The 41,027-nt window shown below is 39.6% G+C and carries 40 protein-coding genes; 13 read left to right on the forward strand and 27 right to left on the reverse strand.

The features are described from left to right. Positions 1–110 precede the first annotated feature (110 nt). From IAE19_RS15545 to IAE19_RS15570, 6 genes are all read right to left on the reverse strand, one after another. Positions 111–1,022 carry a hypothetical protein gene (locus tag IAE19_RS15545; protein ID WP_200461823.1) on the reverse strand — a complete coding sequence of 304 codons (912 nt, stop codon included), beginning with the start codon at positions 1,020–1,022 and terminating at the stop codon, positions 111–113. Positions 1,023–1,063: 41 nt separating this feature from the next. Then, positions 1,064–2,209: a toxic anion resistance protein gene (locus tag IAE19_RS15550; RefSeq protein ID WP_200461824.1), complete on the reverse strand. Its 1,146-nt coding sequence runs from the start codon at positions 2,207–2,209 to the stop codon at positions 1,064–1,066. After that, positions 2,209–3,000, reverse strand: coding sequence for a tellurium resistance protein (locus tag IAE19_RS15555; RefSeq protein WP_200461825.1), 792 nt, complete (start codon positions 2,998–3,000; stop codon positions 2,209–2,211). The genes IAE19_RS15550 and IAE19_RS15555 overlap by 1 nt, the downstream gene beginning before the upstream one ends. Positions 3,001–3,135: 135 nt before the next feature. Then, positions 3,136–3,540 carry a nucleoside diphosphate kinase regulator gene (gene rnk, locus IAE19_RS15560; RefSeq protein ID WP_200461826.1) on the reverse strand — a complete coding sequence of 135 codons (405 nt, stop codon included), beginning with the start codon at positions 3,538–3,540 and terminating at the stop codon, positions 3,136–3,138. Positions 3,541–3,683: 143 nt separating this feature from the next. Then, complete coding sequence (gene glyA, locus IAE19_RS15565; RefSeq protein ID WP_200461827.1) at positions 3,684–4,937, reverse strand: serine hydroxymethyltransferase; 1,254 nt, start codon at positions 4,935–4,937, stop codon at positions 3,684–3,686. A 154-nt stretch (positions 4,938–5,091) separates the two neighbouring features. Next, positions 5,092–6,327 carry an alpha/beta hydrolase gene (locus IAE19_RS15570; protein ID WP_200461828.1) on the reverse strand — a complete coding sequence of 412 codons (1,236 nt, stop codon included), beginning with the start codon at positions 6,325–6,327 and terminating at the stop codon, positions 5,092–5,094. Between the two features lie 201 nt (positions 6,328–6,528). Between IAE19_RS15570 and IAE19_RS15575 the strand changes: the two genes are divergently transcribed. Together IAE19_RS15575 and IAE19_RS15580 are read left to right on the forward strand one after the other, a co-directional pair. Next, positions 6,529–7,218 (forward strand): putative quorum-sensing-regulated virulence factor, encoded by a 690-nt coding sequence (locus IAE19_RS15575; RefSeq protein WP_200461829.1) that lies wholly within the window; start codon positions 6,529–6,531, stop codon positions 7,216–7,218. An 89-nt stretch (positions 7,219–7,307) separates the two neighbouring features. Continuing rightward, positions 7,308–7,931, forward strand: a complete 624-nt coding sequence (locus IAE19_RS15580) for a hypothetical protein (protein ID WP_200461830.1) — start codon at positions 7,308–7,310, stop codon at positions 7,929–7,931. A 380-nt stretch (positions 7,932–8,311) separates the two neighbouring features. Here IAE19_RS15580 and IAE19_RS15585 read toward each other — a convergent pair whose 3' ends face one another. The 3 genes from IAE19_RS15585 to IAE19_RS15595 all read right to left on the reverse strand — a co-directional run bounded on the left by IAE19_RS15585 (position 8,312) and on the right by IAE19_RS15595 (position 11,161). Further along, on the reverse strand, positions 8,312–9,652 hold the full coding sequence (locus IAE19_RS15585; RefSeq protein ID WP_200461831.1) for an alpha/beta hydrolase family protein: 1,341 nt from the start codon (positions 9,650–9,652) through the stop codon (positions 8,312–8,314). A gap of 120 nt (positions 9,653–9,772) precedes the next feature. Further along, positions 9,773–10,654 (reverse strand): 4-hydroxybenzoate octaprenyltransferase, encoded by an 882-nt coding sequence (gene ubiA / locus IAE19_RS15590; RefSeq protein ID WP_200461832.1) that lies wholly within the window; start codon positions 10,652–10,654, stop codon positions 9,773–9,775. A gap of 3 nt (positions 10,655–10,657) precedes the next feature. Next, positions 10,658–11,161, reverse strand: coding sequence for a chorismate--pyruvate lyase family protein (locus tag IAE19_RS15595; RefSeq protein WP_200461833.1), 504 nt, complete (start codon positions 11,159–11,161; stop codon positions 10,658–10,660). Positions 11,162–11,330: 169 nt separating this feature from the next. Here IAE19_RS15595 and IAE19_RS15600 point away from each other — a divergent pair, with 169 nt between their 5' ends. After that, complete coding sequence (locus IAE19_RS15600) at positions 11,331–11,546, forward strand: hypothetical protein (protein ID WP_120369561.1); 216 nt, start codon at positions 11,331–11,333, stop codon at positions 11,544–11,546. Positions 11,547–11,612: 66 nt separating this feature from the next. On the opposite strand, the gene IAE19_RS15605 is transcribed toward IAE19_RS15600, so the two are convergent. The 11 genes from IAE19_RS15605 to IAE19_RS15655 all read right to left on the reverse strand — a co-directional run bounded on the left by IAE19_RS15605 (position 11,613) and on the right by IAE19_RS15655 (position 20,972). Beyond that, on the reverse strand, positions 11,613–12,275 hold the full coding sequence (locus IAE19_RS15605; protein ID WP_200461834.1) for a tRNA-(ms[2]io[6]A)-hydroxylase: 663 nt from the start codon (positions 12,273–12,275) through the stop codon (positions 11,613–11,615). A 10-nt stretch (positions 12,276–12,285) separates the two neighbouring features. After that, positions 12,286–13,011 carry a pyridoxine 5'-phosphate synthase gene (gene pdxJ, locus IAE19_RS15610; RefSeq protein WP_200461835.1) on the reverse strand — a complete coding sequence of 242 codons (726 nt, stop codon included), beginning with the start codon at positions 13,009–13,011 and terminating at the stop codon, positions 12,286–12,288. Positions 13,012–13,034: 23 nt separating this feature from the next. Then, a complete protein-coding gene (gene recO / locus IAE19_RS15615) occupies positions 13,035–13,745 on the reverse strand; it encodes a DNA repair protein RecO (RefSeq protein ID WP_200461836.1) in 711 nt (236 codons plus the stop codon). 8 nt (positions 13,746–13,753) lie between these two features. Next, on the reverse strand, positions 13,754–13,951 hold the full coding sequence (locus tag IAE19_RS15620; protein WP_200461837.1) for an NF038104 family lipoprotein: 198 nt from the start codon (positions 13,949–13,951) through the stop codon (positions 13,754–13,756). A 25-nt stretch (positions 13,952–13,976) separates the two neighbouring features. Then, positions 13,977–15,005 (reverse strand): GTPase Era, encoded by a 1,029-nt coding sequence (gene era, locus IAE19_RS15625; protein WP_200461860.1) that lies wholly within the window; start codon positions 15,003–15,005, stop codon positions 13,977–13,979. Between the two features lie 11 nt (positions 15,006–15,016). Beyond that, positions 15,017–15,709, reverse strand: coding sequence for a ribonuclease III (gene rnc, locus IAE19_RS15630; RefSeq protein ID WP_200461838.1), 693 nt, complete (start codon positions 15,707–15,709; stop codon positions 15,017–15,019). Next, positions 15,681–16,055 (reverse strand): DUF4845 domain-containing protein, encoded by a 375-nt coding sequence (locus IAE19_RS15635; RefSeq protein ID WP_200461839.1) that lies wholly within the window; start codon positions 16,053–16,055, stop codon positions 15,681–15,683. Before IAE19_RS15635 ends, rnc begins: the two co-directional genes overlap by 29 nt. Before the next feature lie 23 nt (positions 16,056–16,078). Further along, the gene (gene lepB, locus IAE19_RS15640) at positions 16,079–16,906 is read right to left on the reverse strand and encodes a signal peptidase I (RefSeq protein ID WP_200461840.1); all 828 of its coding nucleotides are present in this window, start codon (positions 16,904–16,906) and stop codon (positions 16,079–16,081) included. 63 nt (positions 16,907–16,969) lie between these two features. Further along, on the reverse strand, positions 16,970–18,787 hold the full coding sequence (gene lepA, locus IAE19_RS15645; RefSeq protein WP_200461841.1) for a translation elongation factor 4: 1,818 nt from the start codon (positions 18,785–18,787) through the stop codon (positions 16,970–16,972). 225 nt (positions 18,788–19,012) lie between these two features. After that, on the reverse strand, positions 19,013–19,462 hold the full coding sequence (locus tag IAE19_RS15650) for an acyl-CoA thioesterase (RefSeq protein WP_200461842.1): 450 nt from the start codon (positions 19,460–19,462) through the stop codon (positions 19,013–19,015). Positions 19,463–19,589: 127 nt separating this feature from the next. Next, complete coding sequence (locus IAE19_RS15655; RefSeq protein ID WP_200461843.1) at positions 19,590–20,972, reverse strand: Do family serine endopeptidase; 1,383 nt, start codon at positions 20,970–20,972, stop codon at positions 19,590–19,592. A 257-nt stretch (positions 20,973–21,229) separates the two neighbouring features. Here IAE19_RS15655 and nadB point away from each other — a divergent pair, with 257 nt between their 5' ends. After that, positions 21,230–22,870: an L-aspartate oxidase gene (nadB, locus tag IAE19_RS15660; protein WP_200461844.1), complete on the forward strand. Its 1,641-nt coding sequence runs from the start codon at positions 21,230–21,232 to the stop codon at positions 22,868–22,870. Positions 22,871–22,938: 68 nt separating this feature from the next. Here nadB and tmk read toward each other — a convergent pair whose 3' ends face one another. Genes tmk through pabC form a run of 3 tightly spaced genes read right to left on the reverse strand, consistent with a single transcriptional unit; the run spans position 22,939 to position 25,432 of the window. Next, positions 22,939–23,538 carry a dTMP kinase gene (gene tmk / locus IAE19_RS15665; protein ID WP_200461845.1) on the reverse strand — a complete coding sequence of 200 codons (600 nt, stop codon included), beginning with the start codon at positions 23,536–23,538 and terminating at the stop codon, positions 22,939–22,941. A 9-nt stretch (positions 23,539–23,547) separates the two neighbouring features. Further along, positions 23,548–24,618, reverse strand: coding sequence for an endolytic transglycosylase MltG (mltG, locus tag IAE19_RS15670; RefSeq protein ID WP_200461846.1), 1,071 nt, complete (start codon positions 24,616–24,618; stop codon positions 23,548–23,550). Position 24,619: 1 nt separating this feature from the next. Continuing rightward, on the reverse strand, positions 24,620–25,432 hold the full coding sequence (gene pabC / locus IAE19_RS15675; protein ID WP_200461847.1) for an aminodeoxychorismate lyase: 813 nt from the start codon (positions 25,430–25,432) through the stop codon (positions 24,620–24,622). A 163-nt stretch (positions 25,433–25,595) separates the two neighbouring features. On the opposite strand from pabC, the gene IAE19_RS15680 reads away from it, so the two are divergent. From IAE19_RS15680 to IAE19_RS15705, 6 genes are read left to right on the forward strand one after another with little or no spacing between them, the layout of a single operon-like run. Beyond that, entirely contained in the window at positions 25,596–26,597 is a 1,002-nt protein-coding gene (locus IAE19_RS15680) for a sulfate ABC transporter substrate-binding protein (RefSeq protein WP_200461848.1), read from the forward strand. Positions 26,598–26,621: 24 nt separating this feature from the next. Further along, positions 26,622–27,227 (forward strand): RBBP9/YdeN family alpha/beta hydrolase, encoded by a 606-nt coding sequence (locus tag IAE19_RS15685; RefSeq protein WP_200461849.1) that lies wholly within the window; start codon positions 26,622–26,624, stop codon positions 27,225–27,227. A gap of 59 nt (positions 27,228–27,286) precedes the next feature. Then, positions 27,287–28,120 carry a sulfate ABC transporter permease subunit CysT gene (gene cysT / locus IAE19_RS15690; RefSeq protein ID WP_200461850.1) on the forward strand — a complete coding sequence of 278 codons (834 nt, stop codon included), beginning with the start codon at positions 27,287–27,289 and terminating at the stop codon, positions 28,118–28,120. Then, positions 28,117–29,007, forward strand: a complete 891-nt coding sequence (gene cysW, locus IAE19_RS15695; protein WP_200461851.1) for a sulfate ABC transporter permease subunit CysW — start codon at positions 28,117–28,119, stop codon at positions 29,005–29,007. The genes cysT and cysW overlap by 4 nt, the downstream gene beginning before the upstream one ends. 10 nt (positions 29,008–29,017) lie before the next feature. Beyond that, positions 29,018–30,079 (forward strand): sulfate/molybdate ABC transporter ATP-binding protein, encoded by a 1,062-nt coding sequence (locus IAE19_RS15700; RefSeq protein WP_200461852.1) that lies wholly within the window; start codon positions 29,018–29,020, stop codon positions 30,077–30,079. A 47-nt stretch (positions 30,080–30,126) separates the two neighbouring features. Continuing rightward, positions 30,127–31,050 carry a CysB family HTH-type transcriptional regulator gene (locus IAE19_RS15705; RefSeq protein WP_200461853.1) on the forward strand — a complete coding sequence of 308 codons (924 nt, stop codon included), beginning with the start codon at positions 30,127–30,129 and terminating at the stop codon, positions 31,048–31,050. A gap of 95 nt (positions 31,051–31,145) precedes the next feature. Here the strand turns inward: IAE19_RS15705 and rpmE are convergent, their stop codons facing one another. The 3 genes from rpmE to IAE19_RS15720 all read right to left on the reverse strand — a co-directional run bounded on the left by rpmE (position 31,146) and on the right by IAE19_RS15720 (position 35,026). Further along, a complete protein-coding gene (gene rpmE / locus IAE19_RS15710; protein ID WP_004989885.1) occupies positions 31,146–31,370 on the reverse strand; it encodes a 50S ribosomal protein L31 in 225 nt (74 codons plus the stop codon). A gap of 230 nt (positions 31,371–31,600) precedes the next feature. Continuing rightward, positions 31,601–32,599, reverse strand: a complete 999-nt coding sequence (locus tag IAE19_RS15715; protein ID WP_200461854.1) for a bile acid:sodium symporter family protein — start codon at positions 32,597–32,599, stop codon at positions 31,601–31,603. A gap of 255 nt (positions 32,600–32,854) precedes the next feature. Then, entirely contained in the window at positions 32,855–35,026 is a 2,172-nt protein-coding gene (locus tag IAE19_RS15720; RefSeq protein ID WP_200461855.1) for an AmpG family muropeptide MFS transporter, read from the reverse strand. Positions 35,027–35,231: 205 nt separating this feature from the next. Between IAE19_RS15720 and IAE19_RS15725 the strand changes: the two genes are divergently transcribed. Further along, entirely contained in the window at positions 35,232–37,829 is a 2,598-nt protein-coding gene (locus IAE19_RS15725; protein WP_227612300.1) for an ATP-binding protein, read from the forward strand. 53 nt (positions 37,830–37,882) lie between these two features. On the opposite strand, the gene IAE19_RS15730 is transcribed toward IAE19_RS15725, so the two are convergent. Further along, positions 37,883–39,067 (reverse strand): trypsin-like peptidase domain-containing protein, encoded by a 1,185-nt coding sequence (locus tag IAE19_RS15730; protein WP_200461857.1) that lies wholly within the window; start codon positions 39,065–39,067, stop codon positions 37,883–37,885. A gap of 173 nt (positions 39,068–39,240) precedes the next feature. Between IAE19_RS15730 and IAE19_RS15735 the strand changes: the two genes are divergently transcribed. Together IAE19_RS15735 and IAE19_RS15740 are read left to right on the forward strand one after the other, a co-directional pair. Then, positions 39,241–39,999, forward strand: coding sequence for a Nif3-like dinuclear metal center hexameric protein (locus tag IAE19_RS15735; RefSeq protein ID WP_200461858.1), 759 nt, complete (start codon positions 39,241–39,243; stop codon positions 39,997–39,999). A gap of 146 nt (positions 40,000–40,145) precedes the next feature. Next, positions 40,146–40,772, forward strand: a complete 627-nt coding sequence (locus tag IAE19_RS15740; protein ID WP_200461859.1) for a superoxide dismutase — start codon at positions 40,146–40,148, stop codon at positions 40,770–40,772. Positions 40,773–41,027: the final 255 nt, after the last annotated feature.

Raw genomic sequence — 41,027 nt, forward strand, 5'->3', positions numbered from 1 at the left:
TCTCCAGAGGAGTAAATTCTTAACTTAATGAGGATGATACGGTAAAAGGTTACATAGAGGAAACAGTATGTTTTTATTAGTTCGATCGGTTTTACCGAACAAACCTATATTTAATCTTTTTGTTCAATTCTAGAGGCCCGATTTTTAAGATTCATAGCCAAAACATAAGTTATTATCGCGAGTAAAGCAGCCACTAGACTCAATCCCCAACATAATAACTGAACTATTTCAGAAAGTTGCTGAGCTTGATTCGCTTGTTTTTGAACACTTTGTGCTATTGGTGTTACAGCTTTTCCATAGATTTGCTGTTGCATTATCCAAAGCTGTTCTGGTTTAAAACCATATTCCATAAAATGAGGGTCTACTCGTTCCGAGCGAATCAAATTGGAGATATAAGGCAATGCTGCGTCTTTATCTACAGGTCGATGCAATAATGCAGTCTGTGCCAGAAGATAATCTTTTACTGGATTGGGCGCATCCGAATCTTTCAAATCATCGGCAATTTGGCTTTGTTGAATAGTCTTATCATAAGCAACCAAATCTTCGTAAGCCTTACTTTCATCGCTCTTGGCATCGTACTGCAAATAGGTTAAACCTGACCAAATCAGAATAAAGCCGATTAACCAAGCAACAAAACGCAAAATGAGTGAACGGAAGCGAACCTGAAAAAATTTAAATTTTTTTAAAATTCGAACAAAAATAAAAGCAGCAAAGAATGCCACAAAAAGCTTTAAAATCAGCCAGCCAAACCATGACAAGAGACTAGTAAAATAGTCAGGTTGCTGATGAATCAACAGTTCATTGCCTATTGCAACAGGAATATGTAATTGTTCAATTTGTTGACTGAGATCAAAAAAACTATAAACCAGCGTTTGCTGAGTAAATGACGCAGCTAAAGCAATCATAAAAATCACAGTTGCTGTCAGACTCAACAAGATTACCCGATGTTGGCGCGTCTTTAACTGGCTTAATCGGGAATCTATCGATTGAACATTCGCTGGATAATTTTCAACGGGTGACAATCTACTCTCCTCAGGCTTTGAATAGGTTAGCCTTCATGCTCTTACTTATTTGAAGAAGTATCATGACTCGACTCAATCACGAGCTGATTCAGATTTTCCTGAAGTAAACGTAATCTTGTTGCAGCCTCATCACGTTTTTGCATGCCTTCTTTTTGAATCTGAATAACATCATTCACTGTCTTAATGAGGGTATTTTGTACATGTTCAAGTGTTTCGATATCTATTACAGAGCGTTGATTGGCTTTCGCTGTATCAACCGAATTTTGATGCAACAAATCCGCATTACGACGTAGCAGATCATTAGTTGCATCATCTATACTCTTAGCCAATTGCACGCTGTTTTTTTGTTCCTGTAAGGAAATTGCCAAACTAATTTGGTTTTTCCATGCCGGTAAAGTAATATTTTTGATCGCATAAAATTTATCCACTAACATTAAATTATTGGACTGAATAATACGAATCATAGGTAAAGTTTGCATGGCTGATTGCTGAAGAACTTGCAAATCACTCACTCGTTTTTCCAGATTATTGGCCAGATGATTTAAATCATAAATTTGCTGTGTGCTTTGTTGATCTTGCTCTTTTTGACTCAGCTGTGAAATTTGTTGCTGAATTTCCTGCTGCTTGATCTTACCAGCAGCAACATGAATCCCCAGTTGTTTGTATTCATCTTGCACGGCATCAAACATATGATCCAACGTATTAACACGAGTTTTTAAACCTGTCTGAGAGCGTTCAATCTCTTTGACCAAAACATCGATTTGTTCTTTTGTGGTATTAAAATGTTGGTCAAAGTTCTGTTTCGCTCCTTTAATTTTATTGAACAATCCCCCTAAAATTGGAATTGATGATCCTTTAGACTTGTTTAAAATACTGGATGTATTTAGCTGCTGTGCAACTTGAACTACTTCATTTAATTTTTGGCCAGTCGTATCAAGATCTTTATTTTGAACCAGATTGAGTAACTCATCGGTATAGCTTGAAGTTTTGGTGGCAATGTCCTTACCATACTCTGAGACACTGCTAGGTGTCATGTCGGCTAGTGCCTGATGTGCATCCAGCACTTGAGCAAAATCCTCTGATTTCAGCCCTAATTCTTTTAAATTCAGACGCTCAAACTCGTATTTCTGCAATTCTGTTGATTGCTCGACTAATCCATTTTTATTGTCAGATTCAAGTTTTGACATCATTCCACCCTATTTTTCTCTAATGATTTTTTTAAAGTATTCATCAATTTTTCACGGCTAAGATCCAGTTTCTGCAGTTCAGTAACCGAATGCGTTTGCATGCTTTGCTTTAGATGATATTGCCATGCTGGAATTAACACTTGTTGCGCCTCTTTAAACCGATCAAGTAACGTAAAAGAAAGTTGTTGAGCCAACTGCATCTGTGTAATTGCAATATCATTACTCGCTTGTAAAGTTTGTAACGTGTTTATTTTTTTAGATAATCTTTCCGCAAAATTATCCAGTGGGTGTTGTTGTTTGATAAAGGCAGGATATTCGATTAAGAATTCTTGTGCCGCCACAATGTATTTTGCCATTTGTTCACGGAGACCCAATACCTGTTGGACACGCGCCTGTGACTTTTGAATCTCAACCTGTAAACGCTGGCTCAAAAAGCTAGCCTCATTAATTAAACGTTCCAGTTCATTTAAATAATGAAGCTGCCCATGATCATATTCAATATCAATGCCTAACCATTTTTGCAGCCCATTAAACTTACGTTTTTTTAGCACCTTATTTGATTGTGCCAACTTCTCAATTAATTGAGAAATGATCTGACTCAGTTGGTGATTCAGTTTAGGATCAACGCCATTTAACAAAACAGATTGAGACTGAATAAGTTGATCCGCATAATGATTGAGCTGATACTGATCTTCCAGTATAGGCACTAGATCATTACGTTTAATTGCCAATAGTGCTTTTGGATCAATCTCAATCTGATCCAGCGGAATCAATGAATTAAACTGAGTCATAATCAACCAATAGTTTTTCTCAACTCATCATATGCACAAATTACTTGGGTGCAAAGTCTATTTTTATATCAACATGATGATTTTATGTTAAATCTTAATGTTCTAATCAGCTCAAATCACTTGAAAAATACTAAATTACAGATATTTTCCTTCACGTTCAGGCTGATAAATGACTTTTTCAATTTTAATCTTCATTAATTGGCCATCAGGCTGCGGCCATTCAATCGTTTGCCCTTCCGTAAGCCCTAAGATCGCAGCCCCTATAGGAGCCAAGATATTGACCTGACTCTTATCGCCTGTAAAATCATGCGGATAAACCAGCGTAACTTCAACTGACTGAGTAGATGGCGCAATGGTAATACTCACTCTTGAGTTCATACTCACCACATTGGCTGGGACTTGATCAGGATCGACCACGTCTGCCCGCGCTAGTTCATTTTCTAAATGTTGCATCGTTGCGGTTTCAGTATTTTGATGTTCAAGCATCGTTTCCAGACGGTGTAGGTCCTGAGACGAAATAATAATATTGGGCTGTTTCATTTATAAATTCCTTAAATTTATAGATTTTCCAAAATAAATCACGTAAATATAATCTTATCGTTATATCAGAATTTAGTTCTGATTTTTAAATATTCACGTATAAAAAAAGCTCCCTTGAGGGAGCTTCTTCTCAAGTAAATAACTTAGTTAGCATATACAGGGAATTTTGCACAGACTGCTTCAACTTTGGCTTTCACATCAGCGATTACGTTTTCATCACCTTTGCTATCCAATACATCAGCAATCCAGCCAGCCAAATCACGTACTTCAGCTTCACCAAAACCGCGAGTTGTTACTGCTGGTGTACCAATACGAATACCAGAAGTCACAAATGGAGAACGTGGATCGTTTGGAACCGCATTTTTATTTACAGTGATATTAGCATTACCTAACCATGCATCAGCATCTTTACCCGTAATGTCTTGTTTAATTAAAGACAATAAGAATAAATGATTATCTGTACCACCAGAAACGATATCGTAACCGCGGCCACTCAATACTTCTGCCATCGCTTGGGCATTTTTGACCACTTGTTGCTGGTAAGTTTTGTACTCAGGCGCCATCGCTTCTTTAAAACATACTGCTTTGGCCGCAATTGCATGAACTAGTGGGCCACCCTGATTGCCAGGGAATACAGCAGATTGAAGTTTTTTCTCGATTTCTTCATTTGCCTTAGCAAGAATCAAACCAGAACGTGGGCCACGAAGTGTTTTATGAGTAGTGGTGGTAGTAACATCAGCAATTTGAACTGGGCTTGGGTATACACCCGCAGCAACCAAACCAGCTACATGAGCCATATCAACAAACAAATAAGCACCGACTTTATCTGCAATATCACGGAAACGTTGCCAATCAACAACACGACTGTAGGCAGAAAAACCAGCCACGATCATACGTGGTTTATGTTCTAAAGCTAAACGCTCAACTTCTTCATAATCAATTTCGCCAGTTTCTGGGTTTAAACCGTATTGAATGGCATTGTAGGTTTTACCAGAGAAGTTCACTTTAGCACCATGTGTCAAGTGACCACCATGTGCAAGACTCATCCCTAATACGGTATCGCCAGCATTTAATAAAGCTAAATATACCGCTGAGTTTGCTTGTGAACCGGCATGGGGTTGAACATTAGCATAATCAGCACCAAAAAGTTCTTTAGCACGGTCAATCGCCAATTGTTCAATCACATCTACATATTCGCAACCGCCATAATAGCGTTTGCCTGGATAACCTTCTGCATATTTATTAGTCAGTTTTGATCCTTGCGCTTCCATCACCGCAGGAGAGCAATAGTTTTCAGATGCAATTAGCTCAATATGTGCTTCTTGGCGCGCATCTTCAGCGTCAATTGCTTTGGCTAATTCTGGATCAAATTCAGAAAGAGAAATGTTGGCAAACATTAGCGAGGGTCCTATGAATTAGGGCTTTTAAGCCGTGCTAAGATTGGGCGCTATTGTAGCATGAACTTTAAGATTAAGCAGAATGAACTTTACTCAGTTTTAAATAAAAATGGCTCATGTTAGTTATATGAGCCACGCATCATAAAAATAATGATTATTTGGACAGCATCGTCCCCACGTCTTGCACAATATTACCAATATTTAATGTATAAGCAGTACCATGATCCCATTTCACTGTACTACTGTCATCTGTATTGTATTGAATAACCGTTCCTTTTTCTTGGGCGGAACCAACCAATGTGTTAGTGGCTATTCGTGGTACAGTGGTGTCATAGCTTCCCTGATAAATCGTCACCGGCGTCGTTACTTTCACAGTTAAAGGCTGACCATCCTTACTAGTAAAATTTTTCACAGTGGGAATATTAAGGAAATTATCCTGAGTACGCCCATAACCATTTAAGCTTCCAGTTGATTGAGCATATAAGGTCATATTAAGTCCAAATGCATTAGCAATATCGCCTGAACATTCAGTCTCTGCATATTTTTCAGCAATCTGCGCTGTCGGGTCTTTAAACACCTGAGTATATTTAAAATCTGGATTTGGGTTGCGCAATCCTGCGGTAATTAATGCAGTAAAGGTATCGAGACTTGCATATACAGGAATCTGTGTAGTCGCAGGTTGATTTGCTACTGAGGCTTCACCTAAAGTTAAAATTAGATCAAGGTTAGATGCAGGCGCTACAGCAACGGTCCCCTTATAATCCAGTTTGGCACGGGATGCATATTGGGCAGCGCCTAATGCCGCTTGCCCCCCTTGTGAATGTCCTACGGTGACCCATTTATTATTTACTTTACTACCCAAATAATTGCGTGCAGCAACAACCGCATCAGTGATTGAAAAAGCTTCACTTTTTACATTTAAAAATGGATGCAATTCCTGCCCGCTAGGTTCTCCCAAACCTTCATAATCAGGGGCTACTACCACATAACCTTTCGCCAATAACTGGGCAATCATACCTTTAATATCAGTATCCATTGCGGTTCGACTGGGTGCGCATTTATCAGCAACGCCTGTTGTGCCATGAGCCCAAGCAACAATAGGCCAGCCGCCGACTGGTGGAGCTCCTTTAGGTGTGAAAATTAATGCTGTTGCTTGAACTTCGCTATTATTAATGCCCAACATTTTATAAGTCATGACCAGACTTTCACCTGCAATTGCACTCATGTCGGTTATGCTATAACTATCCGTACGAACAACTGGGTTTTGAATATTATTTTCTGGAATATCTGAGGGAGGATTAAAAACATCATCCCAGTCATTATCATCATTACAGGCTGATAAAAATATACTTAAACTAAGAGTACAGACTGTGAGCAACGTCTTTTTCATTTTTCTTATCCTTTTGAAGGTATTCAACATTCTTGTTGTTTTGCATGGCAATGCAATTTATAAATTATGCCCTTTTTAACAATAGAAACAAGACAGTTATACAAAGTGAAACATAACATTCATGAATACAATTGAATCTTTTCACAATTTATCAGGAATGCTACATTTAACTTTTGATGTAGTACCGAGATTATTCATTTAATGACTGCAATTATTCTGGACACCGAAACCCATACTCTCAATGGTTTACCTATCGAAATTGCTTATGCACCTATAGACGTTCATGCGGGTAAATTAAGTCTGGATAAAACTCAGCTATTTGACCAACTCTATCAGGTCAATCAGCCGATTTCCTATGCAGCAATGGCTGTACACCATATTCTTGAGTCCGATCTTGTCGATCAACCTTTATATACCTCTTTTGTCTTACCTGCTGATACCACTTATATTATTGGACATAATGTCGATTATGATATGAATGCGATTGCCCGATGTGGTGTAGAAACACAAGATATTAAGGCAATTTGTACCTTAGCTCTTGCACGAAAAGTTTGGCCACAAGCAGATGCGCATAATATCTCTGCTTTAATTTATCTCATCTCGCGAGGTAGTGACAAAGCGAGGGAACTACTTAAAGGCGCGCATCGTGCTGATGCAGACATTATTTTAACTGCCAATATCCTGATGCATATTGTTCATCATCTTAATATTAATGATATTGAAGAGCTTTATCAGGCTTCGGAACAGGCACGTATTCCCACTAAAATTAACTTTGGTAAACACAAGGGCACCTTGATTTCCGATTTACCCCATGATTATATAAATTGGCTATTGCGTCAGGAAGAACTTGACCCCTACCTCAAAAAAGCGTTAGAGAAGACCGCAATCTAAAACTAATTTTTTGATTTATAAGTTATTTCATATTAATGTAATTTTCTCGTTTTATGGTATTCCCAATTTATAAAATGGATAAATTGGGGATGTCTCATTATTATAAAACTGCGCAAGGACATACGGCTCTCGAAAACCGTCAGTTAAACCTAAATGTCAGACAGCGCCGATTACTCCTTTTAATTGGTACTGAGGATTTTAATAAGTTAAGTGATCAATTCAGAGAAAAAATAGCATCGCCTGAATTATTATATCAACTTGAAGAGATGGGACTGATTCAGTTCGATACACAGGCAACATCTTTATCATCGCTAACGACCGAGTTCAATGATGAATCGTCAGAGAGGTCTGATGCCATACAATCTGATGTAACTCCTGATGAAACATCCTTAATGGCTCAAATTAATTCAAGCCAAGAATACCCAATCAATATTGATACTATCCAAAACGTGCAACCACAACTAGAACCTTTATCCGTTATGGCATTTGATGAAGTAAAAACATTAATGGCAGAAACATTATCTAGTTATTGTGGACTATTGGCACGACAACTTTTAGAACAAATTAAGAGTGCCTCGAATATTAAACAACTTAAAATCTGTCAAATGCAATGGATCACTCATTTACAGGAAACTCGTATTCCACCACAACAGCTTAATCAGCAATTACAACAGGTGAATTTTGCCTTACAACATCTTCAACTCAACCCATAAAACCAATTAATTCATCGGTTAAATCGAAAAATAAAAAAATATACCGATCTTTTAAAACTCTGCCTGTTATATGCGGGATGACTGTATCGTTCAACATTTTGCGGTAATTACGACTAAAGACTTAACTCTTTTTCTCTAATCCAAAGTATTATAGATACATATAGTAAATATGATATATTTCTCTACGTTATATCAGTTTAGCCCTTTAGCTCACTTCGGTGGGCTTTTTTTATGCGATTTTAAAAGATTTAAACAAAAATTTGATGTTCATTTAGTCTCTTTAACAAGTTTAAGCTTATAAAATAAAAGAGTAACTGTGTTTCACAGCTACTCTTCTTGTAATCAAGCTTGCATATAAAATTTCTTAATATCAGCCTATTTTATAACCCCACCCCTGTACAATGAGGACTCATACTTGCATCAATAGCCGCCGTATCAAGTGTTATGCCTGTTTTTGCGGGCATTTTAGCCTGAATAAAATTGTAGACTTGTAGATTACGACAGACAATCGCCTGAGTATGCGTTGCATTCAGAACAGGATCAAGTACAACATCGGGTGAACCCAACGTGTCTTTCAAATTGGAAACCAATGCCTGCGTTACAGGATATGGAACGTTAGTATCTGCTGTACCTTGAACGATGTAAACGGGTTTATCTATACGTTTAGTGCCAGGTTGATTCGCCGTCAAAAAGGTTTGAACCGTTTGATTGGTTTTAAAATTATTGGTATCCAGACCAGGATAATCCATGACTTTTTTGTCAGGATTATCCGTCATGAATTTAATAATATCGGTTTTAAACTTTTCAATCAGACTTAAACTTGCAACATCGTTATCTAAGCAAAGTCCATTTTCGCCCGTCGTTCCCTCGGCAAACTCAGCCAAAGGTTTTGCTCTTTCCTGAAAAATATCTCGATAATTAAATTGTGTGTCGTATGCTTTGATACCAACGCCTGTAAGCGCAGCATAGGCAAGCAAAGTCGCATAAGAATCGACCGACACACGATTGGCTAACGGGACATTGGCAGTTATTTCTTTCTTCTCTATATCAGCCAATGCCGCCGGCGCTACCTCTAAAATGATTTTACCCAAACTCGATGCTGGCGCTCCTGCAACCGCACCTAAATATGATGCATCGTTATTTGCATATTCAGCAGTACCTAAGGAAGCTTGCCCTCCTTGCGACTGACCGACAGACATCCATGTTCCATTGAGCTGACTACCATAATGATCCTTGGCTGCCTTAACTGCTGCAATTGCAGATTTAGCCTCACTTCCTAAATTAAGATACGGATGAATTCCTGGTGTTCCTAACCCTTCATAATCAGGTGCAATAACGACATAACCTGCTGCTAAAAGAGTGTCTGCCAAAATTTTAAATCGTGGATTGATGGTAGTATTGCTCGGTGCACAGCTATCACCCACTCCAACCGTGCCATGTTCCCAAACGACAACGCGATAACCATCAGCAGGCTGAGTAATTTTTGGAAACATCACCATTGCCGTCGCCTTGGCAGTTTTGCCCAGAACATTGACCATGTTATACGTCATTACTTTAACAGATGCAGCGCCTGTAACCTGATCCTTGTTATAAGTCGTCTCTGAAATATAGGTTTGTTCTGGATTGACTCCAATATAGTCATCATTACTATCATTACACGCACTTAAGAATAATGTCGTAGCTGAAAATGCCAATGCTAAGGCAATTTTTGACCGTTTCATAAAATATCCTTTTTATGTTTTTTAAGTTTTAGTTTGCATACTCTGCTATGCAAGATTATTTATGCACAAAAAAAGTGCTCTGCATAGAACACTTTTTAACTGGATGGTCAAAATTATATTTTAAAATAGATAAGCCAGAAAAATACCCAAAAATAGAATCACGCCTACCCAACGATTATGCCGAAATGCCCAGAAGCATAACTGAGGATCACGAGTTTTGGTTTTTGACCATTGATAAATATAATCAGCAGCAACCAATAATAAAGCGACCAGCCCCCATGGATACAAAATATCGGCAAGGTATAAAGATGTACCAATTAACACAAGACTTAAAAACTGTAGGAGCGAAATGATTTCAATATCATATTTACCAAAAAGAATCGCAGTGGATTTCACACCAATTTTTAAATCATATTCACGATCTGTAATCGCATATTGTGTATCAAAGGCAACTGTCCAACATAAATTTCCAAAATAAAGTAACCAACATGTCCAATCTAGTGGCTTACCCAATGCCGTAAATGACATCGGAATCCCCCATGAAAATGCCATACCCAATACCACTTGGGGTAAGTGGGTGTAACGTTTCATAAAGGGATAAACAAACGCTAAGCCTAGAGCACCAAAAGCACAATAAAAAGTTGCAATTGGCAAAAAAAACAGCATACACGCACTGGCTGCGACCAAAATTAAAAACACGGCTATCGCTTCTTTGGGCCGAATAATACCTGTAGCCAGTGGTCTGGTTTTAGTTCGCTCAACATGACCATCTACTTCGCGATCAGCAAAATCATTAATAGCACAGCCTGCTGCGCGCATAAAAATCGTACCAAACACAAACGCGAAGAGAATATGTAATGGAGGAATCCCTTCAGCCGCAATCCATAATGCCCACATGGTTGGCCAGAAAACCAGCTCAGTCCCAATTGGTTTATCAAAACGACATAAATAATAATAGGCTTCTAAACGTTGTCGCCAAGTGATGGATTGCACTGCTGCCATGGCTTACCCCTGCTCAATTTGCTTCTGGATAAAGTTTTCAAATGTTGTGAGAAATGTTTCTTGGACAATAAATTTACAACCATGCCACACATAACAACTTTGTCGAGTCCAACCATCCTCCAGATAAATTACTCGACGTTCACAGGCTGGGTTTGTGCGCTGAAATAAAAATTTGCCAATGGGTTTTGTACCAATATGCTGAAAGATTCTGGCTTTTTTTTGTAGGCTTAAAATCGGAAATATACTTTTTGCTTTAACCCAAGGCTGGGTCTCGCAGCCATACAGTAAACTTTCACGCACCCATGCTGTATGCGCATGCGGCATTTTCATCCATTTACTATCAATAAAACTGAGACGCTGAAAATGTTCTTTAGTCGGTTCAACTTGAAATTGACCCGAAGCTAAATCTGTCAATTGTTGAGTTAGCGAGCCTGATGCATACAACCATTTCTTTAATTCAGGAGTTAAAATTTTTTCCTGCTTAAGTCTGGATTGTAGGGTTTGCATAACACACTCACTTTGATCAGAACGCATAGTTTAACCGAATTTTTGTCTCGATAATGCGGCGATTTTCAGCAACATTCTTTTATTCATAAATTTGTAATAAATTTCACCATTTGAGAAAAAATTAATATATTATATAGGGCATTTATCGCAGGCATAGTTTAAGACCATTATGATGAATGACAAATTCAGATTTATTTTGCTTTATGGTGGAATATTCTGGGGCTGTGGTTTTACTATTTTAATGTTGCTTTATCGCTATTTCTTTTTGAATCAACCAAGCCTACCCATTACTGCTTTTGGTGTTTATTTTAGTATTTGCTTTATCGCAGGACTAGTATGGGGAAGTTTAGTACATCATGATATTCAAAAGAAAATAGTCAGCTAATTACTGTTCAAAAAAGTGTAAAAGCCAGTTTTTAAACTGGCTTTTGTGTGGTTGGATTATGAAAAATCAGACAGATGCAGCTAGTTTAGCGGGCACACCACTATGAAAACGAAATACATCATCCGTTGACAAAATTAAGTTTTTTTCAACGTCCCGAATATGTGCAATTCGCTGCTGAATATCTTCTTCTGGATGTTTCATCTTAGCCGTAGTTGCAACTTCCATTGCCAAAGCCAGATAGTCTTCAAAATGGCGGGACTCTGATTTCAGCAAATAACGATAGTAACTCCCAAGTTCATCATCCACTAAAGGTGCCAATGCATAAAAACGCTCGCAGGAACGAGCTTCTACAAATGCCCCGACAATCATGACATCAATCAATGCTTCAGGTTCATACGTTCGGATCTCTTTACGTAAGCCACCTGCGTAACGTCCTGCACTAACTGCTTTCCATTCCTGTCCACGTTTTTTCATAAACTCAAGCACTTGCTCGTAATGCAGCATTTCCTCACGAACTAATTGCGCTAGTTTCACCTGCAAATCAGTAAAAAAACTGTAACGGAACATCAGGTTCATGGCCGTTCCTGCTGCTTTTTTTTCACAATTTGCATGGTCTTGCATCAACAAATCAAGATGATTTATGGCTTCATCTAACCACGCTTGAGGAGTTCTACAACCTAAAAATACAATGACAGGCTGCATTAATTCATCATAGTTGGGATTTGACATTTATAAACTCTTATCTTGCTGCCTGAATCGCGGTTTTCATTTGTTGTACAGCTTGAGCTAAACCAACAAAGATACTCTCTGCAATTATCGAATGACCAATATTCAGTTCATGAATTTGAGGAATTGCAGCAATTGGGGCAACATTGTCCAGATTAAGGCCATGTCCTGCATTAACAATTAAGCCTTTGCTGGCCGCATATTCTGCACCCTGAATAATGCGCTCAAGTTCAGCACGTTGTGCTTGCTCATTTTCTGCATCGGCATAAGCCCCCGTATGCAGCTCAATCGTGGGTGCACCACAAGCAATAGCAGCATCAATTTGCGCCAAATCTGCATCAATAAATAAAGATACTTCACAACCAATTTCAGCGAGAGCCTGAGTAGCCGCTTTAATCTTCTCTAGTTGACCAACCACATCAAGACCACCTTCAGTTGTCACTTCCTGACGGCGCTCAGGCACAAAGCAAACATGTTGTGGTTTAATCTCTTTGGCAAATTGAACCATTTCCTCAGTTACAGCCATTTCCAAATTCATATGAGTGTTTAACAAGGGTCGCATACGGCGCACATCATCATCTTGTATATGCCGACGATCTTCGCGCAAATGCAAGGTAATACCCTCTGCACCTGCCTGTTCACAGACCAACGCCGCCTGAACTGGATCTGGATAAGTTGTACCTCGCGCCTGTCTCAATGTCGCAACGTGATCAATATTCACACCAAGCAAAGCAGCCATAGATAAATCCTGAGAGCAAAAAATTAAGAATGTGATTGTGTACTTTGTATCCAGAGTTGACGACTTTTTAGAGGCCGATCACCCAACAAAGATGTAATCATTTGACGGTATAGTTTACCTAATAATTGCAATTGTTCAGCAGAAAATTCTTCGCCCTCTACATAATTATGCATGCAACAAATTAGCTCACCCATTAGCGTGGCAGAACTACGACTCGCAACAGGCAAAAAACCTTCTGTTGTCTGAAATTGATAAGACATTAATGTACTAATAGGTTGCTGGTTACAATCCACATGAAAATCGACCGCATAGCCCAATTCTTGCAATAAAGCATGTTCAAACTGACGTAGAATTTGTCTTAAAAATAAAGCAGGCTGTGGATGTGAAGACAAAAGCTGCAACTGTGCCAATGTTTTCTGATATTGACTAAACGTTTGTGGCATCGCTTCTTCTAATGGGCATAAACGTAACAGGATTTCATTTAAGTAAAATCCTGCAAAAAAAGCGTCACCATGAAAAAAAACTGGATGATTTAAAATCTCAAGCTTAGTGAAATTTTTCAAATCACCTTTGCCTGTCGCTTGTAAAGTAATAGGTTGATATTGAGGGGGAGGTGTTTGCCTGAGAATCCCGTCCATACGACCATATTCTTCAGTAAACAGATGCACGATGTGGCTTTTTTCCCGATATTTTCGATGATGAACCAAATAGCCATGAATCACTTCATTACGCATAGACGAAGTTAATCATCCTTTTTTTGTTGGTCTTTATCATCATCACCATCTGGAATAACTGCCTCTACTACAGCAGCCGTACCTTTCACTACAGCTTTGGTGGTTCCATAAGCGACCTTTACGGGGACAGTCACAATTTTGGTGATACATCCCTGTAGCATTAACACACAGGCTAAAACACCAACACATCGCATTATGACTGTCATTACTTATTCTCTATCCACGTATATTTTAAATATCACTGTAACCTAGACTCTTGAGCGCACGTTCGTCATCAGACCAGCCGCCTTTGACTTTCACCCAAAGTGTCAGCATGATTTTCTGCTCAAACATTTTTTCCATATCAGTGCGTGCTTCCATGCCAATACGCTTGAGTTTTGCACCTTTTTCACCAATTACAATGGCTTTCTGTCCAGCACGTTCCACGAAAATGGTTGCATCAATGTAGGTACAGGCGGGTTTTAAACGGCCTGTCTTTTCATTAATGGTTTCTTCTTCCGTTTTAAACGACTCAATTTGTACTGTTAAATCATAAGGCAATTCTTCACCAAGCTGACGCATGATTTTTTCACGAATAATTTCACTTGCCAAAAAACGCTCAGAACGATCTGTAATTTGATCTAGCGAATAAAGTGGTGGCTGAAAAGGCAAATATTTCTCAATGGTGTCACGTAAGTGATCCAGATTCGCACCACGTAATGCAGATACAGGCACAATTTCAGCAAAATTCATCAATTTTGCACGCTCACGAATAAGCGGTAAAGCTTCATTCTTATTTTCAAACGTATCTAACTTATTAATGACAAGAATGACTGGCATTTCTGCATTTTTAAGCTTTTCCAAAACCAACTCATCATTTTGAGTCCATTTTTGTGCATCTACAACGAATAAAACCAAATTGACATCACGCAATGCCGAATGCGCTGCACGGTTCATCATTTTATTGATGGCGCGGACTTCTTTTTTATGCATTCCTGGAGTATCAACAAATACCGCCTGAGACTTTTCACGTGAATCGATTCCAACAATCTTATGACGTGTAGTTTGTGGTTTACGTGAAGTAATCGATAACTTTTGACCCAATAAATGGTTCATCAATGTGGATTTACCTACATTCGGTCGTCCAACAATCGCAACAAAGCCACTTCTAAAGTCAGCAGGAATGGTGACACCTTTGTCACTAAAGAATTGGTCAATCAGTTCATTGGCCTGACTTTCAGGATTTTCATTTGAATCTGGATTGACTTGATCAGAATGCATGGACATGCAGGCTATTGCTCCAATAACTTTAATATTTCTGCCGCCGCCGCCTGTTCAGCAAAACGTCGGCTTGAACCCTCACCTACAATATTAGGTAGCCCAGCTACCGAACATTGGACTTTAAAGTGCTGATGAGGGGCATCACCCTGAATATCTACAACCTCGTAAACAGGGAGAGGTTTTTTACGTGCTTGTAGATACTCTTGTAAACGCGATTTAGGATCTTTAAGCTGATCACTTGGCTCAATATGATCCAGATAAGGCGTATACCATTTTAAAACAATACTTTTCAGTAACTCTAAATCACCGCTATCCACATAGATTGCGCCAATGATGGCTTCGACTGTATCTGCTAATATCGATTCACGATGATGACCACCCGATTTTAATTCACCTGTGCTTAATATTAAACACCGGCTAAGTTTCAAATCGTTTGCAATCTTGCCTAAAGCTTCCTGACGTACTAGTGTAGCACGCATACGGGTAAGCCGACCCTCATTTTCATGCGGATAGGTCTGATATAAATAATTGGCAACAATCATGCCAAGTAATGAATCACCTAAAAACTCAAGGCGCTCATAATTGTATTTGTGACTGACAGATCGGTGTGTTAAAGCAAGCTGAAGTAACTCAGCTTGCTGAAACTGATAACCAATCCTGCTCGGTAATCGAGGATCACTTAGCTTGGACTGACCTTTGATCAAAATTTTTCTCGAATGTTAGAACTAAATCAATATTCAATAAGAACGGTTTTCTTATTTCGTATTTCTTACTGACGTTTAGACCATCTTGAGTTGATACTTTAGCAATATCTTTGAAATGTAAATCTCGGATATTGTTCATTTCCAGACGCTGATTCATCTGAGTATCAAACTTAGTAGGTGTAATATCGGAAGGGCTACTTTTCACCAGCTCTTCAATCTGATTATTAATCACCCGGTCATCCCAATACGCTGGCCAGATTGCAACGGCAGCCTTGACTGCCATCGCAAATAAAATTACCCCAAATAAAATAGCTAAATACGAAGCGCCTTGCTGAGACTTACGCATTTGTAATATTCCTAATCGTGTTTTTAGTCAATTTTGCCATTACGACTGAACGACGGAATTTTAAAGCCCGGCTCTTTATGCATCCAGATATAAAAAGCACGACCTGTTAAATTTTCCTCAGGAACAAATCCCCAGAAACGGCTATCTGCACTTTGGTCACGGTTATCGCCCATCGCAAAATAATGCCCTTTCGGAACAGTCACTTCCCAATATAAACCATCTTGATTCGAATATTTACCATTTTCTATATAATTGATAAATGGCGCCTGACGAGCGATATTTACGCCTTCAAGCTCACGCATGGTAAAAGTATGATCACCTAAGGTTTCTTTATGATAAATCGACGTTGGCGTATCTAAAATATCTTTTTCACGATGAAACTCAGTAGCAACTTTAGGGACTTTCTGACCATTAATTGATAATTGTCCATGATCATAAACAATATGATCGCCCGGCAAACCTACCACACGTTTAATATAGCTAATGCTAGGTTGCGGTGGATAACGAAAAACGATCACATCACCGCGCTCAGGTTCACCAACATTAATAATTTTCTTATTAATGATAGGTAAACGCACACCATAGTCAAACTTATTGACTAAGATAAAATCACCTGTTTCTAGCGTTGGAACCATCGAATCCGAAGGAATATTAAACGGCTCATACAGAAAAGACCGTAAAATTAATACAACAGCCAAAACAGGCCAAAAATCATATGCCCATGTAATCAGGAAATTTTCGTTCTCACGACCTTTGGTTGCACGTTGTTTGAATACCAATTTATCGAGTAACCATACGATAAAAAACAACAGCGTAACTGGAACGAGAATCAAATTAAAATCAAAATCCACAAAACCTCACTCGCAGCAACGCTGCTCGTTTTTCGACTGGGTAAAGCAATGCCTTCCCGCGCCTTATCTATCGACTTTTAATACAGCTAAAAACGCTTCTTGTGGGATTTCTACACTACCCACCTGTTTCATGCGTTTCTTACCTTCTTTTTGTTTCGCAAGTAATTTCTTCTTACGTGATACGTCACCACCATAACATTTTGCCAATACGTTTTTACGCATGGCTTTTACGGTAGAACGGGCAATAACCTGCGCACCAATCGCCGCCTGAATCGCAACATCAAACATTTGACGTGGAATCAAGTCTTTCATCTTTTCAACTAATGCGATACCACGATGACGAGCATCTTGACGGTGACAGATCATGGCCAAGGCATCCACCTTTTCACCATTAATTAATACATCAACCTTAACCAGAGATGAACTCTCAAAACGAACAAAGTTATAATCTAGCGAAGCGAAACCACGTGAACATGATTTCAACTTATCAAAGAAATCCATAACAACTTCGGCCATTGGAATTTCAAAAGTTAAGGAAACCTGATTTCCTAGAAACTTCATGTCTTTTTGGACGCCACGACGCTCGATACATAAAGTCATGACGTTACCTAAATATTCCTGCGGAACCAGAATATGACATTCGGCAATCGGTTCACGGAGGTCTTCGACCAAACTTCCATCTGGCATTTTTGAAGGACTATCGATATAGATCGTATCGCCTTTTTTGGTAAGGGCTTCATACACTACGGTTGGTGCAGAACTAATCAGGTCCAGATCATACTCACGTTCTAAACGTTCTTGTACAATCTCCATATGTAGCATACCCAAAAAGCCACAACGGAAACCAAAGCCTAATGCATCGGAGCTCTCAGGTTCAAAGAACAACGCTGAGTCATTGATCTGTAATTTTTGTAAAGCTTCTCGGAACGGTTCAAAGTCACTGGCATCAATCGGGAATAAACCTGCATACACCTGCGGTTTAACTTTTTTGAAACCCGGTAAAGTTTTAACTTCAGGCGTTGAAGACAACGTAATTGTATCGCCTACAGGAGCCCCAAAAATATCTTTAATTCCTGCAATTACGAAACCTACCTCACCCGCTTCAAGGATATCGGTCTCGGTGTGTTTAGGATTAAATACCCCGACAGATGTTACAGGATGAATCTGGCCTGTAGATTTAACTAGCATCTTGTCGCCTTTACGGATACGACCCTGCTTGATCCGTACCAAAGACACCACACCTAAATAGTTATCAAACCACGAGTCGATAATTAAAGCCTGTAACGGTGCTTCACGATCACCTTCTGGAGGCGGGATCACATCGACTAAACGCTCGAGGACACCTTCAACTCCTAAACCTGTTTTTGCAGAACAAGTTGGTGCATCTGTGGCTTCAATCCCGATGATTTCTTCAATTTCATGAATAACCCGCTCAGGTTCTGCCTGCGGTAAATCAATTTTATTGAGAATGGGTAAAACTTCCAGACCTTGTTCAATCGCGGTATAACAATTGGCAACGGATTGCGCTTCTACGCCCTGCGCTGCATCTACCACTAGCAATGCACCCTCACAAGCAGCAAGCGAGCGAGAGACTTCATAGGAAAAGTCTACGTGTCCTGGGGTATCAATAAAGTTAAGCTGATATTCTTGACCATTCGGATGCGTGTAATAAAGCGTTACGGATGCAGCTTTAATGGTAATCCCGCGTTCGCGTTCAAGCTCCATTGAGTCCAAAACCTGAGCTTGCATTTCACGGTCTTGTAAACCACCACACATCTGAATAAAACGGTCAGCCAAAGTTGACTTACCATGGTCAATGTGAGCAATGATCGAGAAGTTACGAATATTTTTGATATCAACGGATTTTTTAGCCGACGCCATAGATTACTCTGAAAAAAAATACACCTTTAAATGCAATACTTCACACAGTATGCAAGATGTAAAAGGACTGTCCTAAATTGCTGCACAGTATAAGCAACCGCTGATTAAAAATATAGTGCGATCATTCTGCTTTTAAAACTATTCATTGAATTGCAACAAAATACAGCTCCAATTAATTTTAATTCCTAAAAAGAAGTCAATGTATGCTCAAGTTACAACAAACGTTCAACCGTAACTCATGGTAAAATCTATCGGATTAATATCTTTGGCTAAAGGCTGGTAAGTCTGTGTAAAGGTAGGTGACATACGTTTTGGTCGACCCGTACTGATCTCAACACACGCCCATTTGGTTTTTGCCACAAACAAAACAGTTTGATCCTTAGGCCGATAAAATACATATTGACGTGACAAATAGATGCTATCAATCGCATCTAGCCATGTACGAAGTATAATTTCTTCACCTGCAAAAGCTGCTTTTCGATATTGTACCTGATGCTCGACTGCGACCATAGCATGATTCATTTCCAGATATTCTTTCAGGCCCAACCCCAAAGCCTCGACATGTGCCGTGGCTACATCCTGCATCCATTGCACATACATCACATTATTCACATGCCCCAATTGATCGATGTGTTCAGGCTGTACCACTAGTTTTAAATCAAAAATCGCACTCATTCTTTATTGGTTCCAATTTCCATCCTCATACAGAGGCTACTCTTCACATTTATACTGTATCTTACTAGAAATATCCCATAAAAAAGCCACTTCGTTTAAAGTGGCTTATTCAACATTAAAGCTAGGATTATTTGATTCGTAAGCCCAGCATAGCACGCTGTCCCTGACGAATAATTGACACTCGCGCTACCGTATTCTTTGGTAAAGCGGCTACGGTCTTAGCAAAATCATTGGCATTTAGAATTGCAGTGTTATTAATCTGAGTAATAACGTCACCAGAAATAATGTTTGATTGTGCAGCCAATCCTCCACGTGTGACATCCTGAACCAGAATGCCCCCGCGTACATCTAAACGTGATTGTTCCGCTGGTGTCAGGTTACGAATCGACATACCTAACACAGGACCATTTTGTTGTGCGGCTCGTTCAGAAGTAGCTGGCGTGTCATCTGGAGCAGTAGTTAAAGTCGCAGAAATACTACGAGGTGTACCGTCACGCAATATTTCTAACTGAATCGTTTGTTTTGGCATTGTCCGATTCAGATAGTTTAAAAGATCAGAGGTTCTTGAAATTGGAGAACCATTATATTTCATAATGATATCACCCGCTTTTAAACCTGCTTTAGCCGCGGGTGAATCTGGCGCAACCTGATTGATCAATGAACCTTCTGGACGCGGTAAGTTATAGGCATCGGCTAGGTTACGGTCAATATCCTGTAACATGACCCCTAGATAAGAACGCGTAACTTTTCCAGTGGTTTTAAGCTGTTGAACTACATCCATTGCCACATCGATTGGAATAGAAAATGACAAGCCCATATACCCGCCAGTACCACTAAAGATACGTGAATTAACCCCCACGACCTCGCCACGCTGATTAAATAAAGGCCCACCGGAGTTGCCAGGATTAAGCGCTACATCGGTTTGAATAAATGGAACAGAGGTTTCACCTTGCATATTTCGTGATTTTGCGCTCACGATCCCAGCAGATGCCGAATAATCAAAGCCAAATGGTGAGCCGATTGCAAGCACAGGTTCACCTACTTTAAGCTGATCGACATTGCCTATTTTTAAAGCGGGATAACTTGTACCATCAACTTTGAGTAATGCCACATCGGTACGTTCATCACTACCAATAACTTTTGCATCAATTTCACGGCGATCCTGCAATGTAATAGTAATGCGTGATGCATCTTCAACTACATGGTGGTTCGTGAGTAAATAACCATCATTACTAATGAAAAAAGCACTGCCGTATCCGACTTTTTCCTGAGGAACCTGTTGTTGTGGAATGACGACCTGATTACCAAAAAAACGTTTTAAAATCTCTGGGACTTGTTGTTGTAACAACTCTTCCTGAGTCATTTTTTTTACAACATTGACACTGACCACAGCTGGGCTGACTTGTTCGACCAAACTGGAAAAATCAACAGGCGTTGCAGCATCCGCTTGTACAGCTGCCATAGTAAACACCATGGCATACATTCCATTTTGTAAATAGCGACTATTCATGTAGCACAAACTCACACACTAGTTTTAGGTTAGACCCAATTGTTTTAACACAACTTTTTCTCCATTTCCGTAATAATATGTTTATTATTCCAAGAATAAAAAATTGTGATTATTGCATTAAATTTTCCATATTAGGATCATTTAGACGTTCTAAAATTTGAAAGTTTATTGAAATTTCGATTTAGATTTAAGCATATCGAGTCTTGCCTTTTCTTAAAAAAAAGCGTGTTATTAGCAAACTTTTTGTAAATTAGCTGATGGACATGCCTGATTTAGACACAACTCATCATTTTGATGTGATTATTGTGGGCAGTGGCGGCGCTGGTTTAAGCCTTGCTTTGTCATTACCAAGTCATTACAACGTTGCGGTTTTAGCAAAATCTTCCCTGACAGAAGCCAGTACTTTTTATGCTCAGGGCGGTGTTGCCGCGGTTCTGGATGAAACAGATTCCATTCAACAGCATATTGATGACACGATGATTGCAGGAGCGCATTTATGTGAATTAGATGCGGTTAAACAAACAGTGGAAGGTGGTCGTCCATCGGTTGATTTTCTCCTCAATCATGGAGTTCAGTTTACTTTAGATGAAGAAGATCAACTTCATTTAACCCGTGAAGGGGGGCATTCACAGCGTCGTATTATTCATGCTGCAGATGCAACAGGTAAAGCGATTTCCACGACATTAGTGCAACGTGCCCGCGAACAAAAAAATCTGACTATATTTGAAAATTACGTCGCGATTGATGTTATTACACTGCATAAATTAGGTCATACGGACCAGAGTAATCGTGCAGTTGGCCTTTATGTACTGGATGAAAAAACTGAAAAAGTCCATACATTTCTAGCCCCCTTTACGGCCCTTGCCTGCGGTGGCGCAATGAAAGCCTATCTGTATACCTCAAATCCTGATATTGCGACTGGTGATGGCATTGCCATGGCTTATCGCGCAGGTTGTCGTGTGGCAAATATGGAATTTAATCAGTTCCATCCGACCTGCTTGTATCATCCACAGGCACGTTCATTTTTGATCACCGAAGCTATGCGTGGTGAAGGCGCCTATTTGCGTTTACCTGATGGTGAACGTTTTATGTTGCGATTCGATGAACGCGCTGAATTAGCACCCCGAGATATCGTCGCACGTGCGATTGACTATGAAATCAAGCGCTTGGGAATCCGTCATGTCTGGCTGGATATTACTCATAAACCCGCTGATTTTATTCAGGAACATTTTCCAACCCTTTATACGCGTTTACTTGAGTTGGGTATTGATATTACCAAAGATATGATTCCTGTCGTTCCTGCCGCGCATTATACTTGTGGCGGTGTGGTTGTGGATGAACACAGCCAAACGGATCTTGAGGGCCTATATGCAATTGGGGAAACATCTTATACGGGTTTACATGGCGCTAACCGTATGGCCAGTAACTCACTATTGGAATGTTTTGTTTACGGAATGAGCGCCGCACAGGATATCCAGCACAAATTTAATCATGGTTTTACATTACCTGATGTACCCAATTGGGATGAATCTCAGGTCACTGATGCTGATGAAGATGTGGTTATCCTACAAAACTGGGATGAATTACGTTCGACCATGTGGAATTATGTCGGCATTGTACGCACCACCAAACGGCTAGAACGTGCTTTACATCGCATCGAAATGTTAAAACGAGAAATTACTGAATATTATCAGGACTATCGTGTCAGTAAAAATCTGATTGAACTGCGAAATCTGGTACTGGTTTCAGAAATGATTGTACGGTGTGCAATGCAACGCAAAGAATCTCGTGGCTTACATTACACACTGGATTATCCAGAGCTGGGAAATGAGCTACGAAAAACTGTACTGACGCCTCCTACTTTTGAAGTAGAACAACCGTTAGTAAATATAATTTAAGTCTAAAATTCTAAAAAGCCAATGCGCGAAAAAATGAATTATTTCGCGCATTTTTATATTTAAATACTCTATTTTAGATGGTTTAATGCATCCTCAAATACCTTTTCAGGGGTTTGCATCGCATCCAAACGCTTTACTCTTTCTGGGTAGAGTTGATGTAACTCGTGATAACCTTGACGTACTCGCTCAAAAAAATCGACTTTTTCCTGCTCAAAACGATCCAAAGCTCCACGTTCGCGGGCGCGCGACATGCCTAGCTCAATCGGTGCATCCAACCAGAATGTAATATCTGGCATTCGGGATACAAATGTTTGATTCAAAATATTGAGCTTTTCCTTGCTTAAACCTCGTCCAGCACATTGATAGGCATAGCTAGCATCGGTGAAACGATCGCTCAATACTGTTTTCCCTGCATTGAGAGCGGGAACGACAACCTGTTCTAAATGTTGTGCTCGTGCTGCATAAATCAATAAGAGCTCTGTATCATGCGCCATTTTTTCTTCATGATTGACTGCTAGCAATAGATCGCGAACTCTTTCAGCAAGTGGTGTGCCACCTGGTTCACGGGTCAATACAATCTGTTCTCCCTGCCGTTCAAAATACTCATAAATCTTGCGAATGAGCGTAGTTTTTCCTACACCTTCCGTGCCTTCAAAGCTAATGAACATTTTAACTCCCTAGTTTTTTGACCTTAACACGGATAAATAATCCTGAACTGCCTGATTATGCGCTTGCAGGGTTGCACTAAACTTGTGTCCACCATTGCCTGTAGCAACAAAATAAATAGTGTCAGATTGATCGGGATGCATAGCGGCTTCAATCGCTTTTTTCCCTGGCATGGCAATGGGTGTAGGTGGCAAGCCCGACATGGTATAGGTATTATAAGGCGTCGGTGTACGCAAATCCTGCCGACTAATTTTACCTTGGTAATTGTCACCCATTCCATAAATAACAGTTGGGTCAGTTTGTAAACGCATTCCTAATTTTAAACGGCGTACAAATACCCCTGAAACTTGTTCAAGCTCACGATCCAAACTGGTTTCTTTTTCGATAATAGATGCCATGATCAAAGCTTCATATTTATTTTTATAAGGTAAATCTGCTGCTCGATTTTGCCATGCGGTATCCAATGCTTTCATCTGATGTTGATACAGATCCGACAGGATTTTTTTATCAGTTTCACCTTTAGAAAAGAAATATGTGTTTGGTGCAAACAAACCTTCAGGATGTGAATACGGCAACCCCAGTTCTTTTGCTATTTGCTCTTGCGGTAAATTAACCACGGATTTAGTCACATACGGATCTTTTTTCAAATTGGCAATCAATTGCTTGAAGGTCGTTCCTTCAATCACTTGAACCCGAATCATTTGTGCATTTTCCGCATTAGACAACATACCCAATACCTGTCGAATGCTCATTCCCTGAGGAACTTCATATACCCCTGCTTTCATCGTGTCATGAATAAAAAATTTCTGATAAATTTTTAGAATTAACGGTATAGAAACCTGATTATCTCTCGCCAAACGCTCAATAAAATGAGAATACGTGTCTCCACTGGCAACCACCAATAATTCTTTTTTGCCTTTTACAGGATAGTCTTTAAAGAGATTGGTCCAAACGAGACTCACAACCCCAATACCTAAAATGCAAAGTGCCATGAGCCATTTTCTGTTTTTTTTAAAAAAGCCTATTTTGTTTGGAGGCTTTTTTTTATTTTTTGCTTTAGGCTTATTTGAAGGTTTTGACATATCAGTGAATCTGGTTCAGTTGAAGTGTATGAAAAAGATCTACACATATTTGAGAATCTAAAGGTTTTCCATCAAGATGGCTCACAGCTTTCATTGGATGCAGCGCATTACAAAAAAATAATGCCTGAATATTTTCCAGCTCATTCATATCGATAAAACCATGTGCGACAGGCACACCCATTTTTTCCATTCGAGATAAAATTTCGGCCCGCATCACGCCGTGCACGCCATTATAACGAAGTTCGGGCGTAATCCATGTATCTTTTAAATAAATAAAGCAATTACTGCTAATACCTTCAACAATCAACCCCTGTACATCCGTTACAAGTGCTTCAGGCCATTGTCGTTGATCAGCCTCCTGTTTTAGTAAAACCTGCTCTAGCCGATTTAAAGTTTTTAGTCCCACTAAATGCGGCATCGTCATTCCTAACACCTGATTTAATACACCCGTCTGTATAAATTGAGGATGGCATTCAGCAAGTTCTTGTGGATAAAACCAAACATAAATATCCGCATTTTGCGTGGGCAAACTATAACCACGCTGGCCGACACCCCGACTAATAACAATCTTAAGAGTACCAGTTAAAATATCGTTCAGGCATTGTAATTGCACAAGAGTTTTTTCAATCAACGACAAATCTGTCTTGAGAAACAAATAATCACAACTATTTTTTAAACGTAACATATGACGTGCTTTTAATTCAAAATGCCCCCGATAAATACGGGCTGTCGTAAAGCAGCCATCTCCATAATGAAATGCACGATCTTGTAAATCTAATGACTCGACTTGTTCTGCATTTTTAAAACACCACATCGCTAAACATCCCGTTGATTTTCCAGCTTAGTTTAAAAACACATAAGCTTTTTTTATTTCTTTTTTATTCATATAAAATTCATTTTTTATTATTTTTTATGAATAAAGACTCGCAGTATGCTGCATCCATGTTCTCAACATTTATTTGAATCAGGGGAAAAACATGCGTTTGGCACAATTAAAGGTAGGGGTTTTGGCTGCGTTGATTTCAGTTTCATCATTTGCAGCAACAGATTTTTTAAACGTTTCATATGATCCAACACGTGAACTCTATGAAAACTTTAACAAAGAGTTTGGCGCGTATTGGAAACAGCGTACCGGTCAGGATGTAAATTTCAAACAATCTCATGGTGGCTCAGGAAAACAAGCCCGTGCGGTAATCGATGGTTTACAAGCTGATGTAGTGACTTTGGCTTTGGCAGCAGATATCGATGAAATTGCTGAAAAAGCAAAACTCTTACCTGTTGACTGGCAAAAGAAATTTCCGCAAAACTCTACCCCTTATACATCCACTATCGTTTTCCTTGTTCGTAAGGGCAATCCAAAAGGTATTAAAGATTGGGCTGATATTGTAAAACCAGGTGTAGAAATTATCACACCAAATCCAAAAACATCGGGCGGTGCACGCTGGAACTATTTAGCAGCATGGGCATGGGCGAAACATCAATATGGTTCTGACGCTAAAGCACGGGAATTCGTTCGCCAGATTTATAAACAAACCAAAGTTCTTGATTCAGGTGCACGTGGTGCGACCACAACTTTTGCTGAACGTGGCATTGGGGATGTATTACTGGCTTGGGAAAACGAGGCCTATTTAGCACAGCGCGAACAACCGGGCAAGTTTGAAATCATTACTCCGTCTCTTTCAATTTTGGCAGAACCACCCGTTGCAATTGTTGAAAAGAATGTAAAAAAAGATGGCAATGAAAATCTAGCCAAAGCTTATCTTAACTTCCTTTACTCGCCAAAAGGACAGGATATTGCAGCGAAAAACTTTTATCGTCCACGTAATGCAGACATTTTAAAACGTTATAGCAGCACATTTAAACCACTTAAATTGGTCACGATTGATAAAGAATTTGGTGGCTGGACCAAAGTACAAAAGCAGCACTTTGACAATGGCGGCATTTTTGATCAAATCGTAAAAGAAAACAACGTGAAATAATCAGCGTTTATCGGGAGCAGCGTCATGGTACATACAGTTATCGTTCCGGGTGTTGGTGGTAGTGAATATCAACACTGGCAATCATGGTTACAACGTGAACTGATCAGCTGCTCTCGTGTGCAACAAAAAGACTGGAACCATCCTGTATTAAATGAATGGGTAGAACAATTTCAGCAAACATTGAGCTCAATTGATCAGCCGATTCAAGTTGTTGCACATAGCTTTGGTTGTTTGACCAGTGTGGCTGCGCTGGCGAAATATCCGAATTTAAGACAAAAAGTCAAACATCTGACATTGGTTGCGCCTGCAAATCCTGCACGCTTTGGTGAAGCTGGCTTTGCCCGAAATAGTCTCCATGATTATGCAGATTACTTTCATCAGTTACGTATTGATGTGCCGACTCAACTCATTATTAGTGAAAATGATCCATGGTTACATTTTGATGATGCCATGCGTCTCGCTCAAGCATGGCAGATTAAACCTGTCAATCTTGGGCAAGTTGGTCATATCAATGTGGCATCAGGTTTTGGACCTTTTCCAGAAATTTTTGATTATATTCTTGAGGAAAAACAGCCTCATAGAATAGTGCCTTACTCTGATCAACATTCAATGATCAAATACGCAATTTAACTTTTTATCACTTTTTCGATTTGCCTGCTACTTGGCAGGCGTACTCTTTAGGAGTTCTCATGTCGCAGCGATCCCGAGTGCTGCCAGGATTTGGTCTTTCACTAGGGTTTACCCTAGCGTATTTATCACTCATAGTACTTATTCCACTGTCTGCCGTTTTTATTAAATCGTTTGGTGTCGGTTGGGATGGTTTATGGGAAATATTGAGTTCAGAACGAATCCTCAAGTCATTGCAGCTTAGTTTTGGTACTGCCCTTATTGCAGCTTTAGTCAATGTAGTTTTTGGTTCTCTACTGGCATGGTGTCTGGTGCGTTATACCTTTCCTGGGAAGCGCCTGATTGACGCATTAGTTGATTTACCATTTGCACTGCCTACTGCCGTTGCTGGTATTGCCCTAACCTCTTTATATGCACCTACTGGCTGGATTGGTCAATATCTGACACCGCTTGGTATTCAAGTAGCTTATACACCAATCGGGATTACCATTGCCTTGATTTTTATTGGCATTCCATTCGTAGTGCGAACAGTTCAGCCGGTACTTTCTGATATCGAGACAGAACTCGAAGAAGCAGCTTCTGCATTAGGCGCAAATCGCTGGCAAATTGTCAGTAGAATTATCTTCCCGATCTTGCTCCCGGCATTGCTTACTGGTTTTGCCTTAGCCTTTGCTCGAGGTGTAGGTGAATATGGCTCTGTTATTTTCATTGCAGGTAATCAGCCCTTTAAAACTGAAATTGCACCTTTAATGATTATTTCTCGCTTGGAAGAATATGATTACCCTGCAGCAACGACGATTGCGGTTGTGATGCTGGTCATTTCTTTTGTGATTTTACTTCTCATTAATCTAATTCAGGCGTGGGCAAGTCGTCGTACAGGGAGAACTGTGAAATGAGTTTAGTCACCAGTAGCAATGCTCTTGCTGAAAAATTACAATCACGTGATTCAACCCGTGAACCCACTTGGGTACGTTATACCCTATTGACTGTGGCTTTAATCTTTTTCTTAAGCTGCCTCATTTTGCCTTTGGTTTTGGTGTTTGTAGAAGCTTTTCGTCAAGGCGTCGATGTTTATGTGAATGCCTTGATTAACCCAGATACACTGTCTGCGGTAAAACTTACGTTACTCACTGCTGCGATTGCCGTTCCCCTGAATGTGGTGTTTGGTGTTGCTGCGGCTTGGGCAGTGGCAAAATTTCAGTTTCGTGGCAAATCTATTTTAACCACACTGATCGATTTACCATTTTCAGTTTCCCCGGTAATTGCAGGTTTGATGCTGGTTCTTATATTCGGTATGCAGGGTTGGTTCGGCCCGTGGCTGATGGATCATGATATTAAAATTTTGTATGCCGTACCTGCAATTGTAATTGCCACCGTATTTATTACTGTACCTTTTGTGGCACGTGAATTGATTCCTTTAATGGAAGCACAAGGCACTGAAGAAGAAGAAGCTGCAATTGTACTAGGAGCCTCAGGTTGGCAAACTTTCTGGAAAGTCACTTTACCCAACATTAAATGGGGGCTGCTGTATGGTGTGATTCTGTGTAATGCACGTGCAATGGGTGAGTTTGGTGCGGTTTCAGTTGTTTCAGGACACATCCGCGGTGAAACCAATACCTTACCTTTACATGTTGAGATTCTCTACAACGAATATACCTATAGTGCAGCTTTTGCCGTGGCATCTTTACTGGCCTTTCTGGCAATTATTACCCTGATTTTAAAAACATGGGTAGAAATTCGTCAGGAAAAACAGAACAACCGAAATGATTCAGCAGCTTCTTGAGGAATGATCAATGAGTATTCAAGTTAAAAATATTGAAAAACACTTTGGTGCATTCCACGCACTAAAAGATATTTCTCTGGATTTTCCAGAAGGACAGCTGGTGGCATTACTTGGCCCATCGGGTTGTGGCAAAACTACCCTGCTGCGTATTATTGCGGGATTGGAATCGGCCGACTCAGGTCAGGTTTTACTTGAAGGTAATGACGCAACTAATGTGCATGTACGTGAACGTCAAGTGGGTTTTGTATTCCAGCATTATGCTTTATTTCGCCACATGACCGTATTTGACAATATTGCTTTCGGTTTACGTGTTCGCCCTCGTAATACCCGGCCTAATGAAGCTGAAATCAAAAAACGAGTAACCCGATTGCTTGATCTGGTTCAGCTTGGTTTTCTTGCAGATCGTTACCCAGCTCAATTGTCAGGTGGTCAACGTCAACGTATTGCTCTTGCCCGGGCGTTAGCTGTTGAGCCTCGTGTATTACTTCTGGACGAACCTTTTGGTGCATTAGATGCCAAAGTGCGAAAAGAGCTTCGTCGCTGGCTAAGAACATTACACGATGAACTACATATCACCTCTATTTTTGTGACCCATGATCAGGAAGAAGCACTTGAAGTCGCTGATCAAATTATTGTCATGAATAAAGGTGATGTTGAACAAATTGGTTCACCTCGTGAAGTCTATGAAAAGCCTTTAACTCCTTTTGTGTTTGACTTTTTAGGTCAAGCCAATCGTTTTGATGGTGAATATCATGATGGTGTGGTGCATATTGGCGAAAATAAAATCATTCTGCCTTCAATTGCTCAAACACCACACGGTAAAGTGATTGCATTTGCCCGTCCAGATGAGTTACATATTCATGCCCAACCTCATGAAAACAGTATTGAAGCTGTTTTTGTACGTGAAGTATGGATTGCTGGAAAAGTGATTGCCGAATTACAGGATCATCAAGGGCATCTGATTGAAATCGCATTAAGCCCTGAAGAGGCAAGACAGCATCAATTCAGACCCAATCAGAGTGTTTGGGTCAGTGCTTCCCAACTTCATTTATTTGCCGATCAAGTCGCTTAGATTCAATTTGGGGATGCGTTGCATCCTCAAAAGAGAGATAAAAAATTATGAATTTTCAACAATTAAGAATCATACGAGAAACTGTTCGTCAAAACTTTAATTTAACCGAAGCATCGGCAGCGCTTTATACCTCTCAATCAGGTGTGAGTAAGCATATTAAAGATTTAGAAGACGAACTTGGTGTTCAGCTTTTTATCCGTAAAGGTAAGCGCTTACTGGGTCTTACAGAACCAGGACAGGCATTATTGGGTATCGTGGAAAGAATGTTGGTCGATGCTGAAAATATCAAGCGTCTTGCCGATGACTTTAATAAAGTCGATGAAGGGACACTGACCGTTGCAACTACACATACTCAGGCGCGGTATGTACTTCCACCGATCGTGAATCAGTTTAAAAAGCTTTTTCCAAAAGTACATTTGATTTTGCAACAAGCCAGCCCAACTGAAATTGCAGAAATGCTGCTTCAGGGCGAAGCTGATATTGGTATTGCAACGGAATCTCTCACTACTGAAGAAAATTTAGCCAGCGTTCCATACTATCAATGGCAACACAGTATTATTGTTCCGCAAAGTCATCCTCTGAGTCAGGAAAAAGAAATTTCACTGGAAGCTTTAGCCAACTTTCCAATTATTACATATCACGGCGGATTCACTGGCCGTTCTAAAATTGATAGAGCCTTTGAAGATGCGGGTATTGATGTTGACCTTGTCATGTCTGCACTCGATGCCGATGTAATTAAGACTTATGTGGAACTAGGCATGGGGGTTGGGATTGTCAATGACGTCGCTTATGATGCAGAGCGTGATTATCGACTGAAACAAATTAAAACTGATATTTTTGGATTAAACACTACATGGATTGCTGTACGTAAAGGTCATTTACTACGTGGATATGGGTATGAGTTTATCTCGCTATGTTCACCAGAGGCAGATATTAAAGCACTCAAAAAAGTAGCTTATCCTGACGAATAATTTCGACAAAACTCAGATAAAAAAAGAACCGCTTTTGCGGTTCTTTTTTTGGAAAACTGAAAAAAGATAAATTCTTCGTTTCAGATTTTCTAGTATTAACGTTTGATAGAACGTGACATACCAGCAAAACGTTGTTTGAATTTGTCGATACGACCACCAGTGTCCACATTCTTTTGTTTACCAGTATAGAATGGGTGGCAAGCTGAACATACGTCAAGATAAAGAGTTTCTTTACCTAAAGCAGAACGGGTTTCAATCACGTTACCGCACGAGCAAGTTGCAACTAATGTTTCGTATTTTGGGTGAATATCGGCGCGCATGGTCGATTACTCCTAATTGAAGAAAGGCTTAAGCTGTTATCGCAATTGATCACTCTCAACTTACAATTCAAAAAGAATGTTAAATTGAGGAAAGGCTGGTCAACTAAAAATAGACAACGCAGCAGATCAACACCACAACAGACCATTTCTCTTGGCCCACCGAGACGAATCCGTCAGAGCTAAGCACAACAAGTGGGCAGATTATACGCTAAAAAAAACAAGATAGCGAATTATTCCAATACCGTTTTATCTTTTGAGGTTACAGGTTCATGCTTTTTCGACCAATAGTTTGCAATGACGCCACACACCATCAATTGAATCTGATGGAAGATCATAATTGGTAATACAATCATACCTAAAGGCTGTCCACTAAACAGAATTTGTGCCATAGGTACGCCACTCGCCAGTGTCTTTTTGGAACCACAGAAAAAAATAGTGATCTGATCTGCACGATTAAATCCAAGCCAAACAGGTATAAATAATCCAAGAAGCATGATGATTGTAAGTAAAACTGAACATGCAAGTACAAGATAAAACAATGTTAGTAAGTTAATCTGATGCCATAAACCCGCCACTACGGCACTACTAAAAGCACCATACACCACCATTAAAATAGTGCCCTGGTCAAAGGTTTTTACAATACTGGGTACTTTTTGCATATACGGATAAATCCATGTCCGCAAAATTTGCCCCAATATAAACGGAACCAGCAATAACAACGTAATTTGTATGATAGATGCGGTTGGATCATAGTTATGTTTAGACTGCCCAAAAATAAAAAAACTTACCAATACAGGCGTAATAAACATACCGATTAAATTTGAAAACGATGCGCTACACACTGCTGCAGCAACATTACCTTTCGCCACGGAAGTAAAGGCAATAGACGACTGAACTGTCGAGGGCAAGAAGCACATAAACAAAAAGCCCCAGTATAATTCCTGCCCTAATACAGGAAGTAAGACTGGTTTTGCCATTAGACCCAGAAATGGAAATACGACAAAAGTAAAGGCAAAAACCAGCACATGGAGTTTCCAATGCAAGATGCCTTCCACAATCGCTTCTCTTGAGAGCTTAGCCCCATGCAAGAAAAATAAAATCGCAATTGCAACATTGGTTACCACTTCAAAAATACTGGCAGTATGTCCTGACACAGGAATAATACTTGCCAGAATAACCATGGTAATCAATAAAATGGTAAAACGATCCAGAGCCAGTAATTTCAACATTGCATTACATCCTGTAGGTCACTCACAACAAAGCCCGATAAATGAAATTTACCAAGAAATAAATTTTCATGTTACCGAGCTTACTTGATAAAGCCAGTTTTCAAATAAAATGTTCAGTATTTATTTAAAAACTTAACTTTTAAATCAATGATATACACTGAGTTATTATATGTTTTTTAGCCCAATTAAAACAGCCTCAACTTTGCGTAGAGCCATTTCTTTAGATTTAAATTGTGACTCATATGAAACCAAGCCTTATTCATTTGTATTTTCCGGTTCAAGTGCTTGATGTTCTCTCAACAATTTTGCAACCCAAACCACTAAAATTAAAATTGGGATTCCAATGAGTGTCGTCATGAGGAAAAATTTAGGATAGCCGATATGTGTCACGATGGTGCCTGAATACCCCCCTAATAATTTAGGAGTCAATGTCATCAACGAACTGAAAATAGCATACTGAACCGCGGTAAAAGAAACACTGGTCAAACTAGACAAAAATGCAATAAATGCTGCACCTGCCAACCCTGAGGCCAGATTATCGACAATAATAGCAAAGTAAAGCCACGTAGAACTATAAGGTTTGATTACTTTGCCTTTGAGTTCTGTACTTCCACTTGAATCGGTCTGAACTGGAGCAATTGGCTCAAGTTCAATATCCAATGTCTGTACCTGACCTGAATGAGCAAGGGCATAATTTCGTTGAGTGCGAACCATAACCTGACCAACTGGTGACAGCGCTTCCACAGTAATAACTTTGCTCGGTGAATTTTTTAGAGATTGATGATCAATAATTCCACTAAATGCGCCTGTCGCATCAAGTTTTGCATTAAAGCTTTTTCCATCTAGCTTTAATGCAATAGGTTGTTCTGCACTTAACTGATCAGAACTCAGTCCCGAAAGCTGCCCTCTTACCACCACACTTTGCTTCAGTTCTTGTATAGATAGTTGATTATCACTGGTAATGGGCAACAGTTGAATTTGAGGCCCAACCACGTTAGTGCTTAAGTAAGGTAAATCCACAGAAATAGAATCGGGCTGATTTTGTGCAAACTGGCTTTGAACATTTATGTGATGATTTTCCAATAAAGCCTGATTTGGAATTGACACTTTAAAGTAGCCCACTTCATCACTTTGAGCAGTATAGTGATGTGATCCAACCTGAATCTGCACATCTGCCAAAGGTTGACCTGATTTAACTAGACCGATAAAAATCAAATTGGTAGAACTGGCAAGAACTGCACCGACAAACATCAATTTCATAATGTTCATACGCTGTGCAAGTAAACCACCCAGAAAACCACCAATAAGGCTGAAAATAACACCATAAACTTTCACAGCTTCAGCAATTTGTTCTTTACTAAAGTTTAAGTCCTGATAAAAAACATTAGAAATGACACCTGCAATGATGTCTGAAATTCGATAAAATCCTATTAAAAGTAGCAACACCAATGCCAATTTGACACCATAACGTTTAAAGAAATCTAGTATGGGGGCGACCCACGTTTCTTTGGCCATTTGCTTGTTGACTACACCAGCATGCACTAACACATAGCCCATCAATAATGCACAGGCAGTGGCCGTTAAAAAGCGCAATGCTTCAAGACCAAATAAAGCAGCAGTATCTGTAATATTGGCGGCGCTAGCGATTAAATCAGTAATATTTCCGGAATAGATATAAGTCACTACAAACGTTGCTACGGCAACAAAAAAAACAAACACTAAACGATAATAATCACTGCGTTTATAGTCTTTATAAACTCGATTGACCTGCGGTTCACGCACAATCAGCGTTGTGATAATCCCCACTAACATCACAGCAGCCATAGTTAAATAGGTATATTTCCAGGCTTCATAGATATAGTTCCCTTTGGAAGTTCCTAAATAAGCTGCTAAAAACAAAGCTCCTGCGCCTGCCACGATCATCCCGATACGATAACCTGCGTTATAGGTTGATGCTAAAACCGTTTGCATCTGAGTTTCGGCTAATTCGATACGATAAGCATCAATCACAATATCTTGTGTCGCTGCCGAAAAACCGAGCAATACTGCGCCAACAGCCATTTGAATCAAATAACTTCGTCCCAGAGAGGGATCTGAAAATGCCATGATACAAATAGAAGCAACGATGAGTAACTGTGCAATAAGCAACCAAGCACGACGACGACCTAATGTTTTGGTGAGAAATGGAACTGGAAGTTCATCAATTAATGGCGCCCACACAAACTTAAAAGAATAACCTAACGCAGCCCAACTGAAAAAAGTCACGGCACTTTTATCAATTCCTGCTTCCCCTAACCATAGGGATAAACTTGAAAAAATCAGCAGAATTGGAATACCCGCAGAAAATCCCAGAAACAACATAATCAAGGCACGGCGATCAAGAAAGGCGTTAAAAGCAGCTTTCCATCCAGTAGTTTGTGTGGTCATTCGGTTATTATTTTCCAAAGATTTTATAAAACAGCCTATTCAATCGTGTTATGCCCAAGCTTTCAATATTGTTTGTGAAAAGCTTGTCATTTAAATTGAGAAAAAATGCTGCGAAGCTTGATATTTTGCCCTAAACCTGTATACCTTTAAATCTTACTTCTAGTTTATTTTTTGGATTTCACCTGTGACCCAAAGACACGATCAAATGGCTTCAACTTTATCTTCAACCACGACCACAGCGACAACTCTAAAAAGCAATAATCTACCATCAGCATTTGAGCGAACTGAGATTAAAACGACACTAGAAAAGACAACTTTAAAATCTGAACAACTCACCCATATTACCAATCTGGAAAAAATTCCGTCGTCGACGCGGCGTCTCAAACCACTGAATAATTTTCTGGGTCAGGATCGTGCACGCGCTTCTGTAGAAGCCGGTATATCCCTTCCATATTCAGGTTATAACATTTTTGCAGTAGGTACAGCAGGCCTAGGTAAACGCACCATGATCAAGCGTTTGCTCCAGCAACACGCTAAAAATATGCCAACTCCAGATGACTGGGTTTACGTTAATAATTTTAAAAATGCACGACAGCCCCTTGCCTTACGTTTTCCAGCAGGCCAGGGTCCAAAATTTCAAAATGCCTTGCATCAGGCTTGGCAAACCATATTAAAACAACTTGAACGACGTTTTACTGCTGAAACCTATCACAATCGTATTGAACAAATTCGCCAAGAAACAGGTGATGAACAGCAGGAAGCTTTAGTTGAGCTCACCAAAGAAGGTGAAACGCTTGATCTAAAATTGATTTCACGTAATGAAGAACATTGCTTCGTGCCTGTACATGTCAAAGATGATCAGGTTCAGGAAATGACTCAAAATGAAATCAATGCATTAAGCACCAAACAGCGTGCTGAAATTGCATCCAATATGCGTTATATGGATAAAAAGCTGGAACGCTTAGGATTGCATCTAGGTGATCTGGAGGACGATGCACGTGATCAAGTGTCTGAACTTAATCGTGACATTGCAAAACAAGTCGTTTTACCTAGAATTGATTTATTGATTAAAAAAAATCAGAGCGTGGCGGGTTTAGAAGATTATTTACAGCGTTACGCCGAAGATATTATTCAAAATGTTGAAACGATTTTAGCGCAAGAGGAAGATGATTTTTCACCTGCTCTGTTTAATCGCGTTCCAGCGCGCTATCAAGCTAATACCATTGTCACGAATAAGCCAAATGCAGGCGCACCCGTTATTTTTGAAGATTTTCCAACGCACTATAACCTGCTTGGACATGTCGAGCAGTTAACCCAAAATGGAACCATTACAACTGATTTTACTCTGATTCGCCCCGGTTCATTGCATAAAGCTATTGGTGGTTTTTTAATGTTGGAAGCTGAACAACTGCTTGAACAACCTTATGCATGGCAAGGACTTAAACGTGCTTTAAAATCTGGTCAATTAAAACTGTCCTCACTTGAACATATGTTGACTTTGACAGGTAGTATTTCAATTGAGCCCGCAGCAATTCCACTTGATATCAAAGTGGTTTTACTGGCAGAGCCTGAAATTTATTATGAAATTTTAGAAGTAGAACCTGAACTGGGCAGTGTGTTTAAAATTCGAGCCGATTTTACTGACACATTACAACGCAATGAAAGTAATGAGCAGGCATACATGCAGCTTATTGCCGATTATGTCCAAGTTGATAAATTACTGCCTTTTGATCGTTCAGCATTATCTGCTCTTTTAACTGATTCAAGCCGTCAGGCAGAAGACCAAAGCTCATTGTCTTTACATGCTTCTACATTGGGTGATTTGATTCGTGAAGCACATCACCATGCTTTTACCGCAGGTGACAAAACGGTTTCGGACAAACATGTCAATCAAGCCTTACATCATCGCCAATATCGCTTGGGTTATTTACGTGAGCTGTATTGGCAAGATTTATCACGTGGCACCCAGTTGATTGAAACACAAGGTCATCGCTTGGGTCAGATTAATGCGCTTTCTGTCATACATTATGCAGATGTTGAATTTGGCCTGCCTTCACGTTTAACCGCCTCCGTTTATCAAGGCGGCGGTGATATTTTGGATATTGAGCGCAGCGTAGAATTAGGTGGATCATTACATGCCAAAGGCGTCTTGCTGATGTCGAGCTTTTTAAAGGCGCATTTCGGTCGTTCACAGATTTTACATTTTTCTGCGGCGTTGGCGTTTGAACAAAGCTATGGGCAAGTAGATGGGGATAGTGCAACTGTTGCCGAACTTTCGGCATTAATTTCTGCGATTAGCCAAATTCCAATTGATCAATCATGGGCAATTACTGGTTCTATGAACCAATTGGGTCAGGTTCAGCCAATTGGTGGTGTCAATGCTAAAATCGAAGGCTTCTATGATGCATGTAAACTACAAGGTCTGACTGGAAAACAGGGTGTCATCATTCCACGTCAAAACATGCAACATTTGATGTTACGTCAAGATGTCATTGAAGCTGTAGAAGCAGGTCAATTCCATGTGCATGCCATTGAAACCATTGATCAAGCTCTAGAAATTTTGATGGCACGACCCGTAGGTGTCCTTGATAAAAAAGGTCGCTATAGCAAAGGCTCTATTTACGCTGTGGTAATGGAACAACTCGAATACTGGCAAGCCATCGAAGATGGTGATGAAGTTGAAAATGAGCCTAAGAAAAAGAAAAAAAAGAAGAAGAAAGCAAAAAATGAAAAAGTGGAAAATGAAACTGCGATAGAGGAAACAGCGGTTTTACATCCTGTGTTTAGACGTCGCAAGAAATAATCCAACCCTATAAAAATAAGCCTCATGATGAGGCTTATTTTTATCATGTTAAATTAGCGTTTTGGCAATGGAATATACTGTGAACTTTGGTTTTGGTTTTTACGCTCGCCTACTTTGACATCCAGTGTCGCGGTCTGCCCATTGCGTTCTACCTCTAGTTTTACCAAAGTATTGGGTGCTTGTAGAGCAACATAATTAATTAAATGTGATGCTGAATCAATTACTTCATTATTCACTTTCAATATTTTGTCACCTACTTTAACACCAGCTTGATCCGAAGGGCCACCACGCAACACATCCGCGACCACAACACCAGTTTGACGTGGTGCTAAAACATCATCCTGATCCTGATTTGGCGCAACCAGACTAATGCCTAACCAACCACGAATTACACGACCATCTTTTAAAATCGAATTTAGGACTTGCTGACAAACCTGCGCAGGAATGGCAAAACCAATACCAAGAGAACCACCAGACTGAGAAAAAATTGCAGTATTTACCCCAATCAAGTTTCCTGCAACATCAATCAATGCACCACCAGAATTACCTGGGTTAATAGCAGCATCTGTCTGGATAAAGTCTTCATAGGTGTTAATACCCAAATCTGACCGACCTGTTGCAGAAATAATACCTTGAGTCACCGTTTGGCCCACACCAAATGGATTACCAATCGCCAGAACGACATCACCCACTTCATTGCCACTTAATTTAAACGGTAAAACTGGCAATTGATCAAGCTCAATCTTGATCACTGCTAAATCTGTATCTGGATCGGTTCCAATCACTTTAGCAATAGCACGTCGGCCATCATTGAGTCCGACAACAATTTGATCAGCTTGTGCAATTACATGATTATTGGTTAAAATATAGCCATCTGGACGCACAATGACACCAGAACCCAGACTATTTTCGTTTTCCTGATTGGGTTGCTTAGGCAACTGATTTCCAAAAAATTCGCGAAAAACTGGATCATTCATTAAAGGATTGGCAGCCTGCTTTATTTTTTGGGTCGTAAAAATATTAACGACTGCAGGCGCAGCTACTTTTACAGCAGCACTATATGAAACCACCCCACCCGCACGTGAAGTATCAATTAAAGGTTTGACATTTTCAGCGGGCATTTTTACGCCATCGGCTGCCACAGGAGCTTTCGGCTGATTTAATTTTTGCCACGAAAGAAAACTAATAATGACAATGATGAGAAGTATCCACGGTAACCATGTAAAAGCACGACGCACGTTTACATCCTCTAAGTTTGATTTAATTTATTGAAGAAAAAAGAGTTTACTTATTGTAAAGCATAAGCTTATAGATAACTGAAAAAAGGTAAAAAAGATTTGTCTAGCTTTAGTTACTATTAAAAATATGTTTTGATGTGACTTCACTGGAATGATTCAAAGTCGGATGATTCATGGCAAATTTACATGAAATTATACAATGGTGCGATCAAACACTTTTAAGCGCTGAGTTTAAAGATTATGCCCCGAATGGTTTACAAATCGAGGGAAAAAAAGAAGTTAAGCGAATCGTATGCGCTGTTACTGCATCTGAAACTGCTGTAGACGCAGCTATTGAGCTTAAGGCCGATTTATTATTGGTTCATCATGGCTATTTTTGGAAAGGCGAACCGTACCCCATTACAGGAACGCGTGGAAATCGGATAAAAAAATTGATTCAAAATGACATTTCATTAGTCGCTTATCATCTACCATTGGATGCTCATCCCGTTTTAGGCAACAATGCTGCTATTGCAGAAATTCTACAACTAAATAATATTGAAGCCTTAGACAGCACTGAACGTCATCCCATTGGAAATATTGGTTATTTAGAAGCCCCATTATCCCCTGAAGATTTTCAAGCAAAATTACAGCATTGTTTTGATTTTAATATTGTTCACTTACCTGCCAATAAACCCTACATTCAGAAAGTCGGTTTTTGCACAGGCGCTGCGCAGGACTTTATTAATAAAGCCGCATTACAAAACTGCGATGCCTATCTATCTGGTGAAGTCAGCGAAAGAACGTTTTATGAAGCACAGGAGCTAAATGTACATTATTTTGCCTGTGGCCACCATGCAACTGAACGTTATGGCGTTCAACGTTTAACAAAGGCAATAGCTGATCATTTTTCAATCGAACATCACTATGTCGAGTTGAATAATCCGATTTAAGACGTATTTATTACATGTATTTATATATACGTATTAATTAAGGCTTTATTGTGTATTGTTATTTAAAACGATCACCTTTTGCATAAATAATCATTTACAATAAAGCCACTTAATTCTATTACCCAGCTAACGCAAGGAATTGGAACATGACAACCATTACTTTACCTGCATTACCTTATGCTTATGATGCACTTGAGCCACATATTTCTAAAGAAACTTTAGAATTTCACCATGATAAGCATCATCAAACTTATGTGACTAATTTAAATAACTTGATCAAAGGCACTGATCTTGAAGGTAAAACTTTAGAAGAAATTATCAAAGCTTCTGCTGGTGATGCATCTAAAGCGGGTATTTTTAATAATGCTGCGCAAGTTTGGAACCACACGTTTTACTGGAATTCTATTGCTCCAAATGGTGGCGGTAAACCGACGGGTGCAATTGCAGCAAAAATTGATGAAGCATTTGGTTCTTACGAAAAATTTGCTGAAGAATTTACGACAGCAGCAACCACCCAATTCGGTTCTGGCTGGGCTTGGTTAGTAGCTGATGAAGTCAATGGTAAACTTTCTATTACTAAGACTTCAAATGCTGATACTCCACTTGCACATGGTCAAGTTGCTGTATTGACAATTGATGTTTGGGAACATGCTTACTATATTGACTATCGTAATGCACGTCCTAAATATATCTCTACTTTCCTTGAAAGCCTTGTAAACTGGGATTATGCAAATGCTAAACTTGCTGGACAACCAGCAGGCGTAGAAAAATAATTTTTATTTTTCCTAAAAACCACTCTATATAGGGTGGTTTTTTTTATTTAATCAAAAACTCCAGAGCTTAAAAAACAATAATTTTGTTGAATAAAACAGCATAAGCATCTGTTTTGATGATAAATAAATCACTTGAATGTCGTTTTAGGTTTTTACCCTTGACCTAATCCCAAGATATGCCTAGAATGCGCATCAGATTCTCCAATAGCTCAGTCGGTAGAGCGACGGACTGTTAATCCGCAGGTCCCTGGTTCG

The sequence above is a fragment of the Acinetobacter sp. S40 genome, from assembly GCF_016624705.1.
Taxonomy (GTDB): domain Bacteria; phylum Pseudomonadota; class Gammaproteobacteria; order Pseudomonadales; family Moraxellaceae; genus Acinetobacter.

Excerpts from the sequence above, each read along its gene's own strand:
- cysT (WP_200461850.1), top strand. The coding sequence starts at position 27,287 with ATGTCGCAGCGATCCCGAGTGCTGCCAGGATTTGGTCTTTCACTAGGG.
- glyA (WP_200461827.1), bottom strand. The coding sequence starts at position 4,937 with ATGTTTGCCAACATTTCTCTTTCTGAATTTGATCCAGAATTAGCCAAA.
- ubiA (WP_200461832.1), bottom strand. The coding sequence starts at position 10,654 with ATGGCAGCAGTGCAATCCATCACTTGGCGACAACGTTTAGAAGCCTAT.
- cysW (WP_200461851.1), top strand. The coding sequence starts at position 28,117 with ATGAGTTTAGTCACCAGTAGCAATGCTCTTGCTGAAAAATTACAATCA.
- IAE19_RS15570 (WP_200461828.1), bottom strand. The coding sequence starts at position 6,327 with ATGAAAAAGACGTTGCTCACAGTCTGTACTCTTAGTTTAAGTATATTT.
- IAE19_RS15600 (WP_120369561.1), top strand. The coding sequence starts at position 11,331 with ATGATGAATGACAAATTCAGATTTATTTTGCTTTATGGTGGAATATTC.
- IAE19_RS15555 (WP_200461825.1), bottom strand. The coding sequence starts at position 3,000 with ATGACTCAGTTTAATTCATTGATTCCGCTGGATCAGATTGAGATTGAT.
- nadB (WP_200461844.1), top strand. The coding sequence starts at position 21,230 with ATGGACATGCCTGATTTAGACACAACTCATCATTTTGATGTGATTATT.
- IAE19_RS15735 (WP_200461858.1), top strand. The coding sequence starts at position 39,241 with ATGGCAAATTTACATGAAATTATACAATGGTGCGATCAAACACTTTTA.
- IAE19_RS15595 (WP_200461833.1), bottom strand. The coding sequence starts at position 11,161 with ATGCAAACCCTACAATCCAGACTTAAGCAGGAAAAAATTTTAACTCCT.
- tmk (WP_200461845.1), bottom strand. The coding sequence starts at position 23,538 with ATGTTCATTAGCTTTGAAGGCACGGAAGGTGTAGGAAAAACTACGCTC.
- IAE19_RS15655 (WP_200461843.1), bottom strand. The coding sequence starts at position 20,972 with ATGAATAGTCGCTATTTACAAAATGGAATGTATGCCATGGTGTTTACT.
- IAE19_RS15550 (WP_200461824.1), bottom strand. The coding sequence starts at position 2,209 with ATGTCAAAACTTGAATCTGACAATAAAAATGGATTAGTCGAGCAATCA.
- lepA (WP_200461841.1), bottom strand. The coding sequence starts at position 18,787 with ATGGCGTCGGCTAAAAAATCCGTTGATATCAAAAATATTCGTAACTTC.
- mltG (WP_200461846.1), bottom strand. The coding sequence starts at position 24,618 with ATGTCAAAACCTTCAAATAAGCCTAAAGCAAAAAATAAAAAAAAGCCT.
- IAE19_RS15575 (WP_200461829.1), top strand. The coding sequence starts at position 6,529 with ATGACTGCAATTATTCTGGACACCGAAACCCATACTCTCAATGGTTTA.
- IAE19_RS15685 (WP_200461849.1), top strand. The coding sequence starts at position 26,622 with ATGGTACATACAGTTATCGTTCCGGGTGTTGGTGGTAGTGAATATCAA.
- rpmE (WP_004989885.1), bottom strand. The coding sequence starts at position 31,370 with ATGCGCGCCGATATTCACCCAAAATACGAAACATTAGTTGCAACTTGC.
- recO (WP_200461836.1), bottom strand. The coding sequence starts at position 13,745 with ATGCGTAATGAAGTGATTCATGGCTATTTGGTTCATCATCGAAAATAT.
- rnk (WP_200461826.1), bottom strand. The coding sequence starts at position 3,540 with ATGAAACAGCCCAATATTATTATTTCGTCTCAGGACCTACACCGTCTG.
- IAE19_RS15605 (WP_200461834.1), bottom strand. The coding sequence starts at position 12,275 with ATGTCAAATCCCAACTATGATGAATTAATGCAGCCTGTCATTGTATTT.
- IAE19_RS15650 (WP_200461842.1), bottom strand. The coding sequence starts at position 19,462 with ATGAGTGCGATTTTTGATTTAAAACTAGTGGTACAGCCTGAACACATC.
- IAE19_RS15680 (WP_200461848.1), top strand. The coding sequence starts at position 25,596 with ATGCGTTTGGCACAATTAAAGGTAGGGGTTTTGGCTGCGTTGATTTCA.
- IAE19_RS15635 (WP_200461839.1), bottom strand. The coding sequence starts at position 16,055 with ATGCGTAAGTCTCAGCAAGGCGCTTCGTATTTAGCTATTTTATTTGGG.
- IAE19_RS15620 (WP_200461837.1), bottom strand. The coding sequence starts at position 13,951 with ATGACAGTCATAATGCGATGTGTTGGTGTTTTAGCCTGTGTGTTAATG.
- IAE19_RS15705 (WP_200461853.1), top strand. The coding sequence starts at position 30,127 with ATGAATTTTCAACAATTAAGAATCATACGAGAAACTGTTCGTCAAAAC.
- IAE19_RS15585 (WP_200461831.1), bottom strand. The coding sequence starts at position 9,652 with ATGAAACGGTCAAAAATTGCCTTAGCATTGGCATTTTCAGCTACGACA.
- IAE19_RS15725 (WP_227612300.1), top strand. The coding sequence starts at position 35,232 with ATGGCTTCAACTTTATCTTCAACCACGACCACAGCGACAACTCTAAAA.
- IAE19_RS15715 (WP_200461854.1), bottom strand. The coding sequence starts at position 32,599 with ATGTTGAAATTACTGGCTCTGGATCGTTTTACCATTTTATTGATTACC.
- IAE19_RS15580 (WP_200461830.1), top strand. The coding sequence starts at position 7,308 with ATGTCTCATTATTATAAAACTGCGCAAGGACATACGGCTCTCGAAAAC.
- pdxJ (WP_200461835.1), bottom strand. The coding sequence starts at position 13,011 with ATGGCTGCTTTGCTTGGTGTGAATATTGATCACGTTGCGACATTGAGA.
- pabC (WP_200461847.1), bottom strand. The coding sequence starts at position 25,432 with ATGTGGTGTTTTAAAAATGCAGAACAAGTCGAGTCATTAGATTTACAA.
- era (WP_200461860.1), bottom strand. The coding sequence starts at position 15,005 with ATGCATTCTGATCAAGTCAATCCAGATTCAAATGAAAATCCTGAAAGT.
- IAE19_RS15720 (WP_200461855.1), bottom strand. The coding sequence starts at position 35,026 with ATGACCACACAAACTACTGGATGGAAAGCTGCTTTTAACGCCTTTCTT.
- IAE19_RS15740 (WP_200461859.1), top strand. The coding sequence starts at position 40,146 with ATGACAACCATTACTTTACCTGCATTACCTTATGCTTATGATGCACTT.
- IAE19_RS15700 (WP_200461852.1), top strand. The coding sequence starts at position 29,018 with ATGAGTATTCAAGTTAAAAATATTGAAAAACACTTTGGTGCATTCCAC.